Annotated in this window: 57 protein-coding genes and 2 tRNA genes (2 of these 59 running past the window's edge); 40 read left to right on the plus strand and 19 right to left on the minus strand. The window is 65.2% G+C overall.

Going from position 1 to position 55,265, the window contains the following annotated elements:
* Together glp and moeB are read left to right on the plus strand one after the other, a co-directional pair.
* Window positions 1–133, plus strand: partial view of a molybdopterin molybdotransferase MoeA gene (glp, locus tag BM365_RS01265; protein WP_093485884.1) — the final stretch only. It extends 1,085 nt beyond the left edge of the window; only the last 133 of its 1,218 coding nucleotides appear in the window; its start codon lies off the left edge, out of view; its stop codon occupies window positions 131–133.
* Between the two features lie 62 nt (window positions 134–195).
* Complete coding sequence (gene moeB / locus BM365_RS01270; protein ID WP_093485886.1) at window positions 196–1,332, plus strand: molybdopterin-synthase adenylyltransferase MoeB; 1,137 nt, start codon at window positions 196–198, stop codon at window positions 1,330–1,332.
* Here moeB and BM365_RS01275 read toward each other — a convergent pair whose 3' ends face one another.
* A complete protein-coding gene (locus BM365_RS01275; RefSeq protein WP_158253466.1) occupies window positions 1,333–2,217 on the minus strand; it encodes a helix-turn-helix transcriptional regulator in 885 nt (294 codons plus the stop codon).
* Between the two features lie 182 nt (window positions 2,218–2,399).
* Between BM365_RS01275 and BM365_RS01280 the strand changes: the two genes are divergently transcribed.
* The 4 genes from BM365_RS01280 to BM365_RS01295 all read left to right on the plus strand — a co-directional run bounded on the left by BM365_RS01280 (window position 2,400) and on the right by BM365_RS01295 (window position 6,605).
* Window positions 2,400–3,173 carry an SDR family oxidoreductase gene (locus BM365_RS01280; protein WP_093485890.1) on the plus strand — a complete coding sequence of 258 codons (774 nt, stop codon included), beginning with the start codon at window positions 2,400–2,402 and terminating at the stop codon, window positions 3,171–3,173.
* Between the two features lie 88 nt (window positions 3,174–3,261).
* Window positions 3,262–3,513: a hypothetical protein gene (locus BM365_RS01285; RefSeq protein ID WP_093485892.1), complete on the plus strand. Its 252-nt coding sequence runs from the start codon at window positions 3,262–3,264 to the stop codon at window positions 3,511–3,513.
* 28 nt (window positions 3,514–3,541) lie between these two features.
* A complete protein-coding gene (locus BM365_RS01290; RefSeq protein WP_233210789.1) occupies window positions 3,542–4,726 on the plus strand; it encodes a low temperature requirement protein A in 1,185 nt (394 codons plus the stop codon).
* A gap of 37 nt (window positions 4,727–4,763) precedes the next feature.
* Window positions 4,764–6,605: a monovalent cation:proton antiporter-2 (CPA2) family protein gene (locus BM365_RS01295; protein WP_093485896.1), complete on the plus strand. Its 1,842-nt coding sequence runs from the start codon at window positions 4,764–4,766 to the stop codon at window positions 6,603–6,605.
* Window positions 6,606–6,614: 9 nt separating this feature from the next.
* On the opposite strand, the gene BM365_RS01300 is transcribed toward BM365_RS01295, so the two are convergent.
* Both BM365_RS01300 and BM365_RS01305 read right to left on the minus strand, forming a co-directional pair.
* A complete protein-coding gene (locus BM365_RS01300) occupies window positions 6,615–7,388 on the minus strand; it encodes an alpha/beta hydrolase (protein WP_093485898.1) in 774 nt (257 codons plus the stop codon).
* A gap of 10 nt (window positions 7,389–7,398) precedes the next feature.
* Window positions 7,399–7,695: a DUF1244 domain-containing protein gene (locus BM365_RS01305; protein WP_093489359.1), complete on the minus strand. Its 297-nt coding sequence runs from the start codon at window positions 7,693–7,695 to the stop codon at window positions 7,399–7,401.
* A 151-nt stretch (window positions 7,696–7,846) separates the two neighbouring features.
* On the opposite strand from BM365_RS01305, the gene folD reads away from it, so the two are divergent.
* The 4 genes from folD to tadA all read left to right on the plus strand — a co-directional run bounded on the left by folD (window position 7,847) and on the right by tadA (window position 12,383).
* The gene (gene folD, locus BM365_RS01310; protein ID WP_175502024.1) at window positions 7,847–8,704 is read left to right on the plus strand and encodes a bifunctional methylenetetrahydrofolate dehydrogenase/methenyltetrahydrofolate cyclohydrolase FolD; all 858 of its coding nucleotides are present in this window, start codon (window positions 7,847–7,849) and stop codon (window positions 8,702–8,704) included.
* Between the two features lie 119 nt (window positions 8,705–8,823).
* Entirely contained in the window at window positions 8,824–10,281 is a 1,458-nt protein-coding gene (gene guaB, locus BM365_RS01315) for an IMP dehydrogenase (RefSeq protein WP_056878680.1), read from the plus strand.
* A gap of 60 nt (window positions 10,282–10,341) precedes the next feature.
* The gene (guaA, locus tag BM365_RS01320; protein WP_093485902.1) at window positions 10,342–11,907 is read left to right on the plus strand and encodes a glutamine-hydrolyzing GMP synthase; all 1,566 of its coding nucleotides are present in this window, start codon (window positions 10,342–10,344) and stop codon (window positions 11,905–11,907) included.
* Entirely contained in the window at window positions 11,907–12,383 is a 477-nt protein-coding gene (gene tadA, locus BM365_RS01325) for a tRNA adenosine(34) deaminase TadA (RefSeq protein ID WP_093485904.1), read from the plus strand. The genes guaA and tadA overlap by 1 nt, the downstream gene beginning before the upstream one ends.
* Here the strand turns inward: tadA and BM365_RS01330 are convergent.
* Window positions 12,380–12,850 (minus strand): DUF2721 domain-containing protein, encoded by a 471-nt coding sequence (locus BM365_RS01330; protein WP_093485906.1) that lies wholly within the window; start codon window positions 12,848–12,850, stop codon window positions 12,380–12,382. The genes tadA and BM365_RS01330 overlap by 4 nt on opposite strands.
* Before the next feature lie 100 nt (window positions 12,851–12,950).
* On the opposite strand from BM365_RS01330, the gene orn reads away from it, so the two are divergent.
* Window positions 12,951–13,514: an oligoribonuclease gene (orn, locus tag BM365_RS01335; RefSeq protein WP_093485908.1), complete on the plus strand. Its 564-nt coding sequence runs from the start codon at window positions 12,951–12,953 to the stop codon at window positions 13,512–13,514.
* 12 nt (window positions 13,515–13,526) lie between these two features.
* Here orn and BM365_RS01340 read toward each other — a convergent pair whose 3' ends face one another.
* Together BM365_RS01340 and ppsA are read right to left on the minus strand one after the other, a co-directional pair.
* Entirely contained in the window at window positions 13,527–14,477 is a 951-nt protein-coding gene (locus tag BM365_RS01340; RefSeq protein ID WP_093485910.1) for a mechanosensitive ion channel family protein, read from the minus strand.
* A gap of 93 nt (window positions 14,478–14,570) precedes the next feature.
* Entirely contained in the window at window positions 14,571–16,943 is a 2,373-nt protein-coding gene (gene ppsA / locus BM365_RS01345) for a phosphoenolpyruvate synthase (protein WP_093489361.1), read from the minus strand.
* Window positions 16,944–17,094: 151 nt separating this feature from the next.
* Between ppsA and BM365_RS01350 the strand changes: the two genes are divergently transcribed.
* Both BM365_RS01350 and BM365_RS01355 read left to right on the plus strand, forming a co-directional pair.
* Window positions 17,095–17,916 carry a posphoenolpyruvate synthetase regulatory kinase/phosphorylase PpsR gene (locus tag BM365_RS01350; RefSeq protein WP_093485912.1) on the plus strand — a complete coding sequence of 274 codons (822 nt, stop codon included), beginning with the start codon at window positions 17,095–17,097 and terminating at the stop codon, window positions 17,914–17,916.
* A 116-nt stretch (window positions 17,917–18,032) separates the two neighbouring features.
* Window positions 18,033–18,515, plus strand: coding sequence for a DUF1249 domain-containing protein (locus BM365_RS01355; RefSeq protein WP_093485914.1), 483 nt, complete (start codon window positions 18,033–18,035; stop codon window positions 18,513–18,515).
* An 11-nt stretch (window positions 18,516–18,526) separates the two neighbouring features.
* Here the strand turns inward: BM365_RS01355 and BM365_RS01360 are convergent, their stop codons facing one another.
* From BM365_RS01360 to BM365_RS01375, 4 genes are all read right to left on the minus strand, one after another.
* Window positions 18,527–18,754 (minus strand): hypothetical protein, encoded by a 228-nt coding sequence (locus tag BM365_RS01360; protein WP_056878688.1) that lies wholly within the window; start codon window positions 18,752–18,754, stop codon window positions 18,527–18,529.
* Window positions 18,755–19,083: 329 nt separating this feature from the next.
* Entirely contained in the window at window positions 19,084–19,827 is a 744-nt protein-coding gene (locus BM365_RS01365) for a hypothetical protein (RefSeq protein WP_139227259.1), read from the minus strand.
* A 338-nt stretch (window positions 19,828–20,165) separates the two neighbouring features.
* Window positions 20,166–20,241 (minus strand) — tRNA-Glu (locus BM365_RS01370).
* 52 nt (window positions 20,242–20,293) lie between these two features.
* A tRNA-Ala gene (locus tag BM365_RS01375) sits at window positions 20,294–20,369 on the minus strand.
* 139 nt (window positions 20,370–20,508) lie between these two features.
* Between BM365_RS01375 and BM365_RS01380 the strand changes: the two genes are divergently transcribed.
* The 21 genes from BM365_RS01380 (at window position 20,509) to BM365_RS01480 (ending at window position 38,375) form a co-directional block, all read left to right on the plus strand.
* Complete coding sequence (locus BM365_RS01380; RefSeq protein ID WP_093485918.1) at window positions 20,509–21,246, plus strand: beta-ketoacyl synthase chain length factor; 738 nt, start codon at window positions 20,509–20,511, stop codon at window positions 21,244–21,246.
* Window positions 21,239–22,036 carry a lysophospholipid acyltransferase family protein gene (locus BM365_RS01385; RefSeq protein ID WP_093485920.1) on the plus strand — a complete coding sequence of 266 codons (798 nt, stop codon included), beginning with the start codon at window positions 21,239–21,241 and terminating at the stop codon, window positions 22,034–22,036. The genes BM365_RS01380 and BM365_RS01385 overlap by 8 nt, the downstream gene beginning before the upstream one ends.
* Window positions 22,023–22,283, plus strand: a complete 261-nt coding sequence (locus BM365_RS01390; protein ID WP_056878692.1) for a phosphopantetheine-binding protein — start codon at window positions 22,023–22,025, stop codon at window positions 22,281–22,283. The genes BM365_RS01385 and BM365_RS01390 overlap by 14 nt, the downstream gene beginning before the upstream one ends.
* Before the next feature lie 20 nt (window positions 22,284–22,303).
* Window positions 22,304–22,558, plus strand: coding sequence for an acyl carrier protein (locus BM365_RS01395; protein ID WP_093485922.1), 255 nt, complete (start codon window positions 22,304–22,306; stop codon window positions 22,556–22,558).
* Window positions 22,559–22,571: 13 nt separating this feature from the next.
* Window positions 22,572–23,123, plus strand: coding sequence for a COG4648 family protein (locus BM365_RS01400; protein WP_093485924.1), 552 nt, complete (start codon window positions 22,572–22,574; stop codon window positions 23,121–23,123).
* Complete coding sequence (locus BM365_RS01405; RefSeq protein WP_093485926.1) at window positions 23,116–24,795, plus strand: ApeI family dehydratase; 1,680 nt, start codon at window positions 23,116–23,118, stop codon at window positions 24,793–24,795. The genes BM365_RS01400 and BM365_RS01405 overlap by 8 nt, the downstream gene beginning before the upstream one ends.
* 4 nt (window positions 24,796–24,799) lie before the next feature.
* Window positions 24,800–25,564: a glycosyltransferase family 2 protein gene (locus tag BM365_RS01410; protein WP_093485928.1), complete on the plus strand. Its 765-nt coding sequence runs from the start codon at window positions 24,800–24,802 to the stop codon at window positions 25,562–25,564.
* Complete coding sequence (locus BM365_RS01415; RefSeq protein WP_093485930.1) at window positions 25,561–26,505, plus strand: LpxL/LpxP family acyltransferase; 945 nt, start codon at window positions 25,561–25,563, stop codon at window positions 26,503–26,505. The genes BM365_RS01410 and BM365_RS01415 overlap by 4 nt, the downstream gene beginning before the upstream one ends.
* A complete protein-coding gene (locus BM365_RS01420; protein ID WP_093489363.1) occupies window positions 26,498–28,039 on the plus strand; it encodes an HAL/PAL/TAL family ammonia-lyase in 1,542 nt (513 codons plus the stop codon). The genes BM365_RS01415 and BM365_RS01420 overlap by 8 nt, the downstream gene beginning before the upstream one ends.
* The gene (locus BM365_RS01425) at window positions 28,029–28,460 is read left to right on the plus strand and encodes an acyl-CoA thioesterase (protein ID WP_093485932.1); all 432 of its coding nucleotides are present in this window, start codon (window positions 28,029–28,031) and stop codon (window positions 28,458–28,460) included. Before BM365_RS01420 ends, BM365_RS01425 begins: the two co-directional genes overlap by 11 nt.
* A complete protein-coding gene (locus BM365_RS01430; protein WP_233210788.1) occupies window positions 28,457–29,098 on the plus strand; it encodes an outer membrane lipoprotein carrier protein LolA in 642 nt (213 codons plus the stop codon). The genes BM365_RS01425 and BM365_RS01430 overlap by 4 nt, the downstream gene beginning before the upstream one ends.
* Window positions 29,091–31,463, plus strand: a complete 2,373-nt coding sequence (locus BM365_RS01435; RefSeq protein WP_093485934.1) for an MMPL family transporter — start codon at window positions 29,091–29,093, stop codon at window positions 31,461–31,463. The genes BM365_RS01430 and BM365_RS01435 overlap by 8 nt, the downstream gene beginning before the upstream one ends.
* A complete protein-coding gene (locus BM365_RS01440) occupies window positions 31,460–32,692 on the plus strand; it encodes an NAD(P)/FAD-dependent oxidoreductase (RefSeq protein WP_093485936.1) in 1,233 nt (410 codons plus the stop codon). Before BM365_RS01435 ends, BM365_RS01440 begins: the two co-directional genes overlap by 4 nt.
* Entirely contained in the window at window positions 32,680–33,228 is a 549-nt protein-coding gene (locus tag BM365_RS01445) for a DUF3261 domain-containing protein (RefSeq protein ID WP_093485938.1), read from the plus strand. Before BM365_RS01440 ends, BM365_RS01445 begins: the two co-directional genes overlap by 13 nt.
* A complete protein-coding gene (locus BM365_RS01450) occupies window positions 33,225–34,415 on the plus strand; it encodes a beta-ketoacyl-ACP synthase (RefSeq protein WP_093485940.1) in 1,191 nt (396 codons plus the stop codon). Before BM365_RS01445 ends, BM365_RS01450 begins: the two co-directional genes overlap by 4 nt.
* Before the next feature lie 2 nt (window positions 34,416–34,417).
* Window positions 34,418–34,870: a hotdog family protein gene (locus BM365_RS01455; RefSeq protein ID WP_093485942.1), complete on the plus strand. Its 453-nt coding sequence runs from the start codon at window positions 34,418–34,420 to the stop codon at window positions 34,868–34,870.
* The gene (fabG, locus tag BM365_RS01460; protein WP_093485944.1) at window positions 34,870–35,604 is read left to right on the plus strand and encodes a 3-oxoacyl-ACP reductase FabG; all 735 of its coding nucleotides are present in this window, start codon (window positions 34,870–34,872) and stop codon (window positions 35,602–35,604) included. The genes BM365_RS01455 and fabG overlap by 1 nt, the downstream gene beginning before the upstream one ends.
* Window positions 35,601–36,842: a beta-ketoacyl-ACP synthase gene (locus BM365_RS01465; protein WP_093485946.1), complete on the plus strand. Its 1,242-nt coding sequence runs from the start codon at window positions 35,601–35,603 to the stop codon at window positions 36,840–36,842. Before fabG ends, BM365_RS01465 begins: the two co-directional genes overlap by 4 nt.
* Window positions 36,843–36,866: 24 nt before the next feature.
* Entirely contained in the window at window positions 36,867–37,304 is a 438-nt protein-coding gene (locus BM365_RS01470; protein WP_093485948.1) for a hypothetical protein, read from the plus strand.
* The gene (locus BM365_RS01475) at window positions 37,301–37,831 is read left to right on the plus strand and encodes a hypothetical protein (RefSeq protein WP_139227261.1); all 531 of its coding nucleotides are present in this window, start codon (window positions 37,301–37,303) and stop codon (window positions 37,829–37,831) included. Before BM365_RS01470 ends, BM365_RS01475 begins: the two co-directional genes overlap by 4 nt.
* A gap of 103 nt (window positions 37,832–37,934) precedes the next feature.
* Window positions 37,935–38,375: an excinuclease ATPase subunit gene (locus BM365_RS01480; RefSeq protein WP_093485952.1), complete on the plus strand. Its 441-nt coding sequence runs from the start codon at window positions 37,935–37,937 to the stop codon at window positions 38,373–38,375.
* Between the two features lie 51 nt (window positions 38,376–38,426).
* On the opposite strand, the gene BM365_RS01485 is transcribed toward BM365_RS01480, so the two are convergent.
* From BM365_RS01485 to BM365_RS01510, 6 genes are all read right to left on the minus strand, one after another.
* Window positions 38,427–40,814 carry a heavy metal translocating P-type ATPase gene (locus BM365_RS01485; protein WP_093485954.1) on the minus strand — a complete coding sequence of 796 codons (2,388 nt, stop codon included), beginning with the start codon at window positions 40,812–40,814 and terminating at the stop codon, window positions 38,427–38,429.
* The gene (locus BM365_RS01490) at window positions 40,811–41,206 is read right to left on the minus strand and encodes a heavy metal-responsive transcriptional regulator (RefSeq protein WP_093485956.1); all 396 of its coding nucleotides are present in this window, start codon (window positions 41,204–41,206) and stop codon (window positions 40,811–40,813) included. Before BM365_RS01490 ends, BM365_RS01485 begins: the two co-directional genes overlap by 4 nt.
* A gap of 90 nt (window positions 41,207–41,296) precedes the next feature.
* Complete coding sequence (locus BM365_RS01495; RefSeq protein WP_175502025.1) at window positions 41,297–41,827, minus strand: DUF411 domain-containing protein; 531 nt, start codon at window positions 41,825–41,827, stop codon at window positions 41,297–41,299.
* Between the two features lie 10 nt (window positions 41,828–41,837).
* The gene (locus BM365_RS01500) at window positions 41,838–42,740 is read right to left on the minus strand and encodes a copper resistance protein B (RefSeq protein ID WP_233210787.1); all 903 of its coding nucleotides are present in this window, start codon (window positions 42,738–42,740) and stop codon (window positions 41,838–41,840) included.
* Window positions 42,737–44,539 (minus strand): copper resistance system multicopper oxidase, encoded by a 1,803-nt coding sequence (locus BM365_RS01505; protein ID WP_093485960.1) that lies wholly within the window; start codon window positions 44,537–44,539, stop codon window positions 42,737–42,739. Before BM365_RS01505 ends, BM365_RS01500 begins: the two co-directional genes overlap by 4 nt.
* 116 nt (window positions 44,540–44,655) lie before the next feature.
* The gene (locus tag BM365_RS01510) at window positions 44,656–45,060 is read right to left on the minus strand and encodes a CopL family metal-binding regulatory protein (protein ID WP_104367907.1); all 405 of its coding nucleotides are present in this window, start codon (window positions 45,058–45,060) and stop codon (window positions 44,656–44,658) included.
* A 152-nt stretch (window positions 45,061–45,212) separates the two neighbouring features.
* Here BM365_RS01510 and BM365_RS01515 point away from each other — a divergent pair, with 152 nt between their 5' ends.
* From BM365_RS01515 to BM365_RS17700, 3 genes are all read left to right on the plus strand, one after another.
* The gene (locus BM365_RS01515; RefSeq protein WP_093485964.1) at window positions 45,213–46,232 is read left to right on the plus strand and encodes a glucokinase; all 1,020 of its coding nucleotides are present in this window, start codon (window positions 45,213–45,215) and stop codon (window positions 46,230–46,232) included.
* Entirely contained in the window at window positions 46,229–46,618 is a 390-nt protein-coding gene (locus BM365_RS01520) for a hypothetical protein (protein WP_093485966.1), read from the plus strand. Before BM365_RS01515 ends, BM365_RS01520 begins: the two co-directional genes overlap by 4 nt.
* Before the next feature lie 376 nt (window positions 46,619–46,994).
* Entirely contained in the window at window positions 46,995–47,996 is a 1,002-nt protein-coding gene (locus BM365_RS17700) for a hypothetical protein (RefSeq protein ID WP_139227263.1), read from the plus strand.
* A gap of 38 nt (window positions 47,997–48,034) precedes the next feature.
* Here BM365_RS17700 and BM365_RS01530 read toward each other — a convergent pair whose 3' ends face one another.
* The gene (locus BM365_RS01530) at window positions 48,035–48,883 is read right to left on the minus strand and encodes a hypothetical protein (RefSeq protein WP_139227265.1); all 849 of its coding nucleotides are present in this window, start codon (window positions 48,881–48,883) and stop codon (window positions 48,035–48,037) included.
* A gap of 641 nt (window positions 48,884–49,524) precedes the next feature.
* On the opposite strand from BM365_RS01530, the gene BM365_RS17930 reads away from it, so the two are divergent.
* From BM365_RS17930 to BM365_RS17705, 3 genes are all read left to right on the plus strand, one after another.
* Window positions 49,525–49,680 carry a hypothetical protein gene (locus BM365_RS17930; protein WP_158253465.1) on the plus strand — a complete coding sequence of 52 codons (156 nt, stop codon included), beginning with the start codon at window positions 49,525–49,527 and terminating at the stop codon, window positions 49,678–49,680.
* Between the two features lie 81 nt (window positions 49,681–49,761).
* A complete protein-coding gene (locus BM365_RS01535; RefSeq protein ID WP_093485972.1) occupies window positions 49,762–50,130 on the plus strand; it encodes a hypothetical protein in 369 nt (122 codons plus the stop codon).
* 31 nt (window positions 50,131–50,161) lie between these two features.
* Complete coding sequence (locus BM365_RS17705) at window positions 50,162–50,785, plus strand: hypothetical protein (RefSeq protein ID WP_139227267.1); 624 nt, start codon at window positions 50,162–50,164, stop codon at window positions 50,783–50,785.
* 615 nt (window positions 50,786–51,400) lie between these two features.
* Here the strand turns inward: BM365_RS17705 and BM365_RS01545 are convergent.
* Window positions 51,401–53,365, minus strand: a complete 1,965-nt coding sequence (locus tag BM365_RS01545; RefSeq protein WP_158253464.1) for a prealbumin-like fold domain-containing protein — start codon at window positions 53,363–53,365, stop codon at window positions 51,401–51,403.
* A gap of 480 nt (window positions 53,366–53,845) precedes the next feature.
* Window positions 53,846–55,265, minus strand: partial view of an AAA family ATPase gene (locus BM365_RS01550; protein WP_158253463.1) — the 3' portion only. Its footprint extends 290 nt past the window's final position; 1,420 of the gene's 1,710 nt are visible here — the last part of the coding sequence; the start codon falls outside the window, past its right edge; its stop codon occupies window positions 53,846–53,848.

Consider the following 55,265-nt stretch of genomic DNA (forward strand, 5'->3'; position numbering starts at 1 on the left):
GCGGGTCGTGCCGAACGCGGCCGACGCCTCGCACCAGTTGCGTGCGGCCGCCGATAGCAACGCCCTGATCGTGCTGCCGGAAGGCCCGCGCGACTACGCCGAAGGCGACATCGTCGACGTGCTGCCCTACTGACGGCGACACCGCGTTCCACCGGGGGCGCGGCCGGCACCCATGCAGTGCGTGATAATCCCCGCATGCCGATCCAGGAAATCACCCCCGCCGACGTCGCCCAATGGCTGGCTGAAGGCGCCGTCTTCATCGACGTACGCGAAGGCCACGAACGCGCGAGCGGACAAGCGGCTGGCGCGCGCGGCATCGCCAAGGCGGACCTGCTGGCGTCTCCGGCGCTGCACGTGCCGCAAATCGAGACCGCCGTGGTGCTGATCTGCCAGAAGGGCGGGCGCTCACTGGATGCAGCGCGCGCGCTCGAAACGGCCGGCTACACGCGATTGGCCTCTGTGACCGGCGGTACATCGCGCTGGCAGGAGGAAGGGCGTCCGCTGGTGCGACCCGAACTGCCGGCCGATGCGATGGACTTCAACGAACGCTACTCGCGGCACCTGCTGTTGCCCGAGGTCGGCGTCGAAGGCCAGCAGCGGCTCGAACGCTCGCGGGTGCTGATGATCGGCGCTGGTGGGCTCGGTTCGCCGGCCGCGTTCTATCTGGCGGCGGCGGGCGTCGGCCATCTGCGGTTGGCGGACGACGACGTGGTGGATCGCAGCAACCTGCAGCGACAGATCCTGCATACCGAGGCGCGTATCGGCGAGCCGAAGGTGGCCTCGGCACAGGCGACGCTCAGCGCGCTCAACCCACGCACGCAGGTCGAGGCCGTGCAGGCGCGCGTCATCGCCGGGAACGTCGAACGCCTGCTCGAAGGCGTGGACGTGGTGCTGGACGGTGCGGACAACTTCCCCGTCCGTTATCTGCTCAACGACGCCTGCGTGAAGCTCGGGATCCCGCTGGTATACGGCGCGGTGCAGCGATTCGAAGGGCAGGTGAGCGTGTTCGATGCGGGGCGCCATCGCGGCGTACTCCCTTGTTATCGCTGCCTGTTCCCGGAGCCGCCGCCGCCTGAGTTCGCGCCCAATTGTGCGGAGGCTGGCGTCCTTGGTGTGCTGCCCGGCGTCATCGGGCTGTTGCAGGCCACGGAGGTCGTAAAGCTCCTGCTCGGTATCGGCGACTCGTTGGCAGGGCGCCTGCTGCAGTTCGACGCGTTGTCGATGCGCTTCCGCGAAACACGCCTGCGCCATGACCCGGAGTGCCCGGTGTGTGCGGCCGGCAAGGATTTCCCGGGCTATATCGACTACGCGGCCTTCTGCCGCGTCGGCTGATCAGTCCAGCGGACGCATCCGTAAACCGTCGCGGAACTGGCGTGGCGTGATGCCGGTATCCCGCTTGAACGCGGCGCTGAGGTGACTGTGGCTGGCGAAGCCGCAGGCGAGGGCGATGTCGGTGATGTCGTCGTTGCGGTTGAGCAGATACCAACGTGCCCGACGCAACCGTTGCGCGAGGATGTATTGCGCCGGCGTGGTGCCGAACGTGCGACGGAACGCGATCAGCAACTGGTGCACGCTCATGCTGACGAGCGCAGCGAGTTCGGCCAGCGCGATCCGCCGCCCCAACGCGCTTTCGATGTAATCGCTCAACTCTCGTGCGCTCTGGCCGGACAGCGAGGTGGGCGCGGTCAGCGGCATTGCAGGAAGCCGGTAGCCGTCGTATAGGTGCTGGCGTAGCAGCAGTTGCAGACGCTCGGCCATCATCGTCGACAGATCGTCATCCTGCTGGCTGAGGCGTCCCAGGTGCGCGACGCTGTAGTGAAGGAATTCGTCGCGATGACCCAAGCGGGGCATCAAGCCGTCGATGGGCGCGCGACGATCCATGCCCACGTCCACGTCCGCTGTCGGTGAGACCCGCAGTTCGGCATAGGTGATGACTTGTCCCGATGCCTGGCTGGCGTAGCGTTTTCCTGCAGGAACCAGCCAGATGTCGCCGGGGGACGGCGGAGTGTGCGTGGCGCCGACGCCGTCGATCTCGGTGTCGAGTTCGCGCATCGTGCCACCGAGATGGACGATGACCGTGTGTCGCGGTTCATCGATGGCCCACAGCGTGCGCTGCCGGATGTCTTCCTTGCAGAGCAGCAGTTCCACGCCGGACCAATGCGCTTGGGCCAGCACCCGGTACTGCGGCGCTTGGCCGAGTGCCTGATCGCGGCCCACCGCGTTGGCGTCATGCGGCTCACTAATGTGAGTTGAGGCCGGAGAATTTGATAGCGGATGGGACATCGTGAAAGCCCGCCGTTGCGCTTCCGCCGCATCTTAGACGCGCCTCGCCGCGTCTGCCCACCGTTCCGTCGATACGGGCGTCGCAGTGAGTTCCGTCCCCTGCCAGGAGCATTCCCATGACCGATCATTCCATCCAGGGCAAAGTCGCCCTGATCGCCGGTGGCGCCAAGAACCTCGGCGGCCTGATCGCGCGCGATCTCGCGCATCAAGGCGCTGCCGCCGTCGCCATCCACTACAACAGCGACGCGACTCATGCCGATGCGGAGAAGACCGTCGCCGCGATCCGCGACGCCGGCGCCCGTGCCGTCGCATTGCAGGGCGACCTGACCACGGCGGGCGGCGTCGAGCGCCTCTTCGCCGATACCGTCGCGATGGTCGGCCGGCCCGACATCGCCATCAATACGGTGGGTAAGGTCTTGAAGAAGCCCATCACCGATATCAGTGAAGCCGAGTACGACGAGATGACCGCGGTGAACGCCAAGGCCGCGTTCTTCTTCCTCAAGGAAGCCGGTCGACACGTCAACGACAACGGCAAGATCGTCACCTTGGTGACCTCGCTGCTGGGCGCGTTCACGCCGTTCTATGCGTCGTATGCGGGCACCAAGGCGCCCGTGGAGCATTTCACCCGCGCGGCGGCGAAGGAGTTCGGCGCGCGCGGTATCTCGGTGACGGCGATCGGCCCCGGTCCGATGGACACGTCGTTCTTCTATCCGGCCGAAGGGCAGGACGCGGTGGCCTACCACAAGACCGCCGCAGCGCTGTCGCCCTTCAGCAAGACGGGACTGACCGACATCCAGGACGTGGTGCCCTTCATCCGTCACTTGGTGAGCGACGGCTGGTGGATCACCGGGCAGACGATCCTCATCAATGGCGGTTACACCACCAAGTAAGGGCAGGGGAGGGGCCTGCCGCCCCTCCACACCCTGGCCACCTTTGCGCTACCTTGGGCGAACGTGCCCGACCTTTAGAGCAACCACCATGCGGACCCTGATCTTCATCGTTGTCGGGCTGGTAGTCGTGGGGATCGCCATGTGGTCGGCGGGCACTGCGAGGCGCCGCCTCGTGGCGGCGCTGTTTACCATCGGATGGCTGGCCGCGGTGGTGTGGAACCTGCGTACGGGCATGTCCCATGGCTACTCGCTGCAGGAGGAGCTGCCGATCCAGCTGCTGATCTTCGCGATACCGGTGGCGACCGGATGGTTGCTGGCGTACAAGGCCCGGGCGCGCTGACGCCCTGTTCGAGCACGGAACAATCTCCTTGAACGCACGCATCCACCCCCTGCTGCGCACGCCGGGGCAGCCGGCGAAAGTCGCCAACATCGAGTTGTTCTTCGATCTGGTCTACGTCTTCGCCGTTACCCAGCTGTCCCATCATTTGCTCGAGCACCTCACGCCGTTGGGCGTGCTGCAGACTGCGACGCTGTGGTTCGCGGTCTGGCTGGGGTGGCAGTACACCGCCTGGGTGAGCAACTGGTTCAATCCAGAGCATCTTGTCATCCGCACCATGCTGATGGTGTTGATGGGCTTGGCGTTGCTGGTGTCGGCTGCCATTCCCGAGGCGTTCGGCGAGCGTGGGCTGTTGTTCGCGATCAGCTTCGTCGCCATCCAGGTCGGGCGTACGTTGTTCGTGCTGGCCAGTCTCGGTCGCGGCCATGCGTTGACGCCCAATTTCCTGCGGATCCTGTGCTGGGTGCTGGTCTCGTCCGCCTTCTGGATCGCCGGGGGACTCAACGAAGGCACCACACGCCTGACGCTGTGGCTGTTGGCGGTCGCCTGCGAATACGCATCGCCGATGGCGGGATTTCCCGTGCCAGGACTGGGACGCTCCCGGACCTCGGACTGGACCATCGACGGTGGCCATCTAGCCGAGCGCTGCCAGTTGTTCGTCATCATCGCGCTGGGTGAATCGGTACTGGCGACCGGTGCTTCGTTCGCGCACGCGCACCATCCCGGGCTCGCCGTGTGGGTCGCATTCGGCGTCTCATTCGTCGGCTGCGTGGCGATGTGGTGGATGTACTTCGATACCTCCAGTGGCGACGCCGCCCACGTGATCGAGCACTCGGACGATCCTGGGCGCCTCGGTGCGTATTTCCACTACGTCCATGTGCTGTTGATCGCCGGTGTCATCGCCAGTGCGGTGGCAGATGACCTGGTGGTGGCGCACCCGCTCGATCCGGTGTCGCCGAAGTACGCTGCCGTACTGATTGGCGGGCCGCTGGTCTATCTGTTCGGCAACGCGCTGTTCAAGCGCGTCGTCTATGGCCGCTTCCCGTTATCGCACCTATTGGGTATGGCCGCGCTGGTCGCTGCGTGGCCGTTGTTGCCGCGGATCACTCTGTTGGCGGCGGGAGCATCGACCACCGCCGTGCTGGTGCTGGTCACGGTGTGGGGTGCGTACTACCGCCGCAGCGGAGATCGCGCCTCGTCCATGCAGCACGGCTGAGACATGCGCGCCGGGCGACATCCGGTAGACTCGCGGCATGAGTGCAGAATCGGGTGCCAGCCAACTGGTGAGTGTCGTCGCCCTGCTGGGGGCGGCGGTGGTGACGGTGCCGATCTTCCGGCGCCTGGGCTTGGGCTCGGTGCTGGGTTATCTGGCTGCCGGCCTCGCGATCGGTCCGTTCGGCCTGAAATGGTTCAACGATCCGCAATCCATCCTGCACGTCGCCGAACTGGGCGTGGTGATGTTCCTGTTCGTCATCGGCCTGGAGATGCGACCCAGCCACCTGTGGAGCCTGCGCAAGCAGATCTTCGGCCTGGGCGCGCTGCAGATCACGGTGTGCACGGTGCTGCTGACAGGCGTGGGCCTCGCGTTCGGTTACCCGCTGGCTGTCTCCTTCATCGGCGGCATGGGGTTCGTGCTGACGTCCACGGCGGTGGTGATGCAACTGCTCGCCGAGCGGGGCGACGTCGCGCTGCCGCATGGGCAGAAGGTGGTCTCGATCCTGTTGTTCGAAGACCTGCTGATCGTGCCGTTGCTGGTGCTGGTGGCTTTCATGTCCCCACAGGTCGTGCAGCCGGAAGAAGGCTCGCGCTGGTTGGCGATCGGCATCGGGGTGGCGTCGCTGGCCGGCCTGATCGCCGCGGGCATCTGGCTGCTCAATCCCTTGTTCCGCGTGCTGGCAGCGGCCAAGGCACGCGAAGTGATGACGGCGGCGGCGTTGCTGGTCGTGCTGGGCGCCGCGCTGCTGATGCAGTTGGGTGGCCTGTCGATGGCGATGGGTGCATTCCTGGCGGGCGTGCTGCTGTCGGAATCGACGTTCCGTCACCAGATCGAAGCCGACATCGAGCCGTTCCGCGGCATCCTGCTGGGCCTGTTCTTCCTCGGCGTAGGCATGGCGCTGGACCTGGGCGTGGTGGCGAGCAACTGGCCGCTGATCGTCAGCGCGGTGCTGGCGATGATGGTGGTCAAGGCGGCCTGCATCTACGTCGTCGCGCGGGTGACGCGCAGTCCGCATGCTGAGGCCCTGGATCGCGCGGTGCTGATGGCGCAAGGTGGTGAGTTCGCCTTTGTGTTGTTCGCCGCTGCGGCCGCGGCCGGGATCATCGATGCGACCGTCAATGCCAACCTGACCGCCATCGTGGTGCTGTCGATGGCGCTGACGCCGCTGTTCGTGCTGCTGCTGCGCCGCTTCACCCACCCCGATGCCCCATCGATGGAAGGCATCGAGGAAGCCAAGGGCCTCTCCGGCAGCGTGCTGATCATCGGCTTCGGGCGCTTCGGCCAGGTGATGAGCCAATCGCTGTTGGCGCGCGACGTGGACGTGACCATCATCGATACCGACATCGAGATGATCCGCAGTGCCGAGGAGTTCGGCTTCAAGATCTATTATGGCGACGGCACACGGCTGGACGTGCTGCGCGCCTGCGGTGCGCAGACGGCGCAGTCGATCGCGATCTGCATCGACGACAAGGACGCGGCGAGCCGCATCGTGGAACTGGTCAAGCATGAGTTCCCGCAGGCCCAGGTGCTGGTGCGCTCGTTCGACCGCGAGCATTCGTTGGCGCTGATCGGCGCAGGCGTCGACTACCAGATCCGCGAGACGTTCGAGTCCGCGGTGGAGTTCGGCAAGGCGGCGCTGATGAGCGTCGGCATCTCGCGCGAGGATGCCGATACCATCGCGCTGGAAATCCGTCGGCGCGATGCCGAACGCCTGGAGCTCGAGATCGCCGGTGGCGACCTTCGCTCCGGCATCCCGGCGCTGTATGGCAACGCGAAGCACACCAAACCCACGCCAACGCCGTTCACCAAGCCCAAGCGCGAAGCGAAGGCGCTCAACGAGGAAGCCGCCGAGATCATCGGCGAGGAAGAAGAGGAATAGTCGGCCCGCTCAGTGGGTGCGGGGTTCAAGGAAGGTCGTGAGCGCCGCCTCGTAAGCCGGGTCCAGCGACAGATCGTCATGGCCGGCGGCGGGAAAGTCGACCACGTCAGCGCGCCCCGGAAAGGCATCGAGCAGCCGGTCGGTATGCGGAGGTGGTACGACCGCGTCGCGGCCTGCCCGTAGGACCAGCAGCCTTCCCTGATGATGGGGAAGGCGCGCGTGCGAGTCGTAGCGGTCCTTGAGCAGCAACCGGACGGGAAACATCGGGTAATGCGCCTGTGCGACGGCGGCTAGGCTGTCGAACGGCGTCACGAGTACCAACGCCGGCACCTTGCGTTCGGACGCAACGTAGCTGGCTACGCCACTGCCGAGGCTCCGTCCGATCACATCGACCTCACCTGCGGGATGGCGTCTGGCGACCTTATCGTGCAGGGCGAGCGCGTCGGCGAGCAGATCGGCCTCCGTCGGTTCACCGTCGCTGGCGCCATAGCCGCGATACGCCACCAGGTAGACCGTGTGCGCGGGCAACGCACGGGTGAATGCCTCGCGGTTGGCGTCCACGGATTCCGCGTTGCCGCCGAAGTACAGCACGGCGTCGCGTTGACCGGGATTCACGACCCAGCCCCGCAACGTCGCCCCGGGCCGCGGCAGCGCGAAATCCGTCTGCGCCGCGTCCACCTGGGTGAACTGCGGGAAATAGATCAGTCGCCGCTGCTGCAGGTAGAGCAGGGCGCACATCGCGATGTAGGTGGCGAGGAGGGCGGCCGCGGCCCAGGCCAGCATCCGCTGTGGCCTACCCATGCCGCTCCTGGGCGGCCTTGAATGCAGCCAGTTGCTCGGGAGTCGCTTCGCGCTGGTGGCGCGCTTTCCAGTCGGCGAAAGGCATGCCGTAGACGTGCTCGCGGGCCTGCTCCTTGTCCATCGCCACGCCTGCGGCGTCGGCGGCCTCGCGGTACCAATCCGCGAGGCAATTGCGGCAGAAACCCGCGAGGATCATCAGGTCGATGTTCTGCACATCGGTGCGGTCCTCGTTGAGGTGCCGGAGGAGGCGACGGAAGGCGGCGGCTTCCAGGGCGGTGGTATCGGTCATCGGTCGTGGGTCCAGGGCTGTGCAGGTGGGCGCGATGTCGGTCGCGAAACCGGTGTTCGAAACGGCGTCCGGCGCGCGCATGGCGCGGTTTCCACAGACACCCATGCCGGAATCGGGGACAATACGCGCCGACTCTACACCCCACGTTCCCATGACTGCCCGAATCCTGGACGGCCGCCGCATCGCCGAGAACCTGCTGGACGAACTCAAGGTCCGGGTAGACGCGCGCGTCGTGGGCGGCTTGACGCGGCCTGGCCTGGCTGTGGTGCTGGTGGGCGGCGATCCGGCCTCGACCGTGTACGTGCGCAACAAGCGCCGCGCGGCCGAGAAGGTCGGCATCGAGGCGTTCGACTACGACCTGCCGGCCGGCACGTCAGAGGCGCAATTGCTGGCCCTGATCGACCAGTTGAATGCCGACCCCAAGATCCACGGCATCCTCATCCAGCTGCCGCTGCCCGGCATTCCGGACGCGACCCGCCTGATCGAGCGCATCGACCCGCGCAAGGACGTGGACGGGTTCCATCCGGCCAATGTCGGCCATCTGGCGCTGCGCCAGTTCGGCCTGCGCCCGTGCACGCCACGCGGCATCACCACCTTGCTCGGCTACACCGACCAGCCGGTCCGCGGCCGCAACGCCACCATCGTGGGCGTCAGCAACCATGTGGGTCGCCCGATGGCGCTGGAACTGCTGATCGCGGGCTGCACCGTGACCAGCTGCCACAAGTTCACCCCCCGCGAGGTGCTGCAGGCCCGGGTGGGGGACGCCGACATCCTGGTGGTGGCGGCGGGCAAGCCGGGCCTGATCCCGGGCGAGTGGGTCAAGCCGGGCGCCGTGGTGATCGATGTCGGCATCAATCGGCTGGAAGACGGCCGACTGGTCGGCGATGTCGGCTTCGACGCGGCCGCACAGCGGGCCAGTTGGATTACCCCGGTCCCGGGCGGCGTGGGGCCCATGACCGTGGCCACGCTGATGCAGAACACCCTCGAAGCGGCCGAAGCGGGCGCCTGAGGCGCTCCCAGCGTTGCGGCCACGGTACCGGGCCGTTCCATCCGCGACCGTCCGACGCAGGCCATCGGGCGCCGTTGTGCGGTACAATATCGCGCTTCCCCAACTATCCGGGCCCGCCGATGCTGCGCATCCAGGCTGAAGCACTGACGTACGACGACGTCTCCCTCGTCCCCGCCCATTCCACCGTCCTGCCCAAGGATGTCAGCCTGGAGACGCGCCTGACGCGCGACCTGCGGCTGAAGCTGCCGATCGTCTCGGCCGCCATGGATACGGTCACCGAGGCCCGCCTGGCCATCGCCATGGCCCAGTTGGGCGGCATCGGCATCCTGCACAAGAACCTGACCGTCGAGCAGCAGGCCGCCGAAGTGGCCAAGGTCAAGAAGTTCGAGGCCGGCGTCATCAAAGAGCCCTTCACGGTCGGGCCCGAAACGACCATCGCCGAGGTGCTCAAGCTCACCCGCGCCCGCAACATCTCCGGAGTGCCGGTGGTGGACGGCGGCCAGCTGGTCGGCATCGTCACCAGCCGCGACATGCGCTTCGAAACGAAGCTCGACGATCCGGTCCGCCACATCATGACCAAGAAGGATCGCCTGATCACCGTGCGCGAAGGCGCCAGCGACGGCGAAGTGCTGCAGTTGCTGCACAAGCACCGCATCGAGAAGGTGCTGGTGGTCAACGACGCCTTCGACCTGCGCGGGCTGATCACCGTCAAGGACATCCAGAAGAAGACCGACAATCCCAACGCCGCCAAGGACAGCGCCAGCCGCTTGGTCGTCGGCGCTGCGGTGGGCGTGGGCGGCGATACCGACCAGCGCATCGAAGCGCTGGTGGCCGCGGGCGTGGACGTCATCATCGTCGACACCGCGCACGGCCATTCGCAGGGCGTGCTGGATCGCGTCAGCTGGGTAAAGAAGCGCTTCCCGCAGCTGCAGGTCATCGGCGGCAACATCGTGACCGGCGACGCTGCCCTCGCATTGATGGACGCCGGCGCCGACGCGGTGAAGGTCGGCGTAGGCCCGGGTTCGATCTGCACCACCCGCATGGTGGCCGGCGTGGGCGTGCCGCAGATCACCGCGATCGACATGGTCGCCGAAGCGCTGCAGGACCGCATTCCGCTGATCGCCGACGGCGGCATCCGCTATTCGGGCGACATCGGCAAGGCGATCGCCGCCGGTGCGTCGACGGTGATGATCGGTGGCCTGTTCGCGGGCACTGAGGAAGCGCCGGGCGAAGTCGAACTGTTCCAGGGTCGGAGCTACAAGAGCTACCGCGGCATGGGCAGCCTGGGTGCGATGGAGAAGGGGTCGAAGGACCGCTACTTCCAGGACGCCAGCGACGCCGACAAGCTCGTGCCGGAAGGCATCGAGGGCCGCGTGCCGTACCGTGGTTCGGTCGGCGGCATCATCCACCAGCTCGTCGGCGGCCTGCGCGCCACCATGGGCTACGTGGGCTGCGCGACCATCGAGGACATGCGCAGCAAGCCGAAGTTCGTGGTCATCACGGGCGCCGGCCAACGCGAAAGCCACGTGCACGACGTGCAGATCACCAAAGAGCCACCGAATTACCGGATGGGCTGATCGTTGCCAGAGAAGGGAGACGCCAGCGTTTCCCTTCTTCGTTTACAGCTGCAGGACACCATGACGAATATCCACACCGACAAGATCCTCATCCTCGATTTCGGCGCGCAGTACACGCAGCTGATCGCCCGCCGCATCCGCGAGATCGGCGTCTATTGCGAAATCTGGGCGTGGGACCACGACCCGGACGAAATCGCGAAGTTCGGCGCGAAGGGCATCATCCTGTCCGGTGGCCCAGAGTCGACCACGCAGCATGGCGCGCCCGCCGCACCGCAGCAGGTGTTCGACAGCGGCCTGCCGATCCTTGGCATCTGCTACGGCATGCAGACCCTGGCTGCGCAGCTGGGCGGCGCGACGGAAGCCGCGGACGCACGCGAGTTCGGTCACGCCGAGGTGCAACTGGTCGCGCACGACGCGCTGCTGGGTGGCCTGAGCGACCACCAAGGCGCGCCGCGCATCGACGTGTGGATGAGCCATGGCGACCACGTCGCGAAAGCGCCGCCGGGCTGGACGATCACCGCCACCACCGACCGCATCCCGGTCGCGGCGATGGCGCTGGAAGAAAAGCGCTGGTACGGCGTGCAGTTCCATCCGGAAGTGACGCACACCAAGCAGGGCCAGACGTTGCTCCGCCGCTTCGTCGCCGAGATCTGCGGCTGCAAGACGCTGTGGACGGCCGCGAACATCATCGACGACCAGATCGCCCGCGTACGCGAGCAGGTCGGCTCTGACGAGGTGATCCTCGGCCTGTCCGGTGGCGTGGATTCGTCGGTCGTGGCCGCGCTGCTGCACAAGGCGATCGGCGACCAGCTGACCTGTGTATTCGTCGATACCGGCCTGCTGCGCTGGCAGGAAGGCGACCAGGTGATGGCGATGTTCGCCGAGCACATGGGCGTCAAGGTCGTGCGCGTCAACGCGGCCGACCGCTATTTCAGCGCGCTGCAAGGGGTCGCCGATCCGGAAGCCAAGCGCAAGATCATCGGCAACCTGTTCGTCGAGATCTTCGAGGAAGAGTCGAACAAGCTGAAGAACGCCAAGTGGCTGGCGCAGGGCACGATCTATCCGGACGTGATCGAGTCGGCCGGCAGCAAGACCGGCAAGGCGCACGTCATCAAGAGCCACCACAACGTCGGTGGCCTGCCCGAGCACATGAAGCTGGGCCTGGTCGAACCGCTGCGCGAGCTGTTCAAGGACGAAGTGCGCCGCCTCGGCGTCGAACTCGGCCTGCCGCGCACGATGGTCTATCGCCATCCATTCCCGGGCCCCGGCCTGGGCGTGCGCATCCTGGGCGAAGTGAAGCCCGAGTACGCCGAACTGCTGGCCAAGGCCGATGCGATCTTCATCGACGAACTGCGCAAGGCCGATCTGTACGACAAGACCTCGCAGGCGTTCGCCGTGTTCCTGCCGGTGAAGTCGGTGGGTGTCGTCGGTGATGCGCGCGCGTACGAGTGGGTCATTGCACTGCGCGCGGTCGAGACGATCGATTTCATGACCGCGCATTGGGCGCACCTGCCGTATGAGTTCCTCGGCACCGTCTCCAACCGCATCATCAATGAGCTGCGCGGTGTCTCGCGCGTGGTCTACGACATTTCAGGCAAGCCGCCGGCCACCATCGAGTGGGAGTGATGGGCGGTCACGACGACGAGCACTGGATGCGGCACGCGTTCGCCCTGGCGGACCGTGCCCAGCGCGAGTTCGATGAAATCCCGGTCGGCGCCGTACTCGTCGGTGCTGACGGCCAGGTGCTGGGCGAAGGCTGGAACCGCAACATCCTCGACCACGATCCGACGGCGCATGCCGAGATCGTGGCGATGCGCGAAGCGGGCAAGGCGACAGGCAATCACCGGCTGGTCGGCAGCACGCTCTACGTGACCCTGGAGCCTTGCGCCATGTGCGCCATGGCGCTCGTGCACGCCCGGGTGTCGCGCGTGGTGTACGGCGCCACCGATCCCAAGACCGGCGCTTGCGGCAGCGTTTTCGACCTGATCGCAGACCCGCGCCACAACCACCGCATCGAAATTGAGGGGGGCGTGCTGGGTGAAGAAGCGGGGCGCCGGTTGACCAACTACTTCCGCGCCAAGCGCGGACGGCCCCCGGTCTAGTTTGTCGAGGCGGGCGTCTTTCGCTTCACCTTGCGGTGGTCCATCTCTTCGTTGATCGCGGTGACCGCCAGCGTCGACTCGCGCGCAAGCAACAAGCTGGCGGCCAGCATCGCGACCACGCCGAGGGCGGCCAGCCAGGTCGGTAGCGATCCCAAGCGGTGTCCCGTGAATGTATCCACCGCGACCGCCAGACTTGTACCCACGAAGCAGCTGATCGCCGCATACAGCAACTGGCCCGCGCGCAGGATGATCAGGCTACGTAAGCGCTGCAGGCCAATGCGCTTCTCGAGCAGCCCACGTTCCGCGTCGTCGTCCACGTCCGCCAGTTCGCGCAGCAGCGTGCGTGCGCGGTCGATGATGCGGGCCAGGCGGTTGTTGGCGGAGAGCAGCAGTGATGCGGTCGCCGTCAGGAAGAAGGCCGGCGCCAGCATGGCGGTGAGAACGGCGTGATCGGTCGAAGGATTCATGGGCCGGTCGCAGGAAGAGGCTGCGTTATCATGACATGATGCGGCCAGACCGCATTCCTGTGGCGGGATTCCCCGGCCACTCCCCATCACGGACAGGTGCATGGCATCCCAAAACGCGAACAATGACCGCCTGATCTGGATCGACCTTGAAATGACCGGGCTCGATACCGACCGCGATTCCATCCTCGAGATCGCCACGGTGGTCACCGATTCGAAGTTGAACGTGCTGGCCGAAGGGCCGGAGTTCGCGATCGCCCACCCGGTGGCGGTGCTGGAAGCCATGGACGACTGGAATCGCAACCAGCACGGTAAGTCGGGCCTGTGGCAGCGCGTGGTCGAGAGCCAGGTGACGATCGCCGAGGCCGAGGCGCGTACGGTGGCGTTCCTGCACGAGTGGCTGCCCGCAGGCGCATCGCCGATGTGCGGCAATTCGATCTGCCAGGACCGGCGCTTTTTGCACCGGCTGATGCCGCGGCTGGAGAAGTATTTCCACTACCGCAACCTCGACGTCAGCACCCTCAAGGAACTCGCGCGCCGCTGGGCGCCGCAGGTGCTCGAAGGCGTGCGCAAGCAGGCCAGCCACACGGCGCTGAGCGACGTGCGCGATTCGATCGAGGAACTGCGCCACTACCGCAAACACATGGCGGCACTGGCCGGCGAATGAGCCGGCAGGCGATTACGTGGCCGGCTTGGCCACGTCGCCGTCGTCGACGACACCCTTGGTGATGATGTCGCCCAGCGGCGCACCATCGCCGTTGTGGTGGTACACGTGCAGGTCTCGCTGCGGGTAGGGGATGTTGAGGCCCTGGCCGATGATCTCGGTGCGCACGGCCTCGGTGAGGTCGCTCTTGGTCTCGCCGAAATCCTTGGTCTTCGTCCACGCCAGCAGAATCAGGTCGACGCTGCTCTCGCTCAGCTTGCTGACGATGACGCTCGGTGCCGGTTCGTCCAGCACGTGGGGATGATCCTGGGCGAGCTTCAGCAGGATCGCCTTGGCCTGCTTGAGGTCATCGTCGTAGCCCACGCCCACCGGGATATCGATGCGGCGCCGCGGCTTGGCGGTGAAATTGATGATCGGCGCCGTGGTGATCAGGCTGTTCGGCAATACGATCAGGCGATTGTCCAACGTGCGCATGCGGGTCTGGAAGATGCGCACTTCCTCGACGATGCCCTCCAGTCCCCCGGCCTGAACATAGTCGCCATCGCGGAACGGGCGCAACACGATCAGCATCACGCCGGAGGCGATGTTGGACAGCGAATCCTTCAGCGCCAGGCCGACGGCCAGGCCGGCGGCACCCAGCACGGCCAGCATCGAGGTCGGGTTCACGCCCAACGAGGTGAGCGCGGTGATGATGACCAGCACCATCATCGCGGCATAGCTCGCGCGGCGCAGGAAACCCCCCAGCGTCGCGTCCGCATGGGTGCGCCCCAACACGCGCTCCAGGCCGAGGCTCAGCCGCTTGGCCAACCACATGCCGACCAGGAAGATGATCGCCGCGGCCAGCAGTTTCAGGCCCCATGTCTCGAGCAACTGCAGCCAATCGATGCCGCGCAGTTCCTGCATCAGCGCGGCGGGCTCGGTGGGGATCTCGGGCAGGGCGGGCGGGGTCTTGGCGGGGGCGGACATCGGAGCTCCTGAAAAACGGCACGCCCCATCAGGGGCGTGCAGTGGCATGAGGCGATGTTAACCGTCTTCACGTGAAGACGGGCGCGCGCGGCGTCAGCCAGCCTTGGTCTTCGCCAGGCGTAACCAAGTGTCGACGACCGTGTCCGGGTTCAACGACACCGACTCGATGCCTTCGGCCATCAGCCATTCCGCGAGGTCCGGATGGTCGCTGGGACCTTGGCCGCAGATGCCGATGTACTTGCCCTTCGTGCGTGCGGCCTTGATCGCCATCGACAGCATCTTCTTGACCGCGGGATTCCGCTCATCGAAGAGGTTGGCGACGATGCTGGAATCGCGGTCCAGGCCCAGGGTCAGCTGGGTCAGGTCGTTGGAGCCGATCGAGAAACCATCGAAGATGTCGAGGAATTCCTCGGCGAGCAGCGCGTTCGACGGCACCTCGCACATCATGATGATCTTGAGCCCGTTTTCGCCCTGGCGCAGGCCGTGCTTCGCGAGCACGTCGATGACCTTGCGGCCTTCTTCCAGCGTGCGTACGAACGGGATCATCACCCACAGGTTGTCCAGGCCCATCTCGTCGCGGACGCGACGTACGGCCTGGCATTCCAGCGCGAACGCGGGTTCGAACGACGCATCGACATAGCGACTGGCGCCGCGGAAGCCGATCATCGGATTCTCTTCATGCGGCTCGTAGCGGCTGCCGCCGATGAGGTTGGCGTACTCGTTGGACTTGAAATCCGACAGGCGCACGATCACCGGGTTCGGCGCGACCGAGGCGGTGATGGTGGCGATGCCTTCGGCCAGCCGTTCCACATAGAAACTCACCGGGTCGGCGTAGCCGGCCGTCTTGGCGTCGATCTTCTTGCGGACGTCCAGTTCCTGGCGGTCGTACTCCAGCAGCGCGAGCGGATGCACGCCGATATGGCTGGCGATGATCATTTCCAGGCGCGCCAGGCCGATGCCGGCATTGGGCAGCTGACCGAAGTCGAACGCGCGCTCGGGGTTGGCGACGTTCATCATGATCTTGAGCGGCGCGGCCGGCATCGCGGCGAGATCGGTGGTGGTGCGTTCGAAGGGCAGGGCGCCGGCGTAGATGAAGCCGGTGTCGCCCTCGGCGCAGCTCACGGTCACTTCGACACCGTCGGTGATGTGGTCCAGCGCGTTGCCGGTGCCGACGACGGCAGGCACGCCCAGCTCGCGCGCGATGATCGCAGCATGGCAGGTGCGGCCGCCGCGATTGGTGACGATGGCGCTGGCGCGCTTCATCACCGGCTCCCAGTCGGGGTCGGTCATGTCGGCCACCAGGACGTCACCGGGCTGCACGCGGGCCATGTCGTCCAGCGAGCGCACCACGCGGGCCACGCCACTGCCGATCTTCTGACCGATGGCGCGCCCCTCGGCGATGACTTCGCCGCGCTTCTCCAGCGCATAGCGCTCGATCTGCGTGGCCTTGGCGCGCGACTTCACGGTCTCGGGACGCGCCTGGACGATGAACAGCTTGCCGGTCACGCCGTCCTTCGCCCACTCGATGTCCATCGGGCGGCCGTAGTGCTGTTCGATGACGAGCGCCTGCTTGGACAGTTCATGCACATCGTCGTCGCTGATCGAGAAACGGCCGCGCTGGTCGGCCGGCGTGTCTTCGATCTTCACGCGTTCGCCTGGCACGTCGGAATAGACCATCCGCAACAGCTTGCTACCGAGCGCGCGGCGCAGGATCGCCGGCTTGCCCTGCTTCAGGGTGGGCTTGTAGACGTAGAACTCGTCGGGGTTCACCGCGCCCTGCACGACCATCTCGCCCAGGCCGAAGGAGGAGGTGACGAACACCACGTCGCGGAAACCGGATTCGGTGTCCAGGGTGAACAGCACGCCGGACGCGCCCACGCCAGAGCGCACCATCAGTTGCACGCCGGCGGACAGGAACACGTCTTCGTGCTTGAAACCGTGATGCACGCGATAGGCGATCGCGCGGTCGTTGTAGAGGCTGGCGAAGACTTCCTTGACCTTGTGCACGACGTCGTCGGCACCGGTGACGTTGAGGAAGGTTTCCTGCTGGCCGGCGAAGCTGGCATCGGGCAGGTCTTCGGCGGTGGCCGAGGAGCGCACGGCGACAGCGACGTCACCGCCGCCGTTGTCGGCGCAGAGCTTCGTGTAGGCCGCGCGGATATCGGCATCGAGGTCCGGCTGCAGCGGGGCATCGATCACCCAGCCGCGGATTTCCTTGCCCGCCGCAGTCAGGGCGGGCACGTCTTCCACATCCAGCGTGGCCAGCTTGTCGAAGATGCGCTTGGAAAGGTCGTTGTGGGCGATGAACGCCTTGAAGGCTTCCGCCGTGGTCGCGTAGCCGCCAGGCACGGAAACGCCCAGGTTGGCCAGGTGGCCGATCATCTCGCCCAGCGACGAATTCTTGCCGCCAACGCGGGCCAGGTCGGCCAGGCGCAGCTCGTGCAGCCACAGGATGTTCTCGTTCAAGCGCATTGCTCCGAAATGGACCACACCGCGCCGAGGACCGTCGGCGTGGGGCCGTGTCTAGGGGGAAGAAGCGATATGATGCAGTGCATACCAATTGCAGACAAGCTTGATTTAGCAGGGGTTTCCATGGTGAAGCAGGGGGAAAGTGGTCATGTCTGAACTGCGTCCGGTGTTCTACGTGTCCGATGGCACCGGTATCACGGCCGAGACCATCGGCCACAGCCTGCTGACCCAGTTCGCGGGCATGCGGTTCCAGACCGACCGGCTGTCCTTCGTGGACGACGAGGAGAAGGCGAGGGATGCCGCGGATCGCATTCGCCGCACAGGTGAGCGGATGGGCTCTCGTCCCATCGTGGTGAGCTCCTGCGTGGATCCGGCGCTGAGCGCACTCATCGCGGAGAGCGGCGCGTTAATGCTGGATGTGTTCGCGCCCTTCATCGAGCCCTTGGAGCGCGAGCTGGGCGAACAGCGCCAGTCGCGCGTCGGCCAGGCGCATGGCCTGGTGGATTTCGAGACCTACCATCGCCGCATCAACGCGATGAACTTCGCGCTGACCCACGACGACGGCATGGCGGTGAACTACGACGAGGCGGACGTGATCCTGGTCGCCGTGTCGCGTGCGGGCAAGACGCCCACCTGTGTCTACCTGGCACTGCATTACGGCGTGCGGGCGGCGAACTATCCGCTGACGGATGGCGACCTGGAAACCGATCGCCTGCCGGCGCGCCTGCGTCCCTATCGCCGCAAGCTGTTCGCGTTGACCATCGACCCGGAGCGCCTGCAGCAGATCCGGCAGGAGCGTCGCCCGAACTCGACCTATTCGAAGCTGGAGACCTGCAAGCGCGAGGTCGCGGCGGCGGAAGCGATGTTCCAGGTGGAGCGCCTGCCCACGCTGAGCACCACCAACAAGTCGATCGAGGAGATCTCCAGCAAGGTGCTCTCCACGCTGGGCCTGCAGCGCGAGATGTACTGAGCGGGGAGGGTGCGGTGCTGACCCGGAAATCCACGGGCGGTAGACCCTTAACTTAGGCCGCACGCGGGTGCGCGTCAATGCTGCCGCGCGGGGATTTACGCGTGTAGGATCGAGCCATGTCCCAGGCCCTGGCCCGCACCGCACGCATCCCCCGGCTCAGCCGATTCGGTTGGCTGATGGCGCTGTATGCGGAGAACCACGCCCGGCTGCTGCGGCTGTTCGCGCCGGAGCACCTGGCGCCCGGCCTGTACGTATCCTCCATTGGCGACGGGCTGGATGTGCGCCTGGAGGTCATCGAGACCCATCGCTATACGGTGGAACTGCGGCTGACCTACGACCTGTGCGACCCGGTGACCGGCGAACCCGATCCTTCGGCTTTCGTGCGGTTGTACCGCGATGCGCACCAGGCCGAAGCGACGCACTGCTATGTCGGGCGCCGCTGGCAGGACGTGATCGGGTTGTATCCGCCGCCCGCAGAGGTCATCAGCCATCGCATGCGGATGAACACCTTCCTCGGCAAATGGCTGGAGTATCTCGCCGAGCAAGGTCATGGCGTCGCCACCCTGCGCCCCGTCGAGGCAGCGCGCGCCATCGCCTGATCCTGATGGGTTCAGGCCACCCGCATGAAGCGGATGGCATTCAACCGGCGCAGGCCGTTGCTCGCGTCCCGAGAAAGATTCATCACGTCGACCGCGCCGACGGTTTCCAGCTCGAGCAGTCGCTGGGCAACCGCGTCGAAAGCGGCTTCATCCAGGCCCAGCGACCCGGCGGTCCACCGTGTATCCCGATTGATGGGCAGTTGGGAAAGCAGTTCGTCTGTAAGCGAATCGTGGGTCATGACGGCAGGCTCCGGGCAAGGGGCACCAGCTTCCACTGCACTTGTCTCAGGACGTGCGCCCGGCCAGCGATGACGCGATGGCGGGCACACTCCGCTTCTACGCCGTCTGCCGTCAGATTCTTGTAAATGCCTGCGAAAGCGGCATTACGAAATGATCCCTACCTTGCGAGCAGGAAGGAGCGCCGCGACGCGTTGGGTTGTGGGTGTCTTCATGCCGTTTCCCCGGTGCCGCTCTAGTGCTAACTTCGACATAGTTGGGTGCGGCCGCTAGACGATGAAGGCTGAGTGCCGCGAGCAATCGCTGACGGTATGCCGGGGTTGTCGAGGCGTCAGGGCCTGGCTTTCAGCGTCCGGGCCTTCTCGGCATGCTCGTCCAGTGCCGCCATCGTCTCGACGCGGATGCGCTCCTCCTCCGCAGCGAGCGCGTGCACCGCGCCGATCAGGCGGTTGTATTCCCTCAGGTCGGCGTCCGTCTGGAACATCAGCGTGTCCCCATCGGCCTGTGCGCTGTGCATGCGCCCGGCCATGAACTCGGTGACTGCCAGGGCAGCGTCGAACATCTGTCGCTGGTCGATCAGTGCGCGCGCGTTGCGTTCGTAGGTCTTCTTGCGTTGGGCCTCGAAGCCGCTCATGAAGGCAGCGAATCCGCGCGCATCCTTCAACCCCATGATCTCGGCTTCGAACGCCACCAGCCGGGCATTGTTTGCGGCGTCGTACTTGCGCAGGCCTGCTTGCGCCTGCTCCAGCGTAGCGCGATTCCGCTCGATGCCTTCCCTCGAGGTCAACCGCTGCGGCGATAGCACCTCTTCCAGCCTCAGGTCTGCGAGTGCCCGCATGTAGGCGATGTCCGCGGCGCTGGCTTGGCGTTGGAACTTGGTCATGATCGCGGCGGCGCGCTGCAACAGGGTTCCTTCATCCGCAGACGACGCCTCGATGGGCGCATCCGCGGTAGGCTGACCGTTCAGCGAGGCCTTGCGTGCTGCGAACGCGGCCTGCATTTCCTGCAGTGCCGCTTCGTCGGCCTTCCGATCGTGCTCGACCTTGGCGCCCACCCGGATAAGGCCAGCGATCATGGTGATCGCCAGCACGCCAACGACAACGGAAACGCCCGCAGGCAAAGCCCAGCGACGCCAGCCGGTTCTCGGCGGGGGCGCCACGTGCGATCGCGGAGGTTGGCTGAAAACAAGCCTGCCGAAATCCGGGGGCGTCAGTGGCACGGGCGGTGGCGCTCCGCAATGTGGGCATGCACCCTTCACTTCGCTTCGGTCACGTCCGCACACGGCGCAAGCGTTCAATGCCATCCCGGTAGTCCCCTTGTTCCCCGCGTCGATGCTACTTCAACGAGAGCGGGTGGGGCAGGCAGGCAAAAAAACGGGGCCACCTTTCGGCAGCCCCGGATACTTCAAGAAGTTGGCGTCCCCACGGGGATTCGAACCCCGGTCGCTACCGTGAAAGGGTAATGTCCTAGGCCTCTAGACGATGGGGACACACGAAAAATTTCGCCAGATTTTCATCCCGGACGGCCTATTGTCCGGAAGTTGGTGGAGCCAGGCGGGATCGAACCGCCGACCTCCTGCATGCCATGCAGGCGCTCTCCCAGCTGAGCTATGGCCCCACGTGCTGGCAGGAGCGGAATAATAGCCAGCCTCTTTCCGATGCGCAAGCTTTCGTAACGAAAATTTTCACGACTGGCGAACGTTGCGGCATGCGGGTGAAATACCACGCTTGAAAAACAACGGGACCACGTACGGCGCATGATCGGTTTGTCGGTGAAGGAATGGGCGGCGTGGGCACCGGGCCTGGTGGACCAGGCCGCGTGGTCGGCGTGGGCGCAGGCTCCGTGGCTGCCGATGGGCGAGGAAACGCCGGCATTGTCCGAAGTCCCGGCCATGCAACGTCGTCGCATCGAACGCCTGGGACGCATGGCGATCCAGACCGCGTTCTGGTGCCAGCGCGCGGACGAGGGCGGTGTGCCGATGGTGTTCGCGTCCCGGCATGGGGATGTCGCGCGTTCGATGGAATTGCTGGAAGCGCTGGTCGCGGGTGATTCACCCTCGCCGACGACATTCGGGCTGTCGGTGCACAACGCCATCGCGGCGCTGTATTCCATCCTGCGGGGCGAGCGCGGCAACTACGTAGCGACGGCAGGAGGCATGGCCACCGTCGAGACGGCGTTCATCGAGGCGGTGGCGTTGCTCGCCGATGGTGCGCCCGAAGTGCTGTTGGTCGTTTATGACGCACCGTTGCCAGCGGTCTACGGCAGCTTCGCGGATGAACCGGATGCAGGCTTCGCCTGGTGTTGGCGACTAGTCGGTACCGATCCGGCACTTCCCACCCTGCGATTGGCTTGGGGTGCTGAGGAGGGCGAAGGCGAGGGCGTTCCCGCTTCGTTGCCACATGGGCTGGACGTCTTGCGCTTCCTGCTGGCGCGCGAAGCGCAACTGGCATGGAGCGGCGACGGCGTGCGCTGGCAGTGGCGGCGCGATGCGTGAGCGGCTGGGTCATGCATGGCGGGTGGCAGGCACCGGCCTGAGCTTCCTCGCGTTCGGCGTGGGCGGCCTGATCCTGGGCGTGCTGGTGCTTCCGCCACTGCTTTGGCTGGTGCGCGACCCGGCGCGCCGTCGGCGTTGGTCGCGCCGCATCGTCCAGCGCAGCTTTGCTGCGCATGTCGAACTCATGCGCCGGCTGGGTGTCATGACCTACGAGATCCGTGGGCGTGAGCGGCTGGCGCGCGACGGACTTCTGGTGCTCGCCAACCACCCGACGCTGATCGATGTGGTCTTGCTGATCTCCTTGCTGCCGAATGCCGATTGCGTGGTGAAGTCGGCAGTGGCGCGCAATCCGTTCATGCGGGGGCCGGTCCGGGCCGCAGGTTACGTAGCCAACGACGACGGCGCAGGGCTTGTCGAGGACTGTATCGCCGCCGTGCGGGCGGGTGGGACGCTGGTGATCTTTCCCGAGGGTACGCGGACCACGCCGGGGCAGCCCCTCAAGCTCCAGCGCGGTGCGGCGAACATTGCCGTGCGCGGCGCCCTGGACGTCACGCCGGTGCGCATCTCCTGCGCGCCGCTGACGCTGGGGAAAGGGGAGAAGTGGTATCGTGTGCCGGCTAGGCGGTTCCATATGGTGATCGATGTTCAGGAAGACCTGCCGATCGCCCCGTTCCTGAACGGAACGGACGGGGGGGATCCGTCGGCAGGGGGAGAGGCGCTGGCAGCCCGGCGACTCACGGACTATCTGGCCAACTATTTTGCGGGAGATCCATCGCGTGCAGGCACTTGAGCACGAGATCAAGGAATTGATCATTTCGTCGCTGTCGCTGGAAGACATCACCCCGGACGACATCGATACCACCGCGCCGCTGTTCGTGGAGGGCTTGGGCCTCGATTCGATCGATGCGCTCGAGCTGGGACTGGCGCTGCAGAAGCGCTATGGAGTCAGCCTGTCGGCCGACTCGCAGGAGACCCGCCGGCATTTCGCCAGCGTGCGGGCACTGGCGGATTTCGTCGTCGCCCAGGGCAAGGCTTGAGCGACGGCAGGACTGGCAAGATGACCAAGAACGAACTCTTTGAACGGATCGTCACGATCCTGCACGACAGCTTCGAGATCGACACGGCGCGGATCACGCCCGAGGCGAAGCTCTACGACGACCTGGACATCGACAGCATCGATGCGGTCGACCTGATCGTGCAACTCAAGCCGCTACTGGGGCGGAGCCTCCAGCCTGACGCGTTCAAGTCGGTACGCACGGTGCAGGACATCGTGGACGTGCTGTACGGACTGATCCGCGACGAAGCCGCCTGACGCAGGCCGCACCGTGTCCCGGATAGGCGCGGCCATCTTCGTGGTCCTGTCGGTGGCGTACCCCCTGGTGGTGTACTGGGCCATGGGCCGCTTCGAGCCCCGCTGGCTGGCGGTACTGCTGCTGGCGCTCGCGTTGCTCCGTGCGGTCGCGACCCGACAGGCGGTATGGCTGGTGGCAGCGGCTGGTGCCGCGCTGCTCGCCCTGCTCGCCACGGTCTCCAATGAAGCGCTTCCGCTGAAGCTATATCCCGCGCTCGTCAACGCGGTGATGCTGGCCGTATTCGCCACCAGCCTGGCATTCCCGCCGTCGGCAGTGGAGCGGATCGCGCGGATGACCGAACCGGACCTGCCGCCGGCCGGCGTCGCGTATACACGGCGGGTAACGCAGGTGTGGTGTGTGTTCTTCGTCTTCAACGGTGCGCTGGCGGTGGCGACGGCGCTGTGGACATCCGACCGCGTGTGGGCCTTGTACAACGGCCTGATCGCCTACGTGTTGATCGGCACGTTGTTCGGCGTGGAATGGCTCGTGCGCCGTCGCGTGCGGGCGGGACACTCGCATGGCTGAGTGGCGCCCGCTGGCCGACGTAGCCCTGCAGCCGTTGCCTGGCCGCACCTTCGCGCGCAGCGAAGGACGCGTGCTCGACCACGCGACGTTCCATCGCGAATTCGTGCGCTGGCATGCCGCGTTCGGTGCCGCGCCGGGTGCGAGGTTCGCGCTTCATCTCGAAGATGCGACCCGATTTGCCGCGGCCCTGTTCGGCGCCTGGCATGCGGGGAAGACCGTCGTGCTTCCCGGCGACGCATTGAGCGGCACCCAGGCGCGCCTTCAGCCGCACGTGGATGGATTCGCAGGTGATTGGCCGGGCACGGTGGCCCTGAGCGAAGGCGTGGCGACCGACGGTGTCTTCGCGCCGCTGGATCCCGAAGCCACGCGACTCGTGGTGTTTACCTCGGGCAGCACCGGCGAGCCGGTGGCCATCGAGAAGCGGCTACGCCAGCTCGATGCCGAGGTGCGCGCCTTGGAGCGCGCGCTCGGCGAAGGCCTGGAGGACGTCGCGATCCACGGAACGGTCTCGCACCAGCACATCTACGGTTTGTTGTTCCGCGTGCTGTGGCCGCTGGCGGCGGGTCGTGCGATCGTGCCGCGCGCGTTCTTCCCCGAGGATCTGCTGGCGGCCATGGAGGGTCACGACGCGGTGCTGGTCGCCAGCCCGGCCCACCTGAAGCGGCTGCCTGCGCAACTGGACTGGTCGCTGCTGCACGGGCGCCTGCGAGCGGTGTTTTCGTCAGGGGGCGCACTGCCTGCCGAGGCCGCCCACGATGTCGCCCGTTTGCTTGGGGTACCACCGGCGGAAATCCTGGGCAGCAGCGAAACCGGCGGCATCGCCTGGCGTCGATGGGACCGCGAGCAGCCCGCCTGGCAGCCACTGCCCGGTGTGGACTGGAAACTCACGGAGGGTGCGCTGGAAGTACGTTCGCCGCACTTGGCCGAACCCGCCTGGTGGCGTACCCAGGATCGCGCCGAAGCCGATGGCGTAGGTGGCTTCCGTCTGCTCGGGCGCGCCGATCGCATCGTGAAGGTGGAAGAGCGGCGGGTTTCGTTGGATGCACTGGAGCGGCAGATTCAGGCCCATCCTGCTGTCCGTGAAGCACGCGTGTTGTTGTTGGGGGGAAGCCGCAGCGCGTTGGCGGCCGTGGTCGTGGTCGAAGCGAGCGTTCCGCTTCCCGAGGACGCGGCGGGCCGCCGTGCCCTGGCGAACACCTTGTCGCGTCATCTCGCAGGTGCGCAGGACGCGGTAACGCGTCCGCGGCGCTGGCGTTTCGTGGCCGCGATGCCGGCGAACGCACAGGGCAAGGTGACCGAGGCGGCGCTGACGGCGCTGTTCCGCCCCGAACGTCCCGAGGCGCGCTGGACGCTGCGCGAGCCTGCGCATGCGCGGGTGGAACTGCCGCTTGATGCGTCGCTGGCCGTCTTCGAGGGTCACTTCACCCAGGCGGCGATCCTGCCTGGGGTCGCACAACTGGACTGGGCGGTGCAGCTGGCGCGCGAAGCGTTCCCGTTGCCGCCGCAGTTCCTCCGCATGGAGGCGCTGAAGTTCCAGCGTGTCGCGCGGCCGGGTGACGTGATCCGCCTGGATCTGGAGTGGTTGGCCGAGCGCAGCACGCTGGTGTTCCGCTACGTGTCGGAACACGGGCCGCATGCCAGCGGGCGCGTGGTGTTCGCCGATGGGGAATGAATCCATGGCCGCGGCGAACGGTGTCCGTCCGCTCGTGGTGATTCCGGTCTTCGACCACGAGCACGCCATCGCGACGATGGTGGACGGTGTGCGCGCGTCCGGCGTGCCGTGCGTGCTGGTCGACGATGGTTCCGGTGAATCCTGTGCGCGGGAACTGGATCGCCTGGCGGCGCTGCATCCGTCCGACGTGACGCTGCTGCGCCTGCCGGTGAACCAGGGCAAGGGCGGAGCCGTGCTGGCGGGCTTCCGCGAGGCGGCCAGGACGGGCTACACGCACGTGCTGCAGATCGACGCCGATGGCCAGCATGATCCCCGCGACATCCCGGGTTTCATCGAAGAGGCCCGTGCGCACCCGGACGCCATCATCTGCGGCGTGCCGCTGTACGACGCGAGCGTGCCGAAGGGTCGCCTCTACGGCCGCTATCTGACCCACGTCTGGGTTTGGATCAACACGCTCTCGTTCAAGATCCGCGACTCGATGTGTGGCTTCCGTGTCTATCCGCTGCCTCCGGTGCTGCGTTTGATGGACGAAGAGACCATCGGCCGTCGAATGGATTTCGATGTCGAAGTACTGGTGCGCTTGTTCTGGCGCGGCGTCGAGGTGCGCAACCGCCCCACGCGGGTGACCTATCCGCTGGACGGCGTATCCCACTTCGATGTCTGGCGCGACAACGTGCGGATTAGCCGCATGCATACCCGACTTTTCTTCGGCATGGTCTGGCGACTGCCACGCCTGCTGGCGCGCAAAGCGAGGGGTGGGCGCGCGTGAGCGATCGCTCGCACCACTGGGCCGACATCGGCGAATCCACGTCCGTGCGCGGCATCCTGCTGCTGTGCGCGGTGCACCGCTGGCTGGGGCGCTGGCCGTTCCGCATCTGCGTGTATCCGGTCGTGTTCGTGCACTGGCTGCTCAATGGCACGGCACGCCGCGCGTCCCGCCAGTACCTGGCGCGCCTGCACGAGCACCTCGGCGTACCGCCGCGGCGCCCGGGTGCATGGCAAAGCCTGCGGCACTTCGCGGTGTTTGCCGAGACGCTGCTCGACAAGATCCTGGCGCTGGGCCAGCGCTATCCGGTCGACAAGGTCACGATGGAGCGCCAAGGCGTGCTGGCGCGGGTGAAGGCGGGTGAGGGCGGACTGCTCGTCACCGCGCACCTCGGGTGCCTGGAGCTGTGCCAGGTGATGGCCGACCAGGTGCCGGGGTTCCGCCTGACCGCGTTGGTGCACACCGCGCATGCCGAACGCTTCAATCGGCTGATCCGTCGCCTGGATGCCGGCAGCCGCGTCGAACTGCTACAGGTGACGGACCTGGGGCCGGCCGATGCGGTGAAGCTGGCCGAACGCGTGGCGCGCGGCGAGTTCGTCGCCATCGCCGGCGACCGCGTGCCGTTGCGGGGCGGGCGTTCGGTGAAGGCGTCATTCCTCGGGCACGAGGCACCGTTGCCGATCGGTGCCTACGTGCTGGGTGCCGCGCTGCGTTGCCCGGTGTTCACCATGGCGTGCACCCACGTGGGCGACGGTTACCGCGTGCGCTTCGAGGCCTTCGCCGAGCGGATCGAGTTGCCGCGCGGATCGCGCGACGAGGCGCTGGCGCGCTACGCTGCGCAATTCGCGGCATGGATGGAGCGGCAGGTCCGCGATTCGCCGTACGACTGGTTCAACTTCTACCCCTTCTGGGATCAGGTAACGCATGACGCCCGCCATGAATGAATCCGCCGCGCCCGTGTTCGGGGACGCGCCCTTGCGCATCGAGGACGTGGTGGCGCTGTCGCAGCGCCGCGTCCCGGCCGTGCTGTCGCGCGAGCCCGCGTTCCGTGCTCGCATCGCCAAGGGAGCCGACTTCCTTGACCGCCTGCTGCAAGAGGAAGGCGTGATCTACGGCGTTACCACCGGCTACGGCGACTCCTGCACGGTGAACATCCCGCCGGCGCTGGTCGCGGAGTTGCCGCACCACCTGTACACCTATCACGGCTGCGGATTGGGCCGTTTCCTCGACGCGACCGAGACGCGCGCCGTGCTGGCCGCGCGCTTGGCGTCGCTGGTGCGCGGCATGTCCGGTGTCAGCCTGCCGCTGTTGGAAGGGCTGGAAGGCCTGCTGCGCCATGACGTGCTGCCCCTGATCCCCGCCGAGGGTTCGGTGGGCGCCAGCGGCGACCTGACCCCGCTGTCCTACGTGGCCGCCGTCCTGTGCGGCGAGCGCGAAGTGCTGCATGAGGGCCGCATCCGCCCGGCGGCGGAGGTGTTGGCCGAGATAGGCCAGGCACCGTTGACGCTGCGGCCCAAGGAGGGCCTGGCGATCATGAACGGCACGGCCGTGATGACGGCGCTCGCGTGCTTAGCTTTCGACCGCGCCGAGTACGTTTCGCGCCTGGCCACGCGCCTGACCGCGTTCAACGTATTGGCCAGCAACGGCAATGCGCACCACTTCGACGCGGTGCTGTTCGCCGCCAAGCCGCATCCCGGCCAGTCGCGGGTCGCTCAACGCCTGCGCGAAGACCTGCACAGCGATCGTCCGCCGCGCAACGAGCAACGCCTGCAGGACCGGTACTCGCTGCGCTGCGCGCCGCACGTGATCGGTGTGCTGGAAGATGCGCTGCCGTTCTTGCGCCAGTTGATCGAGACCGAGCTCAACAGCGCCAACGACAACCCGCTGATCGATCCCGAGCGCGAGCAGATCCTGCATGGCGGCCACTTCTACGGCGGCCATATCGCGTTTGCGATGGATGCGTTGAAGAACACCGTCGCGAACGTCGCCGATCTGCTGGATCGCCAGTTGGCCTTGATCGTCGATGCCCGCTACAACCATGGGCTGCCGGCCAACCTGTCCGGTGCCACCGGGCCGCGTGCAGCGATCAACCATGGGTTGAAAGCGCTGCAGATCAGCGTGTCCGCCTGGACGGCGGAGGCGCTGAAACTGACGATGCCGGCCTCGGTGTTCTCGCGTTCGACCGAATGCCACAACCAGGACAAGGTCAGCATGGGCACGATCGCCGCACGCGACTGCCTGCGCGTGCTCGAACTCACCGAGCAGGTCATCGCCGCCATGCTGATCGCGGCGCGCCAGGCCGTGGGTTTGCGCCAGCGCGTAGGCCTGCAGTCGACGCTGGGCGAAGGTCCGGCCGCGATGTACGACGACCTCTGCGCACGCATCGCGCTGGTCGAAGAGGATCGCGCGCTCGATGGCGAGCTTCGCCAGCTGGTGACGGACATCCGCGCCGCGCGATGGAACGTCTATGCCGGCTGAGCTTCGCGACGACCTTCGCATCGAAGTGGCGCTGAGTCCGGCGTTCCATGACTGCGACGCCATGCAGGTGGTCTGGCACGGGCACTATTTCAAATACCTCGAGATCGCCCGGTGCGCGCTGCTGCAGCGGTTCGACTACGACTATCCGCAGATGCAGGCGTCCGGCTACATGTGGCCCATCGTCGATGCGCGGGTGAAGTACATCCGCCCACTGCGGTACATGCAGGCGCTGCGCGTGTCGGCCCGGATAACCGAGTGGGAAAACCGGCTGAAGATGGAGTACGAGATCCGCGACGAAGCGAGTGGGGAGGTCCTGACGCGCGCGCATACGCTGCAGGTCGCGGTCGACGCGGCTTCAGGCGAGATGCTGTATCAGTGCCCCCCGGTCCTGTGGGAGCGCCTGAGAGTGCCCGCGCCATGAAGTTTTCCCACTTGCTGGTGTCGTTGTTCCTCATGGCTGCCCTTGGGGTATCCCTCCAAGTCAGCGCCGTGAACTCGCAGTCGCCTGATCCGCTGGCAGGGGTGCGCACGCAGGTCGCGCAGGTGCCTTTACTGCGGGGCGGGTTCTCGCAGGAGAAACAGGTGGCCGGCTTCCGCAATCCGCTGCGTTCGTCCGGCCGTTTCGTGCTGGCGCGCGAGAAGGGTGTGATCTGGACGACGGTCGCACCTTTTCCGTCCGAAATCGTCATCACCCGCGACCGCATCGTCAGCCGCCAGCGCGACGGGAGCGCGCGGGTCGAGGTCGATGGTCGCCAGCAGCCCGGGCTCCGGACCGTGAACGCGATGATGTTCGCCCTGATGAGCGGCGACATGAAGGCGCTCACCACGACGTTCGAGGTGAAAAGCGAGCCCGCGGACGGGAAGGGCTGGCGGATGACGCTGTTGCCGCGTTCGCGCCAGCTCGCCCAGGCGTTCACGTCGGTGCGCCTGGCCGGCGACCGCTACGTGCGCGAAGTGGAGCTGCGTGAGGCCAACGGCGACGTCACCCGCATCCGCTTCGACGGGATGAGCGAAACTCCCGCCACGCTGACGCGCGAAGAGGCGGGCCGGTTTGACTGAGTCGCAGGTGTCGCCGGAAGCGGACCGCAGGCTGCGCGGCTGGCGCTGGCTCGCGCTGGCGTGGCTGCTCGCGCTGGTGGCCGTGGCCTGGCACCAGTGGGGCTTCTGGCAGTCGCCACGGATCGACAGCGACATCCTGGCGTTGCTGCCGCAGGACGCAGGAGATCCTGCGGTCGCCGACGCCACGCGCCTGATCGCCGGCAACAGCTCGCGCGACGTCGTGGTGATGCTCGGGGCGGACGAAACGGAAGCCGTATTGCGCGCGCGCCAGGCGTTCGAAGCTTTCGTACAGGATCGCGCGACGAAGGGAACGGATCTGCTGGTGGCGGAGCGTTCCCCCGAAGACTGGTTCAGCCAGGCACGCGACACACTGGCGCCGCATCGCGATCGCCTGCTGACGGCGGCACAGCGGCAGCAGCTCGAAGACACGCCCGTGGACACGCTTGCCGAGTCGGCGCTGGCCGCCCTGTACGGTCCCATGGGTGCGCCGCGCCTGACCGAGTGGCGCAACGATCCGCTCGGCTTGTGGCCGCAGTGGTGGCAGGCCCAGGCCGCTGCGTCGGGCATGACGCTGGACGGGGACGGCTTGCTGCAGGCCGAAGACCGTCATTGGGCGGTGCTGCAGTTCACCTTGCGCGATTCCGCCTTCAAGCTGGATGGCGAACGCAGGCTGCAGGACCTGCTGGATGGGGCATCTGCGGCGGCGACCTCCGCTGCACCGGGCCTGCATGTACTGAAGGCGGGCGTGCCCCTGCATGCGGAATCCGCTGCAGTGCAGGCCAACCGCGAGGTCAACACCATCGGTTGGGGTTCGCTGGCGGCCGTGCTGCTGCTGGTCTGGCTGGCGTTCCGCTCGCTGCGCCCGCTGCTGCTGGTCGCGCTGTCGTTGTTGGTGGGATGCGCGGTCGCACTGACGGTCACCGTGCTGGTCTTCGGCAAAATCCACCTGCTGACGCTGATCTTCGGTGCGAGCCTGGTGGGTGTGGCGGAGGACTACGGCATCCACTGGTTCGCGTCCCGCCAGGGCGAACCCAAGGCACGGCGATGGTCGTTGCTGCGCCACCTGTTGCCCGGCTTGTGGCTGGCCCTGCTGACCAGCGCGATGGCGTACCTCGCATTGGGCCTTGCGCCGTTCCCGGGGTTGCGGCAGATGGCGTTGTTCTCGGTCGTCGGCCTGACGGCGGCGTTCCTCACTGTGATCTTCGCCTTCCCCTGGCTCGATGGTGGCGAGGTACGCGCAACAGCGTTCTCGCGCTGGCTGGGCGGCACGCTGGCGGGTTGGCCTCGCCTGGCGAGTCGCCGAAGCGGCATCGTGCTCGCGGTCATCATCCTGGTCGTGACGGTGCCCGGGCTTCTGCGCGTCCAAGGCAACGATGACCTGCGCAGCCTGCAGTCGTCTCCCCCCGCGCTGATCGCGCAGCAACGCGACGTCGGGCGACTGCTGGACATGCCGAGTCCCGCGCAGTTCTATCTGGTGCAGGGTCGCGATGCCGAGCATGTCCTGCAGCGCGAAGAGCAGCTGGTGGCGCGCCTGCGCGAGACGGAAGCGAAAGGCTTGGTGGGCGGACACCGCGCACTCAGCGACTGGCTGCCGTCGCAGCAGCGCCAGGAAGCGGACGCCGCGCTGACCGCGCGCGTCGAGCGGGAGGTGCTGGAACGACTGTCGGTCGCCACCGGTGAAGCGCTCGAGCGCGGCGCCTTCGCAGCGCGTCCGCTCGACCTCGATACCTTCATCGCATCGCCGGCGGCATTGCCGGTGCGCCATCTCTGGCTCGGACAGGTGGGGCAGGGCATGGCCTCGGTGGTGATGGTCAACGACCTGTCTCGCCCGGATGCGCTCGCCACCTTCGCCGCTCAGGCGGACGGGCTCGACGGTGTGCGCTGGGTCGACCGTACCGCCGACATTTCGCGCCTGCTGCAGCATTACCGGCGCATGATGACCGGCCTGCTGCTGGCGGGCGTGGTCGTCGTATTCGGCGTGCTCGCGCTGCGCTACCGCTGGCAGGCCTGGCGCGTGATCACGCCTACCTTGCTCGCCGGCGTGCTGACCGTGGCGCTGCTGGGCTGGCTCGGCCAGCCGTTGCAGTTGTTCAACGTGCTAGCGCTGATGTTGCTGCTCGGCATGGGCATCGACTACGGCATCTTCCTGGTCGAACACCGTGGCGATGCCAGCGCTTGGCTGGCGGTCTGCGTCGGCGCGGCGAGCACGTGGCTGTCGTTCGGCCTGCTGGGCCTGTCGGCGACGCCGGCGCTGCGCGCTTTCGGCTTGACCCTCCTGTTCGGCATCGGCCTGGTCTGGCTGCTGTCGCCGCTGTTCCGGCCCGCGCCGGATCATCTCCCCACGAACGGAAACACTGCTGCATGAAGACGGAACGCACTGACATCCTGATCATCGGCGCCGGCCCGGCCGGCTCGGTCGCCGCCGCGATGCTGCGCCAGCAGGGCCGCAAGGTCCTGATCGTCGAGCGCGAGCAGTTCCCGCGCTTCTCGATCGGCGAGAGCCTGTTGCCGCAGAGCATGGAATACATCGAAGCCGCCGGGCTGCTGAAGGACGTGGTCGAGGCCGGCTTCCAGTACAAGAACGGTGCCGCGTTCGTGCGTGGCGAACGCACCACGGAGTTCGATTTCCGCGACAAGTTCTCGACTGGCTGGGGAACGACCTACCAGGTCCAGCGCGCCGACTTCGATCATGTGCTGGCGAAGGGCGCGGAGCGCATGGGCGCGGAGGTTCGTTACCGCCACGAAGTGCTGGCAGCCGAGCCTGGCGAAACGCCGCGTGTCACCGTGCGGTCGCCCGAGGGCGAGGAGTACGTGATCGAGGCGGACTTCATGCTTGATGCCAGCGGCTTCGGTCGCTTGCTGCCGCGCCTGCTGAAGCTCGAATCGCCGTCCAACTTCCCCGTGCGCGGTGCGATCTTCACGCACGTGCGTGACCACATCCCGGTGGATGCGGGTTTCGACCGCAACAAGATCCTGATCACCACGCACCCCGAACACGTGGATGTCTGGTACTGGACCATCCCGTTCTCCAATGGCTGCTGCTCGCTGGGCGTGGTGGCCGAGCAATCCTTCCTTGATCGCTACACCGGCACCGAGTTGGAACGCCTGCAGGCCATCGTTGGCGAAGATCCGAACCTCACACGCTTGCTGAGGAATGCCGAGTGGGCGGTGCTGCCGGTGCGGCAGATCACGGGTTATTCCGCCAACGTGCGCTCGCTGTGGGGCCCGGGCTACGCGTTGCTGGGCAATGCGGGCGAGTTCCTCGATCCGGTGTTCTCGTCCGGCGTCACCATCGCGTTCAAGTCGGCGCAGCTCGCGAGCGAATGCCTGCGTCGCCATTACGCAGGCGAGAAGGTGGATTGGGAAGCCGAGTTCGCCGAGCCGTTGCGCGGTGGCGTGCAGACCTTCCGACGGTTCGTGGAATCGTGGTACGCCGGTGGCTTCCAGAAGATCATCTTCCATCCCGATCCGCAGCCCGATATCCGCCGGATGATCTGTTCGATCCTGGCCGGCTACGCCTGGGACAAGAAGAATCCTTACGTTGCCGAAACGCAGCGCCGGCTGCAGGTGCTGGAGCAGCTGTGCAGCGGCTGATCGCCCTGCTGCTGGCCGTCCTGCTGACGGCGTGCGCGTCGCAGGCCAAGCACGCGCCCGGTATCGCGTTGCCGCCGTTGCGGCTCGCGCCGGCCACGCTCGGGAAGGAGCTCGCGCTGCAGCAGCGCCTGGTGTTCCGATTCGGATCGCAGGTGCGCGAAATGGATGCACTGCTCGAAGTCGACGCGCGCGACGTGCGGTTGGCGGTGCAGGCGATGGGCCGCACCGGGGTCACCCTGCAGTGGGATGGCGCGCAGCTGTCCGAGCAACGTGCGCCCTGGTTGCCGTCGGCGGTGCGGAGCGAGCGGGTACTCGACGATGTCCAGTTCAGCTTGTGGCCGGCGGATGCCGTGCGCGCGGCGCTACCTCCCGATTGGACGCTTTCCGACAACGGCAGTACGCGTGAGCTTCTTCACGGGGGCCGTGCCTGGCTCATCCGTGAACGCGTGAATGCGACCACGCTGCAGGTTCGCAACGTCGCCGATGGCTATGATCTGACGATCGAATCGGTGGCCGGCGGAGACGTACTTCCTTGAACGGCGACGCCATTTTCCTGAACGACCTTGGCATCGTGTGTGCCCTCGGCGCCGACAAGTCCGCGGTGCGCGAAGCCCTGTTCCGCGACGACGCGCCCAGGGGCGTGGCATCGAACGACGCGCTGATCGCCGGTCATCGCCTTGCACTGGGCAGGGTCGTGGCACCGCTGCCTTCGCTCGACGACCATCCTGTGCAACTGCGCGGGCGCAACAACGCGCTGCTGCGCGCGGCCTACCTGCAGATCCGCGACCGCGTGCAACAGGCCATCGACTGCTACGGCTCCAGCCGTGTGGCCGTCGTGGCGGGCACCAGCACGTCGGGGATCGGCGAAGCCGAGAAGGCGATGGCGCATTGGCGCGCACAGGGAGAATGGCCTGCCAGCTTCCACTACGTGCAACAGGAGATCGGTGCGCCGTCGCGCTTCCTGGCGGCGGAAGCGGGTATTCGCGGGCCGGCGTGGACGCTGTCCACGGCCTGTTCCTCCAGTGCCAAGGCGATGGCGTCCGCGGCACGCCTGCTGCGTACCGGCGTGGTCGACGCGGTGATCGCGGGCGGTGCGGATTCGCTATGCGAATTCACCGTGCGCGGCTTCATGGCGCTGGAGTCGGTGTCGGCCGAGCGCTGCAATCCTTTCTCCGAACATCGCCACGGCATCAACATCGGGGAAGGCGCGGCCCTGTTCCTGATGACGCGCGAGCCCGGACCTGTGCGGTTGGCGGGGTGGGGCGAAACGTCGGACGCCCACCACATCTCGGCACCCGCACCCGAAGGCCATGGTGCGATCGCGGCCATCGAACAGGCATTGCATCGTGCAGGTCTCGATGCGAGCGACATCGACTACGTCAATCTGCATGGCACGGCGACGCCGCAGAACGATGCGATGGAAAGCCGCGCCGTGGCCGCGGCGCTCGGCGCGCACGTGCCGGTCAGTTCCACCAAGCCGTTGACGGGCCACACGCTCGGCGCCGCCGGCGCGATCGAGGCCGGCCTGTGCTGGCTCGCGATGGTGGACAACACCGGCCACCGGCTGCCGCCGCACTGGTGGGATGGCGCGGCGGATGCCGCACTGCCGCCGCTTGCCTTCGTCGCGCCCGGCGACCGAGCTGCAGGGCCGTTGAAACATGTACTGAGCCAGTCCTTCGCGTTCGGTGGCAGCAACGCGGTGCTGGTGTTCGGGGGCGAATGAAGATGGACGTGCTGTACGACATCGAGCGTGTGGTGCCGCACCGGGGGACGATGCGGCTGGTCGACCGCCTGGTGGCCTGGGGCGAAGACACCGTGGCGGTCGAACTGCGCGTCCCGGAGGAGGGGCCGTTCAGCCACGCCGAGGGCGTGCCTGCCTGGGTGGGCGTGGAGTACATGGCCCAGGCCATCGCCGCGTGGGCGGGTTGTCATGCACGCCAGGCGGGCCGGGAGCCTTCGATCGGCTTCCTGCTGGGCACGCGCCGCTATGAGAGCCGGGTCTCCTGGTTCCGGGCGGGGGCATTACTTCGGGTGGAGGCGCGGCGTGAGCTGCTGGGCGACAATGGGCTGGGAATGTTCAGCTGCCGCATCCTGGGGGACGGCGAAGAACTGGCAACCGCCAACGTCTCGGTGTTCGAACCGCCGGACGCGATGGCCTATCTGGAGAGTGTGCAGTAATGAGGGGAGAGACAACGGTCCTGGTCACCGGGGGGAGCCGGGGCATCGGTCGCGCGATCGCGCTGCGGCTGGCGCAGGATGGATTCGACGTGGTCGTGCATTGCCGTAGCCGGGTAGAGGAAGCCGAGGCCGTCGCCGCGCAGGTGCGCGCGCTCGGACGCGACGCCCGCGTGCTGGCCTTCGATGTCGCGGACCGTGCGGCCGCCGCGCAGGCGCTCGACGCCGACATCGCCGAGCACGGCACGTACTACGGCGTGGTCTGCAACGCGGGCATCGCGCGCGACACTGCCTTCCCCGCGATGAGCGGCGAGGACTGGGATGCCGTGCTGGGCACCAACCTCGACGGCTTTTACAACGTGCTCAATCCGCTGGTGATGCCGCTGGTGCGCCGGCGCAAGCCCGGCCGCATCGTCACGCTGTCATCGGTGTCGGGCCTGGTCGGCAATCGGGGGCAGGTCAACTACAGCGCGGCGAAGGCCGGCATCATCGGCGCGACCAAGGCGCTGGCGCTGGAGCTGGCCAGTCGCGAGATCACCGTCAACTGCGTGGCCCCCGGCCTGATCGATACCGAAATGGTCAGCGGCGAGGTGGTCGACGAAGCCCTGAAGATGATCCCGATGAAGCGCGTGGGCAAGCCGGAAGAGGTCGCGGCGGTAGTGTCGTTCCTGATGTCGCCGCAGGCGTCCTATGTCACCCGCCAGGTGATCTCGGTCAACGGAGGGTTGGTCGGATGAGTCGCGTAGATCGACGCGTGGTGGTCACCGGCGCAGGCGCCATCAGCCCGCTGGGACACGATTGGGAAAGCGTGCACCTGCGCCTGCGCGAGTGCCGCAATGCCGTGCGCCACATGGAAGACTGGGACAAGTACGAAGGCTTGAATACGCGCCTCGCGGCGCCGGCCGAGCCCTTCGACCTGCCAGCGCACTACAACCGCAAGACCACCCGCAGCATGGGTCGGGTGGCGGTGATGGCGGTGCGCGCCACCGAGCTGGCACTGGAACAGGCCGGCCTGCTGGGGCATCCGGTGCTGAAGAGTGGCAAGGTCGGTGTGTCGTACGGCTCGTCGGCCGGCAGCCACGAAGCCATCGGCGATTTCGGTCGCATGCTCAACGCGCATACCACCGAAGGCATCAACGCCACCACGTACCTGAAGATGATGAGCCACACCGCACCGGTGAACATCGGCGTGTTCTTCGGCCTGACAGGGCGTGTCTATACGACGTCCAGTGCCTGTACCTCGGGCAGCCAGGGTGTCGGCTGCGCATACGAGGCGATCCGCAACGGCAAGCAGGTGGCGATGATCGCCGGCGGCGCGGAGCAACTCGACGCGACCGCCGCTGCGGTATTCGATACCTTGTTCGCCACCAGCGTGCGCAACCACGAACCGGAAAGCACGCCACGCCCGTTCGACGCGAACCGCGACGGCCTGGTGCTGGGCGAGGGCGCCTGCACGCTGGTGCTGGAGGAACTGGAACATGCGTTGGCGCGCGGTGCGACCATCCTGGGCGAGATCGTCGGTTACGGCACCAACAGCGACGGACAGCACGTGACCCAGCCCAGCGCGGACACGATGGCGCAGGCGATGCGTCTCGCGCTCGAGGATGCCGACCTGTCGCCGGACGTCATCGGCTACGTCAACGCGCACGGCACGGCCACCGACCACGGCGACATCGCCGAAACGACCGCCACGGCGGCGGTGTTCGGCAGCCGCATGCCGATCAGTTCGCTGAAGAGCTACGTGGGCCACACGCTGGGAGCGTGCGGCGCCTACGAGGCGTGGATCACCCTGCAGATGATGCGCGAGGGCTGGTTCGCCCCCACGCTGAACCTGGAGACGCGCGATCCGCGTTGCGCCGACCTGGACTACATCACCGGGGAAGGGCGCGAGCTGCAGACCGATTACGTGATGAACAACAACTTCGCGTTCGGCGGCATCAATACATCGATCATCTTCAAGCGCTGGAAAGACTGACGTTCCACATCCACAGGGGGAAAGATGGACAAGCGTTACGTTTCGCTGCTGCTCGCGGCCGTATTTGCCTTCGCCGCAGCACCTGGGTTCGCTGGCAAGCATGATCCGATGGATATCCCCGTCTACGAGCGGGTTGAATCCACAAACGGGATTCCACCCAGTGCCGCACGGATCAAGGCGGCCATCCTGCATGCGGGCAAGACACGCGGCTGGACCATGGTGGAAAGCGAGCCGGGGCGCGTCACCCTGCGTTACGCGCCGCGGACCCATGAGGTCGTGGTGGCCGTTCGTTACGACGACAACGGTTTCAAGATCGAATACGTGTCGAGCGTGGAGATGAACTATCGGGTCAAAGGAAACACGCCCGAAATCCATGGCAACTACAACCGCTGGATCCGCAATCTTTCTCAGGACATCCAGATGTCGCCTGTATTCCACCGTGTAGAGGCGGCGGCGCCATGAGATTGCGTCACGCGCTGCTGGGCCTGGGGTTGGCGATCGTATCCTTCCAGGCACTTGCCGACGATATCATTCGCATATCGCCGCAGATCGAGCTGCGGGCGGGCTACAAGGGTTATCCAGAGTTCGAGGAATGCGCCTGGATGACGGAGTACCCCGCGCACCTGGTGGAGTATGCCAAGGGGCAGGTCGAACTGACCGACGCCTCTCTCGATACGGTGCCGGGAAGGACATTGCGCGTGCGCATCATGCACATGCGCACGGCCGACGGTGGCGGCTTCTCGGGTCCCAAGTGGGCGATGATCCGGGCCGAGCTGTACGAAGACGGCAAACTCATCGGCCAGTATCAGCCCTATCGGCGCACGATGACGATGTTCCGCGACGGGTGCTCATCGCTCAGCAAGATCAGCGATGCATTGGCCGCCGACACGGCCGCTTGGCTGCGCCGCGGAAATTTCAAGATCGAGTATCCGGACGACCAAGCCACGATCGAGATCGGCCCGGAAGAGGACGTCCCGCCGATCCAATGATCGATACCCTGCGGTCGGCACCTGCACGGTATCCGAACATCGCGGCTGGCAGCCTGTGCGAAGGCTGCGACCCAGTCTCTTTCCCCCAAACAGGAGTAACACCATGAAACGATTTCTGATCACTGGTCTGTTGACGATGGCGGTGCTGGCGCCGCGAGCGGATGCGGCCGACACCCGCGTCGAACTGCCGTTCCAGGAGCTGGTGAATTCGCCGGAAGCCAAAGCCGCCGGTATCGACGGCAGCGTGCGCTTCTATCTGGCCGGTCAGAAGACGCCCACCGTGGTGTCGCGCTTCGGCGAAGATGTGACCAACAAGAAGACCAATGGCGTGGGCAAGTCCGATGCCGAATCCTGCCGTTGGGTCGCCTTGTCGGCGTTGAAGGCCCTGCAGGAAGGCGCAAAGGATCGCGGCGCCAATGCGGTCATCGACATCGTCAGCTACTTCAAGAAGAACGAGTTCCGCAGTGCCACCAATTTCGAATGCCATGCGGGCGGCATCATGAGCGGCGTGGCCTTCAAGGCCACCTACGCGAAGGTCAAGTAAACCGCTTCGCGGTGCCCACTCGGCCGCCTTTGGGCGGTCGAGTACTCTTCATCAATCGCCGGGCAGGCGCACGCGCCGCAGGCGTAGCGCGTTGCCGACAACGGACGCGGAGCTGAGGCTCATCGCCAGCGCCGCGAACATCGGCGAAAGCATCGGTCCGCCGAACAGGCCCAGCACGCCGGCCGCGACCGGCACGCCCAGCGCGTTGTAGGCGAAGGCGAACGCCAGGTTCTGTCGCATGTTGCGCACCGCGGCTTCGGACAGCGCCTTGGCCCGTGCGATACCGCGCAGATCGCCTTTCACCAGCGTCACCTGCGCGCTGGACATGGCCACGTCCGTACCCGTGCCCATCGCGATGCCGACATCGGCCGATGCAAGGGCCGGGGCGTCGTTGATGCCGTCGCCCGCCATCGCGACATGACGGCCTTCCTGCTTCAACCGCGCAACGAGTGCAGCCTTGTCCGCGGGTCGAACGTCGCCATGGACTTCATCGATACCGAGGCGGGCGGCGACCGCTCGCGCGGTGCGCTCTCCATCGCCGGTAGCCATGACGATGCGGAGCCCGCCTTCGCGCAACGCGCGCAGGGCGTCGGGCGTGCTCGCCTTGATGGGGTCGGCTACCGCGATGCTCCCGGCGGGCGCGCCATCGACGGCAAGGAACATCACGCTGCCACCCTCTTCGCGCACTCGATCGGCATCGCCTTGCAGCGTTTGGACGGCGACGCCTTCTTCGCTCATCAATACGATATTGCCGAAGGCGAGGCGATGAACGTCTACCCGCCCGCGGACGCCGATGCCGCTGCTGGATTCGAAATCCTGTGCCGGCGAGAGCGCGAGGCCACGACGTCGCGCTTCCTGCACCACGGCGTGGGCCAACGGATGCTCGCTGCCGGCGTCCAGGCTCGCGGCCAGGCGCAGCACAGTGTCTTCGTCGAACGGGGGCAGTGCATGCACCGCCTTGAAGGCCGGACGGCCTTCGGTCAGCGTGCCGGTCTTGTCGACGATCAACGTGTCGACCTTACGCAAGGTTTCGATCGCTTCCGCATCGCGGAACAGCACGCCAGTCTGCGCGGCGCGGCCGCTGGCCACCATCACCGACATCGGCGTGGCCAGCCCCAACGCGCAGGGGCAGGCGATGATCAACACCGAGACCGCATTGAGCACCGCATGTGTCCATGACGGTTCGGGTCCGAAGAATCCCCAGCCCAGCAGCGTCGCCAGGGCCGCGCCGGGGACGCCAAGTACGAACCAGAACGACACCCGGTCCGCGAGCCGCTGCAGCGGTGCGCGGCTCCGTTGCGCCTGCGCGACCAACTGCACGATCTGCGCCAGCACGCTGTCGCTGCCCACTTTCTCCGCGCGAATGACCAGACTGCCGGCACCATTGAGCGTGGCGCCGATCACCCGATCGCCGGGGCCGCGTTCCACGGGCATCGGTTCGCCGGTGAGCATCGATTCGTCGATATGGCTGCGCCCGTCGATCACCGCACCATCGACGGGCACCTTCTCGCCGGGCCGGACGCGCAAGCGGTCGCCGAGATGCACGTGCGACAACTGGATGTCTTCTTCATCGCCGTCGTCGCGTAGGCGGCGGGCCGTCTTGGGTGCCAGGCCGAGCAGGGCGCGGATGGCGGCGGACGTCTGCGAGCGCGCTTTCAGTTCCAGCAGCTGGCCCAACAGGGTCAGCGAGACGATCACCGCGGCGGCTTCGAAGTACACGCCGACATGGCCGTGTTCGCGGAACGAGGGCGGGAACAGCTCGGGCGCCAGCACGGCGACCACGCTGTAACCGTAAGCCGCCGCCACGCCGGTGCCGATCAGCGTCCACATGTTGGGGCTGCGATGGAGGATCGACTGCGCCCAGCGCTGGAAGAAGGGCCACGCGGCCCAGAGCACGACCGGAGTGCTGAAGGCGAACTCCAGCCACGTGCGCACGGTCGGTGGGATCACGGAGAGGTACATGCCTCCCATCGCGAGCAGCAGGGTCGCTGCGCTGAGGGGCAGCGTCCACCAGAAGCGTCGTCGGAAATCGGTCAGCTCGGGGTTCTCTTCGTCGTCCAGCGAGGGCAGCATCGGTTCCAGCGCCATGCCGCACAGCGGACACGTGCCGGGCGCATCGCGCACGATCTCCGGATGCATCGGGCAGGTGTACTGCGTGCCGGGTGGCGCGATAGCGGACGGCGTCGCCACCGATGGGTGCAGATAACGCGCGGGATCGGCGACGAATTTGGTGCGGCACCCGGCGGAGCAGAAGTGGTATGACGTGTCGCCGTGTTCCGCGTGGTGCGGCGTGGTGGCGGGATCCACCCGCATGCCGCAGACCGGATCGGTGGCGAGCGTCTCGTCGATCGTCGAAGCGTCCTTGTGGCCGCTGCAGCATGCAGCCTTCCCCGGTGTCGCAACGTGTCCCTGAGGTTCGTGATGATGCGTACCGCTCATGCCTCGCCTCCCAGCGCGGATAGGATCGGGCACTGGTCCAGCGCTCCGTGGCCGGGGCAGGCGTCGACCAACGTCCGCAGGCCGTCGCGTACGCGCGTCAGTTCGGCGAGACGCCGCTCCACGTCGGCCAGCTTGTCGGCCGCGGCGGCGCGGATGCCGGCCATGTCGCCGTCGTCGGTGCGGCTGAGGGCGAGCAGGTCGCGGATCTCTTCGAGCGTGAAGCCGAGGACCTTCGCGCGGCGGATGAAGGTCAGCCGCAGCACGTCGTCCGCTTCGTAGTGCCGGTAGCCACTGGCGCTGCGTGTCGGCGGGGGCAGCAGGTGCTGCTTTTCGTAGTAGCGCACGGTGTCGATGGGGACGCCGGTGCGGCGGGACAATTGTCCGATGTTCATGCGGGAACTCCTCGAAGTACCTGCAGTCTGCACCCTGGAGTACGCTCCAGAGTCAAGGGGTAGGGCGGCATCCGTGCCGCCCTTTCCGGATCACGGCGAATGTTCCGCGTAAGGCGTGGTGGTGCCGTCGCGATGCAGTGCGAGCACGGTGTAGGAAGGCGCATCGACGCCTTCCACTTCCATTCCGGGAGAACCCATCGGCATCCCGGGCAGGACGAGGCCGCGGATGCCCGGCTTCTCATTCAACAGGCGACGGATGTCCGATGCCGGCACGTGGCCCTCGATCACGTAACCGCCGATCTCAGCGGTATGACAGGAGGCATGTGCGGGCAGGATGCCGAGGCGCTCCTTTACCGGGCTCATCGCTTCTTCGACGCGGTCGTCGACGTCGAGGCCTTCCTTGCGCAGGTGCTCGACCCACAGATGGCAACAGCCACAGTACGCATCGCGATGCACGGTGATCTTCGGCGCCGCAGCTTCCTTGGCTTTCCGTTGCTCGGCAGGCGCGGGCGTCGCTGCAAGGGCGCTCTCCATCGGCGCCGGGACCGCCTGCGTGCAGGCGACGAGCATGGTCGCGAACAGCAACGTCGCGAGGTGGGGCAGGGGAATGCGATAGGTCATGGCGTTCTCCTCAAAACCAGATCCGGACACCCGCAACGACGCGGGTATCGCGTGGCGATTCGCCTTCGGCGCGCCGCAGATCCGCGGTGTCGCCGAGGGCGCGCTCGTGCACGACACCGACATAGGGCGCGAAGCGGCGGCTCGCTTCGTAGCGCAGGCGAAGCCCCGCTTCGATGCCGGTCAAACCCCGGGCGATGCCGTAGTCCGGATCGTCCTTGGCGGCGAGGTCCACTTCCACCAGCGGCTGCAGGATCAGGCGGTTGGTGATGCGCAGCGTGTATTCGGCTTCGACATTTGCCGCGATCTGGCCGCCTTCGCCGACATACGCGGTCGCCGACACCTCGAAGCGGTACGGCGCCATGCCCTGCACCCCGAACGCCGCCCAGGTGCGCGCATCGCCGGGCGTGAAGTCGTGCTTGATGCCGGCGACCACGTCCCACCACGGTGAAACGCTACGGCCGTAAAGCACCTCGAGATCGGCACTTTCGGTGTGGCCGCCCATCCGTTCACCTTCGCTGCGCAGCCACAGCCGGTCGGTGTCGGTGCCGAACCACGCCATGCCTTCCCAGGCCTGACCGGTACCTTCGTCGGCGTCCCACGCTTCCAGTCGGTTGAACGTTACCTTGCGGTTGAACGCCGGGGCGTGCTGCATCGCATGGTGGTCGATGTCGGGAAACGCGGCCGCCAGATCGTCGGCGGTTACCGGCGGAATGGGTTCGTGCGGCGTCGTGGCAGCGCCCTCCGTCATCGCGGCATGGTCGTGCTGTGCGTGCGCGTCTTGCTCGGACGAGACGGTCGTCGCCTGCGTAGCGTGTTGCGCGTGGTCATGGTGCTGCGCAAAGGCCGGAACGCTCGTGCCCGCGAGCGCCGCGATCGCGGAGGCAACGCGCAGCAGGGTGGGGGAGGTCTTCATGCTTCGATCCTCACTTCCCGCATCATGCCGGCTTCCATGTGGTACAGCAGATGGCAGTGGAACGCCCATCGCCCCAGCGCGTCGGCGCGTACGCGGTAGCTGCGTCGCGTGCCCGGGGGCATGTCGATGGTGTGCTTGCGCAGGTGGAAGCCGCCCTCGGCGTTCTCCAGATCGCTCCAGACGCCATGCAGGTGGATGGGATGCTGCATCATCGTGTCGTTGACCAGCACGATGCGCATGCGCTCGCCGTACTTCAGGCGCAGCGGCTCGGCACTGGCGAACGGAATACCGTCGAACGACCAGGCGAACTTCTCCATATGCCCGGTGAGGTGCAACTCGACGGTGCGTCCTGGATCGCGGCCGTCCGGATCGTCGAACAGGCTGCGCATCGCACCGTAGGTCAGTACCTGGCGCCCGTTGTCGCGCAGGCCGATGCCAGGATCGTCGAGCTTGGGTTCGCTCGCGGACGATTGCATGTCGACGAGCGGGTTGCCGGTCTCGCTGGCCGGATGATTCGGCGCTGTCGACGCGTTGCCATGGGCGCCATGGTCCATCGCGCCCATGTTCGCGCCACAGCCGCCTTCACCCATCATCGCGCCGCAACCACCCTCCATGCCTTTCGCTGCGCCATGTCCGCCCATGTCGTGGCCCATGTCGGCCATCGTCAACAGCGGGCGCGGGTCGCGGGACGGAATCGGTGCGTCCAGGCCATCGCGCACGGCCAGCGTGCCGCGTGCATAGCCGGTGCGGCCCATGTCCTGCGCGAAAATCGTGAAGGCGTCCTGGCCGGCGGGTTCGACGATCACGTCGAAGGTTTCCGCCACTGCGATGCGGAACTCGTCGACGCTGACCGGATGGATGTACTGCCCGTCGGCGGCGACCACGGTCATCTTCAGCCCGGGGATGCGCACGTCGAAGTAGGTCATCGCGCTGCCGTTGATGAAGCGCAGCAGGATCTTCTCGCCCGGTTTGAACAGGCCGGTCCAGTTGTGCGACGGCGCCGCGCCGTTCACCAGGTAGGTGTAGGTGTGCGCGTTGATGTCGGAGATGTCGGTGGGCGTCATCCGCATGCGTCCCCACATGCCGCGGTCTTCGATGGTTTCCGCCAGTCCGTCGCGCTTCGCATCGCGCACGAAATCCACCAGCGTGCGCTGGTAGTAGTTGTCGTGCTCCGGCATCTTCTTCATGCGGCGGTACAGCGCAGCGGGTTCCAGGTCGGTCCAGTCCGACAGCAGCACGACGTGTTCGCGGTCGTGGTGATAGGGCGGCGGGTCGCGCGGATCGATGATGAGTGCGCCGTACAGGCCGGCCTGTTCCTGGAACATGGAATGGCTGTGGTACCAGTACGTGCCGGACTGCTTCACCTGGAAGCGGTACTGGAAGGTCTCGCCCGGTGCGATGCCGTTGAAACTGAGCCCCGGCACGCCATCCATGTTCGATGGCAGGAGGATGCCGTGCCAATGGATCGAGGTCATGTCGCGCAGGCGGTTGCTGACACGCACGGTGACCGTGTCGCCCTCGCGCCAGCGCAGCGTGGGTGCCGGCAAGCTGTTGTTAACGGTGATCGCAGGCCGTGTGCGACCGGTGATGTCGACCGGCATCGCGCCGATGCTCAGGGCGAAATCGGTACCGGTAGCGAGGGCGGCGCCCCCGCGGCGCGCGGGCGTTCCGGCGGAGGCGGACGGGTGCGCCAGGCCGAGGCCGAGCGCAGCACCGCCGGCGGCCAGGCCGGTGACGAATTGGCGGCGCGTGGGACGGAACGCACCCAGGCGTCCCGGTGTGGGGTCATCGTGATTCATGCAAGTTCATCCTGTGGATCCGTCGCAGGGTGTCAGCCCGTGCGGCGGTTTCCGTGTTGTTCGCGAACCGGTGCACGCAAGGCGACCGGCATTCGTAAGGCGCCGCGGGTGCGGCGTCAGGCGGTCAGGATGGGAGGTCGGTGCCGGTGCGAAAGGCGAGCGGAGGCGTGGCCGTCCGCAGCGTAGTCGGGCGCGGCCGCATGCAGCGGCGCACCGGTGCCCAGCCAGAGCGGCCAGACCAGTGCAGGCGCATGCTGGGTGCAGAAGCCATCGCAGGTGCCGGCCTTGCAGCAGTCCGGCGCGGCGTCCTGCGCGTGGTGGTCGCCGGCAACCTGCATGCCAGCCATATCCCCGGTGTCCATGTCTTCATGACACGGGGGCGCGGGCATGTCGTCGCCGAGCATCGCGGCCGCCGGTGCGCCTTCCAAGGCGGTGCTTGCGGCCATGTGCGCGGACGCGCTGCCGTTCACCAGCAGAAGCAGGCAGAGCAGGGCACGCAACAGGGGCGCGAATCGGGCCATGGCCGCATGATACGCCATCGCTGACGGACATACCTTGGCGTAGGGTCAAGGCTTGGCTTCATCCGTACGCACCACGCCATGACAGGGACACGATATCCTTGCGGTGTTTCTTCGGCATTGGGCAGCGTGGCATTCGGATGGCGGGCACGGTAATGACGAGCAGGGTGCCGGCAGGCGTATCTGAGGGTCGTGGTTCGGAAGAGGCCCATCCCCGCATCATCGTTGCCGACGTGGGGGGCACCTATGCGCGCCTGGGCTGGACCGACGGCGTCGATGCCGACCAGGTCCACGATTACCGTCGCTACGCGTGCGCGGACCATCCGAATCTCGCTTCGATCCTTCATGACTACGCCGCAGGCAGCCGCTGCCAGGGCGCGGTGGTCGCGATCGCGGGTGTGCTGGAAGGCGACCGGTTGATCAATTCCAACCTGCCGTGGGCTGTCTCGATGGAACAGACCCGCCAGGACGCCGGATTGTCCTGGGTGCAGCTGATCAATGATTTCGAAGCTGTCGCCAACGCGATGCCCGTGCTTGCGCGCGACACGTTGTCGCCGCTGACCCACGTCACCGAAAGCACCACGAACTCACCGGCGCTCGTGATCGGTCCGGGTACGGGCCTCGGTGCTGCTTTATGGATCGAAGGCCATCCGCCGCGCGTGCTCGCTACCGAAGTCGGCCAGGCAGCACTGGCTGCCGGCAACGATCTGGAAATGGATGTGGTGCGTCGGCTGCTGCGCGAGCGCCGCCACCTCAACAATGAGCACGTGTTGTCCGGCACCGGTCTGATGAATCTTTACCGCTGCCTATGCGAACTGCGCGGCGGTACCGCGATCCACACCGACGCGGGCGCGCTGGTCGCTGCCGCGGAATCCGGCGATGGCCTGGCGCTTGAAACGCTGCAGATGTTCTGCGGCTGGCTCGGCAGCCTGGTCGGCGACCTGGCGATCATCTTCGGCGCCAAGGTCGTGTATCTCGCCGGCGGCGTCACCGCGCACATTCCCAAGTTCCTCCACGACGGCCACTTCCTGGAGCGCTACCTCAACAAAGGCGTGATGTCCGAACGCTTGGAGCAGGTACCGGTGTGGCGGGTGGAGCACGGGCAGCTCGGGTTGCTGGGGGCTGCGGCTTGGTATCAGCAGCACAAGTCAGAGCGGAGTTCTACCGCTCCGTGAGCTTGCACGCGGCCCTCCTCATCGGTGCACTCGCGATCGGTGCGGGGTTGTTGCTCTATCTGCCGTTCTTCGTTTGGTTCCGTTGGCGCGGCGCGAAGGGAAGAGGGTCTCCAACCACTATTCACGTGACCCGCTTGGGTGTGTGCTGGTACCTGTTCTGCGTCGCCATCATGTTCGCTGGCTTCGCCGTCGGATTCGTGGCGCCGCAGTCGTGGCTTGGCGCTCAGGTCCGCACTGTTTTTGGCGCTCTTGGATTCGCATATTTCGTGGCAATCGTGATGTCGTTCCTGGAGCGACTTCTTGTCAAGCATGGGCTTGTCTTCTCATACCAGATCAGACCTATGCAGGACTCAGCCGACGCGCCTCAGGTGGCTACGAAGGATTGAGATGCTGCAGAGTGGGGCACGCGTACGCGAATCAGAACCCCGTCTTTACCGGGTGGACCGCGCGGCAAAGTGCTCCTCGCAGTCGCGGCTACAAGACAGGCGAGACGCACACCGGGCCGTAGTTGGGCTGTAGCCGGGGTACTTGTGAAGACGGTCACGTTCTGATGTATGCTCGCCCCGCCAGCGTAGGGGTGCGCTATGAAACGGATATTCATGCTTTTGTTGGCTGCCCAGTCGGCACTGCGGTCACATCTTCAAACGCGGACGCTTGCAGTAGGGCGAAACACGCGCGTGCGCAAGCGTATGAGGCAATGGGTGTAAGTCGGAACTTTCAAGCTTCCCGATATTGGGACGATCTCGTTTGGAACGCTTGCAAGTGACCGATGCCAAGCTCGTCGACGTCAATTCTGTCTTCTCGGAATGCGTTCGAGAGATGGAACGAACGTCTTCTCCTCTACGCGGGGTTTACGCCATGCCTACAGGCCCATGCCGTCTTTGCCAGCGGAACGATGAATTACAGTTGAGCCATGTTGTTCCCGCCTTTGTTTTTCGTTGGATGCGGGAGTCCTCTGGCAATGGTCATTTACGTAGCACCGCATCACCCAACTTGCGTGTCCAAGATGGACCGCAAAAGCATTGGCTTTGCCGTGATTGTGAGGCTCGGTTAGGTCGATACGAGACAGCGTTTGCAGGCCAGCTCTTCCACCCTTATCTGGCGCAGTCTGGAAGACGGTTCTTATACGGCCCGTGGCTGCTGCGATTCTGTGTGTCGGTGTCATGGCGAAACTTGCTCATTCAGCTGGATCACCTATCGGATCAGAACTTCACAGAAAGTGAGCGCGATATGATCGCGCAGGCCGAACGGACCTGGCGCGAGTACTTGCTCGATCAAAGGCCGAACCCTGGCGTCTTCCGTCAGCTTCTATTGCCGCTAGACAGGATCGAAAGTAATCGGGACGACCTGCCACCCAACATCAATCGTTACTTCATGCGCGCCATAGACATAGACCTTTGTCACGGTGGCCAGACAATATTCACTTACACCAAGCTGGGCAGATTTGTGATCCTTGGCTTTATCAACGAACCACAACGGAATCAATGGGTCGGAGGCTGGGTGAACGCAAATGAGGGCAGGGTAGAGCCTAGGGAATACACACTCCCAGCTCCCTTCGGGACCTATTTGATGAACAGGGCCTCGCACGTACGAGAGGCACTGGGAGGTCTGTCGCCGAGGCAGACGACCAGAATCGAGCAAGCTTTCCGCGCTAACGCAAACCAAATTGTTGGCAGTGATTTCTTCGAGGCGATGCAAGTCGATGTTGAGATGTTTGGGTCCAACGCATTCATGCCTCAGAACAACCAATGGGAAGAGCAATAAACGTTCTTCTTGACGAAAGATGATCTCTACACATCGATTCAGTCCTGACTTCTAAAGCCAGAAAGCCAACTTTCATACTTCTCCTTGGGAGGAATAAGTCCCATCTTCCGTGGAGTCGAGAAATCAACCTTGCTAGCTTTACTTGCCTCATTCGTCATTTTCAGCAATCTCTCACGGATGCGGCTTGCGTGGCTCTGCTGCTCCTCCGCAAGTTCAACAGAGAAAAAGATCACATCATCTGTGTACTCGGTAATTGCCACCATCGAGTCATGAAACATGGCATCGGTATTACCGTCTCTGCGTTTAAGACCGAAGTAGTTCTGTACGTACACGTCAGTCGTTAGGCCATGATGCTTGAATTTTTCGATCAGCTCTGTACGTATCCCATTGGCATGAGATAGCTCTGTCAGTGACTGCTCAATCATGGCCGCCAGCGCTATCGATCTTCCAGGCACGAGCTCAGCGGCATAGGTCAGTGCCTTAAGAGCATCGATAGGAACCGTGAGCGGTGTGATCTGCACCATCTCTGCTTTAAACACGGTTACCTTGTCTGGCTTCACCCCTCGTAACAGCATGTCGTTGGTACGCTCAGCCTCAGCTCTTTCCGCGAAGTAGGCTTTGGACAATGGCGCTACATGTTGGTTCTTTACGCTCATTGCTTGATTTGCGATTGTCGACGCAACAACAACAATGGCATTGGCTTGCCTCAATGCGTCGCTCAGCTGCCTTCGTCTGTTGGCGCGTTCGGCTAGCCGCTGTGCACCCCAAACACCGAAGCCCGCACCGGCCAAGGCGGATAGAAATGCACTAATGAATTCGGAGTTAAGAAACGACCTGAGTGTATCCCAGGCGGCAGTAAGGCTCGGATCCAGACAGAAAGATGGCATGTGCAGTTCTACCCGCTGAGGTCTAATCGATCGTCGGAAGGATTAAAGATCGATTTTCAGGCTCAATGCACGTGCTGACCATCGACTCCTGAAGCATGCGCTATAGCGGAATATTCCTAGATGCTGTCCGTCGCAATAAATCCTTGTAGCACCAATGGCTTAACCGAAGGTGCCGATGTTCATAGCTCTAAAGCGGTTGATCCTAGATCTTGTTCGCGGCTCCATACGGAGCGAGCAGTGGCGGGCTTGGACGCGAACTAGGGAGAAAGGACAAGATCAAAGAATCACGACACCAACCACCAGCGGGCCAGCCTTGCCCACCAGCCCCAATCCGGCTTGACATAATAGGCATTATGCGAAATTGTCTATGGGGCGAACTGGGCTGGTGGACCCGGCTGCTGGGCTGGTTTCTGAAAGGCCCTCCCCGTGCCGATAACCCCTCTAAAGGAACCTTGGAGGCGTTCGCATGTTGATGGATCAACCGCCGTGTTGGCAGGCCGGCCCTAAGCAGAACCCGTGCGCGTTGGCGCACTACGCACGCGTTGTTTACGGCCACCGAGCTTCGGGCTGATTGGCTTGGCTGGAAACAGCGCGGCCGATACCTGGTGGCTCCCGATGGCCAACTAAGCAGCCCGGAGCGCATGCGCGGGATCATGTGGCGGCTGGACGCCGAAGCTCGCCGGGACGCTGCCCGTATCCGGAACGCCAAAGCGAAGGTTTCGCAGGGATCGGTCAAGGTCGTCGTCGTGGAACTGGCCGACTGGCACGCCCGTCACTTCGGCAGCCGGGCTGGTTAACCACCCGCTCCTTCCAGTCGCTTCCACCGTAGGGACTACCCGCCCCTACACCCCGGAGTATGATCCGGCCCAGGGGTACACATGGAACGTCTACAGCAACAGCGGCAGGAACGCCGGGAACGCACCGGCATTGTCCAAATCGTCCTGATCGCGGCCGTACTGCTCGCGGCCCTTTATGGTGGCCTGCGCCTGTTAGGCGGCACGCACGCGGCTTGGCAGGCAAGGAAAGACGAACGCACCGCGCACGCGGCCGCCATCAAGCAGGCGGCGAACAATGTCCAGCGCGGAGAGCAGCTTTCATACGAGGAAGCTCGCGACCGGCGGTTGATCGAGTACGAGCAAGAGCTTTCCGAGGGACTACAGTCCGGCCGATTGAAGTGCGTTCATGGCGTACTTTTTCGGCGCATCCCAAACGGTTGGGAGAACGTTCCAGGCGAACGATGTCGCTAGTAAGTGATCGGATCTCTATCCGGAGCAATCAATGACAAAAAGTATATTTTTAACGTTGTGCGGACTGATCGCGTCGCTTGTTGCATTGAGTGCAATGCTACTGGGATACGTTTTTTTTGAATGGCCGTTCGTTATTGGAGATCGTCAGGGGCAGGCAGCTTGGTTCCAAGCAATAGCGACGGTGTTTCTCTTCGCGTGGGGCGCAGCGGAGGCTCATGACCTCCGCACCGAACTGAGACGCAAAGAAGCGGAAGCTCGGACCAGACGAATTGCCGCTAATGACACGCGCTTCCGTTGGTACGCGATGGAGCTGAGAGAAGACGCTAGGGTGTGGGTGCGAAATATGAATGAGCTCGACCCTCGAATCATGCGGCTCAAGGTCAGAGATATGCTTGAGTCCTACACGTTTACCACACACGCGAGAAATATTGCTGAACTCGACGACGAAGAATTGAGCGCCGTGAACTGTCGTCATAAAGCGGTGATTCTTAGGCAATGCGAAGCCTACGAAACCTTGCGCCTTCATCTGGCGCAGCACCCGAGTGAAGGCTTTGCTGACGCTTACGATAGACAGCATCCGGAAATCAGCCGGCAGGCTCATCGCGTAAGTCGTGACGCGGAGCGGATGATTAGCGGTTCTGAGCCAGAAGGATAGTGAGGACTAATAGCCCTACAACAGGCCCGGTATACGTATTACTTGGCTTGTATACGGGGCTTCGAGGGAAGACTTCACCGCGAGATCCAGCGCGGTAATCGACCACCGCGCCGTCTGGTACCGCTTGAGCGTGCGCGACGGGCTCAGGCCGCGATTCTGGCGGCCTGCCGACATCTTCGCGCTTAAGCCGTGCCCCTCGTGCTTGTCGTATGCGAGCGCGCTCCACGGCATCGAACCGAAACGCGGTAGGTGGTCTTTGGTTAAGGCTGGTAGCCCCGACTAACAAGTTCAGCGCCAAGTGATGTGGCATAGGTGTGACGATGTCCTTTCCGCGGCCGAAAGCGGACCCGCCCTACCCCCGATAAATCTTCCTAATCCCGTGGCCACGATGTCTGTTTCCGGCGCCACAAGCAGACGCCGGCTGAGCGGGAGTCGAGTGCCCTGAGAGCTCTGTCATCCGGGCATGTGCCGTATCCCCGAAGCTTCGATTCTCCGGCGATCTGTAGCTCCTGTCAGGCTCGCTCAAGCGGCTGACGCGAGGGGGCCATGCGGTCGTCTCATGCACAAGGCTTAGGGCCCTTCCGGATGGGGTGCTCCCTTGAGCTGACAACGGCGTCAAGGGGTCCCCGTTGCGGTGACCATGCACCGCACCGTCACCACTGCCTGACCACCCACGGGCAACGCGGGAAGCGTAATACCACCCCCCAGTAGTGTACTGACAGCAATCGTGGGTGATGGGCAACTCGCCCCCCCGGATGCGCTACAGGTCGCTGTGGTACTGGGAGCGAAGCAGTCCAGTCCGGCGCCAGGAGCGTCGGAAAGCAACACATTCATCGCGTCTCGCGGCCCGTTATTCGTGACAGTAAGGGAGAAATCGACGACCTCACCGGCCATCACCGGATCCTTAGAGGCTGTTTTCACCACCTGTAGATCAGCTCTGCGGAGTCCGTTGGTGAAGGTGCACACGATGGGCCCCGCTGTGCGAGTGGCTTGCGCATCTAGCACTACAGACCGGTTCACCATGTCAGGCGTGGCAGTGCCGCCGGCGGCCATTCCCGTGCAGTCGATAGCAGTCACTTCAAACGCGCCAGCCGGCGGATCCTCGGTGATGGTAGTTGCTACACCCGCGGCCATGAGGGCCTGGGTGGCCCCAGCAGTCGCGGTACCCGCGGCGGCGGTGGTGATGCTCAGGGCCTGAATGCCATTGGTGCCGGTGAACCCAAAAGTACCGACGTCGCCCACCGAAACTTTCTGCACAACGACCGAGGGACATTGCACAGTGAAGGATGCACTCGCCATATTGTCGCTTGGATCTAGATCCGCAAAACCGTCAGTAGCGGAGAAGTCCGCGCTCGCCGTGTTGGTCACGGTCGCGCCACAGGCGGCGGTCGGCGAGACGGTGCCATTGATTACGAAGGTCAAGGTGCCTCCGGGCGCAAGGGTATACCCGCCGGCGAACGCCAGATTGCCCGTGCCACTGGCCGCGGGACAGGTCGATCCCGCAGATGCTGTGCAGGTCCAGCTGGCATTGGCGATCTGAGCAGGGAGTGTGTCGAGAATGTCGGCGGCGTTCGCCCCGTTGATGGTGGGTGCCTGGATGCCAGCATCTACCGGGTTGATGTCACGATTGGTGATGGTGACCGAATAACTCATTTCCAGGCCGCGCAGATAGGTGACCGAGGGCGTGGTCTTGGCGACGGTAATGTTGGCGGGGGTGGAAGTGACCACACCACGCACTTCGTGGATGTTATTGAGCCCGCCGGTAGAGCCGCCGAAGCCCATTCGAAGATTGGCAGGTGCGGCATAAGGGAAGTTGAGGGCGTTGAGCACCGTCGTGAGTGCGCCGCCGCCTTGGCCTAGAGCCACGGTGACCCGATAACCGCCTAGTCCATTCGGTATCAGCAGAATGCGTGCTCTGTCGGCCGCCGGGCGGACTGCAGTTAACGGCACGTCGATGCCGCCAGGCGCCGCTGCGCCGCCCACATATACGTTGTTGACGCTGAGCGGGCCCCGCACGACCACGCGATCCGCTGTCGAACCTGGGCTTCCGCTCAGGGCCGAACACCCGCCCGTCACGCCGGGCAACTGGCCGGAGAAATTGCCGAACTCGTCCAGACCGATGCCTAGATAGCCGCCGGCCCCGTTGCAGTAGCCCAACCCTGCCCCGGGTATGGCGCCGGCCATCGTTTCGTTGGCGTCGTACAAATAGAAGCTGATGCCGTCAGCGCCCGTGCCGCTCCAGGCCACGTAGTCGAATTCGACAATGACGCCCTGACTGGAGGGGAACGAACCACCCGTATAGCGTGCGCTGCCGACCTGATTTGGCAGGTCCGTCGACAGCCGCAGCCAACCGTTGCCCACCGCGTCATTGGTGTTGTTGCCATCGACGATCAGGCCATAGCCGCCCGTCAGGATGCCGCTGTCGTTGTTGCCAGCGTTGTCGTTTCCCGTAAACGTCCAGCCTGACTCGGTGCTGTTGCGGAAGGGCGCATTGACCTTGAACTGCGCATTCGCCTGACCCGCAATACCCGCGGCAAGTATGGCAAGCAGCGAAACAAGTATGGCTCTTGAGCTTTTCATGGGCCTCCCGATGAGAAACTTCGACGGGGCAACGCGCGGCGGCATGATCGAACTTGCGAAATCAGAACTACACATCTGGAAGGTGTCGAATGTTCTAGCGTCAGGTATGCAACATTCGCATTGAGACTTGGCTAGAGGACATGGTGCGTAAATTTGTCGAAGCGCCTTAATGCGGGGTGCGCAAGGGGCTGGCGGAGAGATCGCGCCGATGCCTGACGCCGGCAAGATCGGCGTCCAAGACAAGATGCGGGAGAAGCCCGCGCCAAACCGAAAAAGTGGCCTCCATGCCGGGATCACATACATCTCATGCTGTAGTGAGAATTCCTGCCTGAAGCGGCGCTTTGTATTTCTTCGCCGTGCCCTCGAGGTTCAATCGCGGCTGGGGCGTACTCCACATCATCGACATGGACGGCCAGCGTTCTCGCTGGCTAGGTGATCACCAAGGTGTTTGGTGTGACTGTAGGCCTGACCTTTACATCGTTACTGCGGCGCCACAGGCGAGCGCGAGTTAGGTTGCAGGGGCACAGGCAATCTGGCGCGCAACGCTCCGCGAAGCGCTTGATCCTGCGAAAGCAACTGGAACATGGTGGTCTCGAAGTCCGAACGGGTCAACGAGTAAGCAGCCGCGAGTTCCTCAAGGATGGCCTTGTCCCTAAAAACTATCAGGATAGCCTCAATTGTGCCCTGCTCTAGCATTGCCAGTGCTTCATCAACGGCAGCCTGCGCCTGGTCATAGAGCGTGCCTGCATCTGCTCGGATCACTGCATTGTTGACAGCTGAGATCACATCGCTTCGACCGTCGCCATCGGAAGCGACCTGATGCAGTTTTCGACGGATCGCGTAAACGGCCCGCTTGCGAATCGTGGCTTCCCTCGCGCGCCGCATCGCCGCCAAGACACGTCGGCACCCGTCGTCCATCAGATGCTTCCCCACAGTTGCGTCATCGCCCCTGTGCGCGGAAAAGGCAGCCAAGCATTCTGGCATCGCTAGCAGGTTTTCCACGCCTGCTACGGGCAATACGAAAACCCCTCGCTTGGCAAGGCCGTCTATCTCCGCAGTATCCCGGTCATCCCGATCGATAAGCCCAAACGGAGAAAGATGATGCAGTTTTACCTGTTGTGTAAAGGCGCGAACAGACTTGTCTACATTCTCATGGCCGCCACTGGGAACAATGAAGTACTCGGGGAACAGAATCTCGTAGAGCTTCTGGTCGCGGCTGCCAGTATCACCCTCCACAAAAAGCGTTGGTCTGCGCGACCCTAGAATTCGGAGCACCACATCTTCGGGAAGACCATGGGTACTGGGGACCTGAGCCCAGTCCCAACGGCCTAACTGATTGTTAGGGCCGGGAAGAGCGCTCACCTGAGCGGGTTCGAAGTCAAACAGCGCGATCTTAGTGGCCGTAACGCGGCTAGCTGCGAAGGCAAGATCATGCGTAATGTAGATGAATGTGCAATCCGCCCGTTCTTGTTCAAGTACATCCCACAGCCTGGCCTGTATGCTCTCGTGTAGATGCAACTCGGGCTCATCAATGATGATGGCTTTGTTAGCGGGGGCCAGAAGAGCTTGGGCCACTAGATAGAAGCCGACCCGTTCACCGTCGCTGAGCCTGCTCGCGTTGTACTCTGATCCGGAAAGGGTTGTCGCGCGGATCTGATGGTCCCCGATGTTTAGTTGGCGCTCGGGGAAAACCATCTGCCAGATACGCGTGAGTTTCAACAAGGGGTCTTCGTCAGGTGCTCCAATTGCCGCACCATTGGCTTGGCGCGCTCGCTCGGTGTAAGCGCGATCAATCTCCGCTCGCTGGGCAAACAGAGCGTTCATAAGCAGACGAAAGTCATCCAGCACGCCGATGGCCGGATCAGGCCCCGACACGCGGCTCGGTCCAGCACCGGACATC

The sequence above is a fragment of the Pseudoxanthomonas sp. YR558 genome, assembly GCF_900116385.1.
In the GTDB taxonomy this organism is placed as follows: domain Bacteria; phylum Pseudomonadota; class Gammaproteobacteria; order Xanthomonadales; family Xanthomonadaceae; genus Pseudoxanthomonas_A.

What these genes read in the sequence shown, in the direction of transcription:
- BM365_RS01495 (WP_175502025.1), bottom strand. Translation starts at nt 41,827, where the DNA reads ATGACCTATCGCATTCCCCTGCCCCACCTCGCGACGTTGCTGTTCGCG.
- BM365_RS01480 (WP_093485952.1), top strand. Translation starts at nt 37,935, where the DNA reads ATGAAACGATTTCTGATCACTGGTCTGTTGACGATGGCGGTGCTGGCG.
- BM365_RS17705 (WP_139227267.1), top strand. Translation starts at nt 50,162, where the DNA reads ATGACAAAAAGTATATTTTTAACGTTGTGCGGACTGATCGCGTCGCTT.
- BM365_RS01365 (WP_139227259.1), bottom strand. Translation starts at nt 19,827, where the DNA reads ATGATCGCTGGCCTTATCCGGGTGGGCGCCAAGGTCGAGCACGATCGG.
- BM365_RS01405 (WP_093485926.1), top strand. Translation starts at nt 23,116, where the DNA reads ATGGCTGAGTGGCGCCCGCTGGCCGACGTAGCCCTGCAGCCGTTGCCT.
- BM365_RS01360 (WP_056878688.1), bottom strand. Translation starts at nt 18,754, where the DNA reads ATGACCCACGATTCGCTTACAGACGAACTGCTTTCCCAACTGCCCATC.
- BM365_RS01330 (WP_093485906.1), bottom strand. Translation starts at nt 12,850, where the DNA reads ATGAATCCTTCGACCGATCACGCCGTTCTCACCGCCATGCTGGCGCCG.
- BM365_RS01380 (WP_093485918.1), top strand. Translation starts at nt 20,509, where the DNA reads ATGATCGGTTTGTCGGTGAAGGAATGGGCGGCGTGGGCACCGGGCCTG.
- orn (WP_093485908.1), top strand. Translation starts at nt 12,951, where the DNA reads ATGGCATCCCAAAACGCGAACAATGACCGCCTGATCTGGATCGACCTT.
- BM365_RS01340 (WP_093485910.1), bottom strand. Translation starts at nt 14,477, where the DNA reads ATGTCCGCCCCCGCCAAGACCCCGCCCGCCCTGCCCGAGATCCCCACC.
- fabG (WP_093485944.1), top strand. Translation starts at nt 34,870, where the DNA reads ATGAGGGGAGAGACAACGGTCCTGGTCACCGGGGGGAGCCGGGGCATC.
- BM365_RS01395 (WP_093485922.1), top strand. Translation starts at nt 22,304, where the DNA reads ATGACCAAGAACGAACTCTTTGAACGGATCGTCACGATCCTGCACGAC.
- BM365_RS01535 (WP_093485972.1), top strand. Translation starts at nt 49,762, where the DNA reads ATGGAACGTCTACAGCAACAGCGGCAGGAACGCCGGGAACGCACCGGC.
- BM365_RS01420 (WP_093489363.1), top strand. Translation starts at nt 26,498, where the DNA reads ATGAATGAATCCGCCGCGCCCGTGTTCGGGGACGCGCCCTTGCGCATC.
- moeB (WP_093485886.1), top strand. Translation starts at nt 196, where the DNA reads ATGCCGATCCAGGAAATCACCCCCGCCGACGTCGCCCAATGGCTGGCT.
- BM365_RS01295 (WP_093485896.1), top strand. Translation starts at nt 4,764, where the DNA reads ATGAGTGCAGAATCGGGTGCCAGCCAACTGGTGAGTGTCGTCGCCCTG.
- BM365_RS01470 (WP_093485948.1), top strand. Translation starts at nt 36,867, where the DNA reads ATGGACAAGCGTTACGTTTCGCTGCTGCTCGCGGCCGTATTTGCCTTC.
- BM365_RS01385 (WP_093485920.1), top strand. Translation starts at nt 21,239, where the DNA reads ATGCGTGAGCGGCTGGGTCATGCATGGCGGGTGGCAGGCACCGGCCTG.
- BM365_RS01305 (WP_093489359.1), bottom strand. Translation starts at nt 7,695, where the DNA reads ATGACCGATACCACCGCCCTGGAAGCCGCCGCCTTCCGTCGCCTCCTC.
- BM365_RS01280 (WP_093485890.1), top strand. Translation starts at nt 2,400, where the DNA reads ATGACCGATCATTCCATCCAGGGCAAAGTCGCCCTGATCGCCGGTGGC.
- BM365_RS01510 (WP_104367907.1), bottom strand. Translation starts at nt 45,060, where the DNA reads ATGGCCCGATTCGCGCCCCTGTTGCGTGCCCTGCTCTGCCTGCTTCTG.
- BM365_RS01455 (WP_093485942.1), top strand. Translation starts at nt 34,418, where the DNA reads ATGGACGTGCTGTACGACATCGAGCGTGTGGTGCCGCACCGGGGGACG.
- BM365_RS01505 (WP_093485960.1), bottom strand. Translation starts at nt 44,539, where the DNA reads ATGAATCACGATGACCCCACACCGGGACGCCTGGGTGCGTTCCGTCCC.
- BM365_RS01355 (WP_093485914.1), top strand. Translation starts at nt 18,033, where the DNA reads ATGTCCCAGGCCCTGGCCCGCACCGCACGCATCCCCCGGCTCAGCCGA.
- BM365_RS01490 (WP_093485956.1), bottom strand. Translation starts at nt 41,206, where the DNA reads ATGAACATCGGACAATTGTCCCGCCGCACCGGCGTCCCCATCGACACC.
- BM365_RS01300 (WP_093485898.1), bottom strand. Translation starts at nt 7,388, where the DNA reads ATGCTGGCCTGGGCCGCGGCCGCCCTCCTCGCCACCTACATCGCGATG.
- BM365_RS01515 (WP_093485964.1), top strand. Translation starts at nt 45,213, where the DNA reads ATGACGAGCAGGGTGCCGGCAGGCGTATCTGAGGGTCGTGGTTCGGAA.
- BM365_RS01475 (WP_139227261.1), top strand. Translation starts at nt 37,301, where the DNA reads ATGAGATTGCGTCACGCGCTGCTGGGCCTGGGGTTGGCGATCGTATCC.
- guaB (WP_056878680.1), top strand. Translation starts at nt 8,824, where the DNA reads ATGCTGCGCATCCAGGCTGAAGCACTGACGTACGACGACGTCTCCCTC.
- folD (WP_175502024.1), top strand. Translation starts at nt 7,847, where the DNA reads ATGACTGCCCGAATCCTGGACGGCCGCCGCATCGCCGAGAACCTGCTG.
- BM365_RS01440 (WP_093485936.1), top strand. Translation starts at nt 31,460, where the DNA reads ATGAAGACGGAACGCACTGACATCCTGATCATCGGCGCCGGCCCGGCC.
- BM365_RS01410 (WP_093485928.1), top strand. Translation starts at nt 24,800, where the DNA reads ATGGCCGCGGCGAACGGTGTCCGTCCGCTCGTGGTGATTCCGGTCTTC.
- BM365_RS01545 (WP_158253464.1), bottom strand. Translation starts at nt 53,365, where the DNA reads ATGAAAAGCTCAAGAGCCATACTTGTTTCGCTGCTTGCCATACTTGCC.
- BM365_RS01350 (WP_093485912.1), top strand. Translation starts at nt 17,095, where the DNA reads ATGTCTGAACTGCGTCCGGTGTTCTACGTGTCCGATGGCACCGGTATC.
- BM365_RS17930 (WP_158253465.1), top strand. Translation starts at nt 49,525, where the DNA reads ATGCGCGGGATCATGTGGCGGCTGGACGCCGAAGCTCGCCGGGACGCT.
- BM365_RS01430 (WP_233210788.1), top strand. Translation starts at nt 28,457, where the DNA reads ATGAAGTTTTCCCACTTGCTGGTGTCGTTGTTCCTCATGGCTGCCCTT.
- BM365_RS01485 (WP_093485954.1), bottom strand. Translation starts at nt 40,814, where the DNA reads ATGAGCGGTACGCATCATCACGAACCTCAGGGACACGTTGCGACACCG.
- BM365_RS01500 (WP_233210787.1), bottom strand. Translation starts at nt 42,740, where the DNA reads ATGAAGACCTCCCCCACCCTGCTGCGCGTTGCCTCCGCGATCGCGGCG.
- BM365_RS01530 (WP_139227265.1), bottom strand. Translation starts at nt 48,883, where the DNA reads ATGCCATCTTTCTGTCTGGATCCGAGCCTTACTGCCGCCTGGGATACA.
- BM365_RS01425 (WP_093485932.1), top strand. Translation starts at nt 28,029, where the DNA reads ATGCCGGCTGAGCTTCGCGACGACCTTCGCATCGAAGTGGCGCTGAGT.
- tadA (WP_093485904.1), top strand. Translation starts at nt 11,907, where the DNA reads ATGGGCGGTCACGACGACGAGCACTGGATGCGGCACGCGTTCGCCCTG.
- BM365_RS01285 (WP_093485892.1), top strand. Translation starts at nt 3,262, where the DNA reads ATGCGGACCCTGATCTTCATCGTTGTCGGGCTGGTAGTCGTGGGGATC.
- BM365_RS01465 (WP_093485946.1), top strand. Translation starts at nt 35,601, where the DNA reads ATGAGTCGCGTAGATCGACGCGTGGTGGTCACCGGCGCAGGCGCCATC.
- guaA (WP_093485902.1), top strand. Translation starts at nt 10,342, where the DNA reads ATGACGAATATCCACACCGACAAGATCCTCATCCTCGATTTCGGCGCG.